The organism is Inquilinus sp., assembly GCF_039594555.1.
Taxonomy (GTDB): domain Bacteria; phylum Pseudomonadota; class Alphaproteobacteria; order DSM-16000; family Inquilinaceae; genus Inquilinus.
On sequence record NZ_JBCNNF010000005.1, the window covers coordinates 1 to 45284 of the forward strand.

The 45284-nt window shown below is 67.4% G+C and carries 35 protein-coding genes and 2 pseudogenes; 9 read left to right on the forward strand and 28 right to left on the reverse strand.

Going from position 1 to position 45284, the window contains the following annotated elements; all coding sequences use genetic code 11:
* The 6 genes from ABDW35_RS01060 to ABDW35_RS01085 form a co-directional block, all read right to left on the reverse strand.
* Nucleotides 1-165, reverse strand: a 165-nt coding sequence (locus tag ABDW35_RS01060) for an NIPSNAP family protein (protein ID WP_343712021.1), incomplete at its 3' end; no start/stop codon positions are given.
* A complete protein-coding gene (locus ABDW35_RS01065; RefSeq protein WP_343711987.1) occupies nucleotides 162-956 on the reverse strand; it encodes an alpha/beta hydrolase in 795 nt (264 codons plus the stop codon). The genes ABDW35_RS01065 and ABDW35_RS01060, both read right to left, overlap by 4 nt.
* Before the next feature lie 3 nt (nucleotides 957-959).
* Nucleotides 960-2042 carry an LLM class flavin-dependent oxidoreductase gene (locus ABDW35_RS01070; protein WP_343711988.1) on the reverse strand — a complete coding sequence of 361 codons (1083 nt, stop codon included), beginning with the start codon at nucleotides 2040-2042 and terminating at the stop codon, nucleotides 960-962.
* Between the two features lie 35 nt (nucleotides 2043-2077).
* Nucleotides 2078-3589 carry an aldehyde dehydrogenase gene (locus ABDW35_RS01075; protein WP_343711989.1) on the reverse strand — a complete coding sequence of 504 codons (1512 nt, stop codon included), beginning with the start codon at nucleotides 3587-3589 and terminating at the stop codon, nucleotides 2078-2080.
* A gap of 15 nt (nucleotides 3590-3604) precedes the next feature.
* On the reverse strand, nucleotides 3605-4582 hold the full coding sequence (locus ABDW35_RS01080; protein ID WP_343711990.1) for a flavin reductase: 978 nt from the start codon (nucleotides 4580-4582) through the stop codon (nucleotides 3605-3607).
* 117 nt (nucleotides 4583-4699) lie between these two features.
* The gene (locus ABDW35_RS01085) at nucleotides 4700-6514 is read right to left on the reverse strand and encodes a helix-turn-helix domain-containing protein (protein ID WP_343711991.1); all 1815 of its coding nucleotides are present in this window, start codon (nucleotides 6512-6514) and stop codon (nucleotides 4700-4702) included.
* A gap of 165 nt (nucleotides 6515-6679) precedes the next feature.
* On the opposite strand from ABDW35_RS01085, the gene ABDW35_RS01090 reads away from it, so the two are divergent.
* A complete protein-coding gene (locus tag ABDW35_RS01090) occupies nucleotides 6680-7258 on the forward strand; it encodes an amino acid synthesis family protein (RefSeq protein ID WP_343711992.1) in 579 nt (192 codons plus the stop codon).
* A gap of 490 nt (nucleotides 7259-7748) precedes the next feature.
* On the opposite strand, the gene ABDW35_RS01095 is transcribed toward ABDW35_RS01090, so the two are convergent.
* The 5 genes from ABDW35_RS01095 to ABDW35_RS01115 form a co-directional block, all read right to left on the reverse strand.
* Complete coding sequence (locus ABDW35_RS01095; protein WP_343711993.1) at nucleotides 7749-8552, reverse strand: Crp/Fnr family transcriptional regulator; 804 nt, start codon at nucleotides 8550-8552, stop codon at nucleotides 7749-7751.
* A 241-nt stretch (nucleotides 8553-8793) separates the two neighbouring features.
* Nucleotides 8794-9513, reverse strand: a complete 720-nt coding sequence (locus tag ABDW35_RS01100; protein WP_343711994.1) for a helix-turn-helix transcriptional regulator — start codon at nucleotides 9511-9513, stop codon at nucleotides 8794-8796.
* Between the two features lie 37 nt (nucleotides 9514-9550).
* Nucleotides 9551-9847: a helix-turn-helix transcriptional regulator gene (locus ABDW35_RS01105; protein ID WP_343711995.1), complete on the reverse strand. Its 297-nt coding sequence runs from the start codon at nucleotides 9845-9847 to the stop codon at nucleotides 9551-9553.
* A 1629-nt stretch (nucleotides 9848-11476) separates the two neighbouring features.
* Nucleotides 11477-12148, reverse strand: coding sequence for an ion channel (locus ABDW35_RS01110; protein ID WP_343711996.1), 672 nt, complete (start codon nucleotides 12146-12148; stop codon nucleotides 11477-11479).
* A 126-nt stretch (nucleotides 12149-12274) separates the two neighbouring features.
* Nucleotides 12275-18298, reverse strand: a complete 6024-nt coding sequence (locus tag ABDW35_RS01115; protein ID WP_343711997.1) for a hypothetical protein — start codon at nucleotides 18296-18298, stop codon at nucleotides 12275-12277.
* A gap of 1132 nt (nucleotides 18299-19430) precedes the next feature.
* On the opposite strand from ABDW35_RS01115, the gene ABDW35_RS01120 reads away from it, so the two are divergent.
* Nucleotides 19431-20327, forward strand: coding sequence for a LysR family transcriptional regulator (locus tag ABDW35_RS01120; protein WP_343711998.1), 897 nt, complete (start codon nucleotides 19431-19433; stop codon nucleotides 20325-20327).
* Between the two features lie 126 nt (nucleotides 20328-20453).
* Here the strand turns inward: ABDW35_RS01120 and ABDW35_RS01125 are convergent, their stop codons facing one another.
* From ABDW35_RS01125 to ABDW35_RS01140, 4 genes are all read right to left on the reverse strand, one after another.
* Entirely contained in the window at nucleotides 20454-20867 is a 414-nt protein-coding gene (locus ABDW35_RS01125) for a nuclear transport factor 2 family protein (RefSeq protein WP_343711999.1), read from the reverse strand.
* Nucleotides 20868-20912: 45 nt separating this feature from the next.
* A complete protein-coding gene (locus tag ABDW35_RS01130; RefSeq protein WP_343712000.1) occupies nucleotides 20913-21662 on the reverse strand; it encodes a glucose 1-dehydrogenase in 750 nt (249 codons plus the stop codon).
* Nucleotides 21663-21784: 122 nt separating this feature from the next.
* Entirely contained in the window at nucleotides 21785-22846 is a 1062-nt protein-coding gene (locus tag ABDW35_RS01135; protein WP_343712001.1) for an aldo/keto reductase, read from the reverse strand.
* Nucleotides 22847-23168: 322 nt separating this feature from the next.
* Nucleotides 23169-23597: a hypothetical protein gene (locus ABDW35_RS01140; RefSeq protein WP_343712002.1), complete on the reverse strand. Its 429-nt coding sequence runs from the start codon at nucleotides 23595-23597 to the stop codon at nucleotides 23169-23171.
* A 94-nt stretch (nucleotides 23598-23691) separates the two neighbouring features.
* On the opposite strand from ABDW35_RS01140, the gene ABDW35_RS01145 reads away from it, so the two are divergent.
* On the forward strand, nucleotides 23692-24642 hold the full coding sequence (locus ABDW35_RS01145) for a LysR family transcriptional regulator (protein WP_343712003.1): 951 nt from the start codon (nucleotides 23692-23694) through the stop codon (nucleotides 24640-24642).
* A 443-nt stretch (nucleotides 24643-25085) separates the two neighbouring features.
* Here the strand turns inward: ABDW35_RS01145 and ABDW35_RS01150 are convergent, their stop codons facing one another.
* The 6 genes from ABDW35_RS01150 to ABDW35_RS01175 form a co-directional block, all read right to left on the reverse strand.
* Nucleotides 25086-25574 (reverse strand): hypothetical protein, encoded by a 489-nt coding sequence (locus tag ABDW35_RS01150; protein ID WP_343712004.1) that lies wholly within the window; start codon nucleotides 25572-25574, stop codon nucleotides 25086-25088.
* Between the two features lie 427 nt (nucleotides 25575-26001).
* Nucleotides 26002-26700: a GNAT family N-acetyltransferase gene (locus tag ABDW35_RS01155; RefSeq protein ID WP_343712005.1), complete on the reverse strand. Its 699-nt coding sequence runs from the start codon at nucleotides 26698-26700 to the stop codon at nucleotides 26002-26004.
* A 523-nt stretch (nucleotides 26701-27223) separates the two neighbouring features.
* Nucleotides 27224-28738, reverse strand: a complete 1515-nt coding sequence (locus ABDW35_RS01160) for a GMC family oxidoreductase N-terminal domain-containing protein (protein WP_343712006.1) — start codon at nucleotides 28736-28738, stop codon at nucleotides 27224-27226.
* 45 nt (nucleotides 28739-28783) lie between these two features.
* Nucleotides 28784-29710 (reverse strand): alpha/beta hydrolase fold domain-containing protein, encoded by a 927-nt coding sequence (locus ABDW35_RS01165; protein WP_343712007.1) that lies wholly within the window; start codon nucleotides 29708-29710, stop codon nucleotides 28784-28786.
* Nucleotides 29711-29796: 86 nt separating this feature from the next.
* Nucleotides 29797-30675, reverse strand: a complete 879-nt coding sequence (locus tag ABDW35_RS01170) for a pirin-like C-terminal cupin domain-containing protein (RefSeq protein ID WP_343712008.1) — start codon at nucleotides 30673-30675, stop codon at nucleotides 29797-29799.
* Between the two features lie 108 nt (nucleotides 30676-30783).
* Nucleotides 30784-31695 (reverse strand): LysR substrate-binding domain-containing protein, encoded by a 912-nt coding sequence (locus ABDW35_RS01175; protein ID WP_343712009.1) that lies wholly within the window; start codon nucleotides 31693-31695, stop codon nucleotides 30784-30786.
* Nucleotides 31696-31870: 175 nt separating this feature from the next.
* On the opposite strand from ABDW35_RS01175, the gene ABDW35_RS01180 reads away from it, so the two are divergent.
* The 4 genes from ABDW35_RS01180 to ABDW35_RS01195 all read left to right on the forward strand — a co-directional run bounded on the left by ABDW35_RS01180 (nucleotide 31871) and on the right by ABDW35_RS01195 (nucleotide 36283).
* Nucleotides 31871-32488: an isochorismatase family protein gene (locus ABDW35_RS01180; RefSeq protein ID WP_343712010.1), complete on the forward strand. Its 618-nt coding sequence runs from the start codon at nucleotides 31871-31873 to the stop codon at nucleotides 32486-32488.
* A gap of 252 nt (nucleotides 32489-32740) precedes the next feature.
* Nucleotides 32741-34360, forward strand: a complete 1620-nt coding sequence (locus tag ABDW35_RS01185; RefSeq protein ID WP_343712011.1) for a serine hydrolase — start codon at nucleotides 32741-32743, stop codon at nucleotides 34358-34360.
* A 157-nt stretch (nucleotides 34361-34517) separates the two neighbouring features.
* A complete protein-coding gene (locus ABDW35_RS01190) occupies nucleotides 34518-35270 on the forward strand; it encodes a transcriptional initiation protein Tat (RefSeq protein ID WP_343712012.1) in 753 nt (250 codons plus the stop codon).
* Nucleotides 35271-35272: 2 nt separating this feature from the next.
* On the forward strand, nucleotides 35273-36283 hold the full coding sequence (locus ABDW35_RS01195; protein WP_343712013.1) for an AraC family transcriptional regulator: 1011 nt from the start codon (nucleotides 35273-35275) through the stop codon (nucleotides 36281-36283).
* Here the strand turns inward: ABDW35_RS01195 and ABDW35_RS01200 are convergent.
* From ABDW35_RS01200 to ABDW35_RS01210, 3 genes are read right to left on the reverse strand one after another with little or no spacing between them, the layout of a single operon-like run.
* Nucleotides 36275-36817, reverse strand: a complete 543-nt coding sequence (locus ABDW35_RS01200) for a cytochrome c (protein WP_343712014.1) — start codon at nucleotides 36815-36817, stop codon at nucleotides 36275-36277. The genes ABDW35_RS01195 and ABDW35_RS01200 overlap by 9 nt on opposite strands.
* Entirely contained in the window at nucleotides 36804-38075 is a 1272-nt protein-coding gene (soxC, locus tag ABDW35_RS01205; RefSeq protein WP_343712015.1) for a sulfite dehydrogenase, read from the reverse strand. The genes ABDW35_RS01200 and soxC overlap by 14 nt, the downstream gene beginning before the upstream one ends.
* Before the next feature lie 43 nt (nucleotides 38076-38118).
* Nucleotides 38119-38502, reverse strand: a complete 384-nt coding sequence (locus ABDW35_RS01210) for a DUF302 domain-containing protein (RefSeq protein ID WP_343712016.1) — start codon at nucleotides 38500-38502, stop codon at nucleotides 38119-38121.
* Between the two features lie 351 nt (nucleotides 38503-38853).
* Here ABDW35_RS01210 and ABDW35_RS01215 point away from each other — a divergent pair, with 351 nt between their 5' ends.
* Together ABDW35_RS01215 and ABDW35_RS01220 are read left to right on the forward strand one after the other, a co-directional pair.
* Nucleotides 38854-39825: an MBL fold metallo-hydrolase gene (locus ABDW35_RS01215; RefSeq protein ID WP_343712017.1), complete on the forward strand. Its 972-nt coding sequence runs from the start codon at nucleotides 38854-38856 to the stop codon at nucleotides 39823-39825.
* Between the two features lie 188 nt (nucleotides 39826-40013).
* Nucleotides 40014-40184, forward strand: a pseudogene (locus ABDW35_RS01220) (integrase); the annotation flags it as partial.
* Between the two features lie 378 nt (nucleotides 40185-40562).
* Here the strand turns inward: ABDW35_RS01220 and ABDW35_RS01225 are convergent.
* From ABDW35_RS01225 to ABDW35_RS01240, 4 genes and pseudogenes are all read right to left on the reverse strand, one after another.
* On the reverse strand, nucleotides 40563-42323 hold the full coding sequence (locus ABDW35_RS01225) for an MOSC and FAD-binding oxidoreductase domain-containing protein (RefSeq protein WP_343712018.1): 1761 nt from the start codon (nucleotides 42321-42323) through the stop codon (nucleotides 40563-40565).
* A gap of 53 nt (nucleotides 42324-42376) precedes the next feature.
* Nucleotides 42377-43258, reverse strand: coding sequence for an aldo/keto reductase (locus tag ABDW35_RS01230; RefSeq protein ID WP_343712019.1), 882 nt, complete (start codon nucleotides 43256-43258; stop codon nucleotides 42377-42379).
* A gap of 245 nt (nucleotides 43259-43503) precedes the next feature.
* On the reverse strand, nucleotides 43504-44997 hold the full coding sequence (locus tag ABDW35_RS01235) for an MFS transporter (RefSeq protein ID WP_343712020.1): 1494 nt from the start codon (nucleotides 44995-44997) through the stop codon (nucleotides 43504-43506).
* Nucleotides 44994-45284: pseudogene (locus ABDW35_RS01240) on the reverse strand (HlyD family secretion protein); the annotation flags it as partial. The pseudogene ABDW35_RS01240 and the gene ABDW35_RS01235, both read right to left, overlap by 4 nt.

The following is a 45284-nucleotide window of genomic DNA, read 5'->3' on the forward strand; positions in this document are numbered from 1 at the left end:
CCACATGTGGACGACATGGTTCAGCGGCCCGATCTCGGTGTGGAAATAGCCGATCAGGTGGCCGAGGATCGGCCGCTGGATCGCCAGCCCCTCCTCCCGCACCAGCTGCAGGTAGCGCTGCATCTGCCCGGGCTTGATGCGGTAGATCCGCTCCTCGACGATCATGCCGCCGCTCCCGTCTTCGCGTCGCCGGACAACAGGAAATCGCGCATCAGCCCGGCGACGAGGTCCGGCGCCTCGACCAGGATCGAATGGCGCAGGCCGGGCAGGATCTCCAGCCGCGACCCGGCGATGCGCTCGTGCATGAAGCGGGCCATGCGCGGGTTCGAGCCCTGGTCGTCCGCCCCGGTCGCGACCAGCGTCGGGTGGCGGATGAGATGGAGCTGGTCGCCCAGGTCGGTCTCGGCCAGCACCCGGTAGGCGGCGGCGTAGCAGCCCGGATCGTTGGCGGCGTTGCGCTCACGCAGCCGCTGGATCAGCTCCGGATTGGCCGCCTGGAACGCCTCGGTCAGCCAGCGCCCGACCGAGGCGTCGTAATGCGACCCGGCCTCGCCGGCCTGCAGCGCCGACAGCCGGTCGCGCACCCGCCCCTGCTCCTCCTCCGTCCGCCCGGCGACGGTGCTGAGCAGCACCAACCGCCGCACCCGCTCCGGATGCGCCATCGCCGTGCGTTGGGCGATCAGCCCGCCCAGCGAGAAGCCGGCCAGGTTGAAGCGGCCGAAGCCCTCGCGGTCGGCGAGGTGCAGCAGGTCGCCAACGAAATCGTCGATCTCATAGCGCCCCCGCACCCGCTCCGATCGGCCGTGGCCGCGCAGGTCGAAGCGCAGGATGCGGAAATCCGGCGCCAGGGCGGCCGTGACGCCGTCCCAGGCCTCAAGATATGAGCCGACGCCATGGACCAGAACCAGCGGCCGGGTCCCGGCACCGTCGATCCGATAGTTTAGAACGACCGGCATGGCCTAGACCGCCACCTTGAGCTTGGAGGTCTCTGCCGCGCCGGCGCGTCCGGCGAAGACCGGCATGACCTCGCGGATGAACAGCGACAGGGTCTGCTTCTGCAGCTCGAAGGGCAGGTTGAAGGACAAGCCCAGGCAGTACTGGTCCACCCCCGCCGCCTCGTAGACCATCAGCTTCTCGATCACCTCGTCCGGCGTGCCGAACATCAGGTTGTCGCGAATGCTCTTCGGATCGTAGCTGGAGCGGTTGGCCACCACCTCGTACGGCACCGCCTCCGGGAAGCCGTTCTTCACCGTGCCGAGATTCTGGAACAGGTTCTCGAAATAGCGGCCGTAATCCGTGCTGTGGCGGACCGGCACCTCCCAGTCCTCCGACTTGGCATAGACGCAGGTGCGGCGCTGCATCATGAAGCGCGGCCGCGGCACCTCCGGATGGTCGGCGACGGCCTTGCAGAACTTCTCGCCCAGCACCCCGACCTCGGCCGGCGGGGCCGACAGCGGGGTCGAGAGGATGCTGGCGCCGATGCCCACGGCCCAGTCGAAGGTGCCGGGGTCGCGCGCCGCGACCCAGATCGGCGGATGGCCCTTCTGCAGCGGCTTCGGCACCGCGGTCGCCAGCGGAAAGCGCCAGTACTTGCCCTCATGGGCGTAGTCGCCGGCCCACAGTGCCTTCACCGCCGGCACGATCTCCTTCAGATAGGCCACGCCCTCCTGCTGCGGCATGCCGCCGGCCATCCGGTCGAACTCGTACTGGTAGGAGCCGCGGGCGATGCCGAATTCCAGCCGCCCGCCGGTCAGCTGGTCGCACAACGCCGCCTCCCCGGCCAGGCGGATCGGGTCCCAGTAGGGGGCGACCAGCGTCGCCGTGCCCAGGCGGATCCGGTCGGTATGGTGGCCGAACCAGGTCAGGGTGTTGAACGGGTTCGGCGCGATGGTGCATTCGATGGTGTGGTGCTCGGCCGTCCAGACGGTCTCGAAGCCCCCGGCATCGGCCATCTTCACCAGCTCCAGCGCCTCGGCCAGAACGGTCTGCATGTCGCGCGACGGGCTGAAGCGCTCCAGGTTGATCGAAACGGCGAACTTCATCGGGTCGCTCTCCCCATAGAAGGTGTGGGCGCCGGTCAGCGCAGGCGGATGACGAAGGGGTCCTGGGTGGCGCCGGAATGGTCGATGACCACGTTCTTGAGGCGCGAGAACTCCCGCATCACCTCGAAGCCGCCGCGGCGGCCATAGCCGCTCTCCTTGAAGCCGCCATTCGGCGACATGTAGGCGGCGGAACGGTAGGTGTTGATCCACACCGTGCCGGCATCGACGTTGCGGGCGAAGCGCAGGGCGCGGTCGATGTCCCGGGTCCAGATGCCGGCGGCCAGGCCGTAGCGGGTGTCGTTGGCCAGCTCGATCAGCTCGTCCTCGTCCCGGAACGGCACGACGCCGACCACCGGGCCGAAGATCTCGTCGCGCATGAAGCGCATGTCGTTGCGGGCCTCGGCCAGCACCGTCGGCTCGTAGTACCAGCCGCGCCCCAGGTCGTCGCGCTGCGGCCGGCGGCCGCCGATCGCGACCCGGGCGCCGTCGGCGACGCCGGTGCCGACATAGGTCTCGACCTTGTCCAGCTGCGCCGCCAGGGCCAGCGGGCCGATCTCGGTCTCCTCCGCCTCCGGCCGGCCGAGGCGGATGCGGCGCGTGCGCTCGACCAGCGCCTCCAGGAAGCGGTCATGCAGCCCGGCCTCGACGAAGCAGCGGGAGCCGGCGATGCAGGTCTGCCCGGCCGCGGCGAAGACGCCGGCGACGACGCCGTTGACCGCCCGGTCGATATCGACGTCGGAGAACACGACATGCGGGGACTTGCCGCCCAGCTCCATCTGGCAGGGCACCAGCTGGGACGCGGCGTTGGCGGCGATGCGCTTGCCGGTGGCGGTGCTGCCGGTGAAGACGATCTTGGCCAGGCCGGGATGGCGGGTCAGCGCCTCCCCCGCCGTAGCGCCGTGGCCGGTGACCACGTTGACCACGCCGGCCGGAAACCCCGCCTCCATCACGATCTCGGCCAGCGCCAGGGTGGAGGCCGAGGTGTGCTCCGACGGCTTGATCACCACGGTGTTGCCGATGGCCAGGCACGGCGCCAGCGTGCCGGTCAGCAGCATCAGCGGCGAGTTCCAGGGCGTGATCATGCCGACCACGCCGATCGGCTCGCGCAGCGTGAGGTTCAGCATGTCGAGCTTGTTCACCGGGATGGTGTCGCCCTGCAGCTTGTCGGCCATGCCGGCAAAGTACTGGTAGGCATCCGGCATGGCGCGCAGCTGGGCCAGCATCTCGCGCAGCAGCTTGCCGTTGTCGCGCATCTCGATCCGCGCCAGATCGTCGGCGTGCTGCAGCAGCAGATCCGCCAACCGGCGCACCAGGCGGCCGCGGTCGGTCTGGGTCATGCGGCGCCAGGCGGGGTCGACGAAGGCGGCCTGGGCGGCGCACACGGCGTCGTCGACATCCTCGGCCCCGGCATCGGCGACCTCGTGCCAGGGCTCGGCCGTGGTCGGGTCATAGCTGGCGAGATAGCGGCCGGATCGCGGGGCGACGCTGCTGCCGTCGATGAACAGGCCCAGCCGCGTTCCCTCGATGCTCTGCACAGTGCGGGTCATGGTGTCGTCCGTCGTTCAGGGGGTGCCGGCGTCGGCCGGCTGCCAGGGGCGGCTGTCGCCGTCGATCATCGCGACCCGCCCGCCATCGGCGGAGTCGATGTAGATGCCGAAGCGGCTGGCGCCGCGCTCGCGCAGGTAGCGGCGCAGCATCGACCGCACCTCCCGCACCGGGATGGCGTCGAAGGGCAGGTCGTCGGCCGGGAAAAAGCGCAGGTCGGGCGGCAGCGATGCCGCCTCGCCCTCCAGACGGCCGCGATAGATGATGAAGCCGGGGTCGCCGTCGCCGACGTCGAACACCGAATAGAGGAAGGTGGCGTCGGCGCGCAGGGCCAGGGTGCCGGCCTCGTCCAGGTCGATCGCGGCGCCGGCCTGGCGGCGGCGGGCGGTGAGCAGGCCCCAGCCGTCACGCCCGTCGGCGCGCAGCAGGATGCGGCCGTCATCCTCGATCAGATAGCCGACGACCATCCGGTGCGACGGCGACCAGCCGGCCGGCAGCGGGTCCTTCACCGCGGCGTAGCGCCCCCGGCAGAAGCCGAGCGGGGCGGAGGCGCTGGTGCCGAAGGCCTGGACCCGGCCGATCAGCACCATGTGGTCGCCGGCCTCGACCCGGTCGTGCACGCTGCAGTCGAACCAGGTCATGCAGTCGGTCAGCACCGGGGCACCGGTGTGCACCGCGTCATGTGACACCGCCCGGAACTTGTCCGGCGACTTCGAGGCGAACAGCGACGATACCTCGGCCTGGGCCTCGTGGAGGAGGTTGACGGCGAAGGCGGGCGACGCGGCGAAGGCAGGATAGCTGGACGCACTCTTGCCGACGCAGACCAGCAGCAGCGGCGGGTCGAGCGACACCGAGGTGAAGGAGTTCGCGGTCATGCCGCGCGGCGCACCGGTCTCGTCCCAGGTGGTGATCACCGTCACGCCGGTGACGAAGGTGCCGAAGGCGCGGCGCAGCTCGACCGCGTCGATCGGGCTATGCTCTGGTGGTGCGGACATCCGCGAAGCCTCCTCGATTTCAGGGAAGGCTAGGCGGCCCCGCCGGGCCGATCTTCCGCCGGTCGGAAGGAGACGGAGGGGACGATGCTCCTACCCGACGGAGCAACCGCGGCCGGCTCAGTCCCCGGCGGCGCGGTCCCGCACCATGGCGTGCAGACGAATGGCGAGCTCCAGCGAGAAGCGCCGCTCCGGCGTGTCCAGCTCGATGCCGAACAGCTCCTGGATCCGCGCCAGGCGGTAGCGCAGCGTGGTCACGTGCAGCCCCATCGCATCGGCGCAGGCCTGGGTGCGGCAGCCCTGGTCGAGATAGCGCGACAGCGTCTCGACATAGGCGGTGCCGTGCTTGCGGTCGTGCCGGGCCACGGCGCCGATGGCGCCGTCGACGAAGCCCTGCACCTCCTCCGTGTCCGCCGCCGACAGCAGCACCGGGAACGGGCCGAAGTCCTGCGCCGTCAGCACGCCGCGTCGCTTGAATCGCCGCGCCAGGTCGATCATCCGCCGGCACTGGGCCCAGGCGGCCGGATGGTCGGCGAGGCCCGGGCAGAGCTTGCTGGCGACCAGGATCGGCGTGTCGTCCAGCACCAGCCGCGCCTCCTCGGCGATGCGGCGCATCAGCTTCCGCGCCGGCTCCTCGCTGTCGCCCTCGGCCGGCAGGCGGCACAGGACGAGGTCGTCGAGGGCGACGGTGACCGCGCCGGCATGCTGCTCCTGCGCGATGCGGGCGACCGACCGCAGCAGCTCGATCCCGGCGGCGACGCCGGGCCGGCGCGGCCCGGGCAACCCGATTGCCATCAGCCGGACCGGCATCGCCAGGTCGAAGCCCAGGCGCAGGGCCCGTGCCGCGACATCGGCCGGGTCACGCCAGCGCTGCTCCACGATCTCGGAGACTAGGTCGGTCAGGGTCTGCGCCTCGGCACGGAAGCGGATGAAGCCGCGCATCAGCTGGACGCTGAGGGCGAATTTGGCGCTGTCGAGCAGCAGGTGGTCGAGATCGCCGACAGTGCCCGAGCGTGGGAACACCATCAGGGCGCCGACCGCCTCGCGGTCGATCACCAGCGGCTCGATCCGCGCCGCCACCTTGAATCGGCCCGGGCCGTGCTCCAGCAACAGATCCCAGGATGCGTCGCGCGGCTGATCGACCGCTGCCCGCGCCGCCTTGACCAGCGGCCGGGCCAGCGTGGCGCGGGCGGCAGCCTGCCAGGCGGCATCGTCCAGCACCTCCGGCCGCGGCGACCGCCCGGCGACGACCAGGTTGGCGGTCAGGTCGACCACCGCGATCGGGTCGGGGAACACCCCACCGATCATCGCCGCGGCGGAGGCGACATCGCCATCGGCCAGCACCTGCTCCATCAGCGATGCGTTGACCGCCAGCACGCGCTGCAGCCGTTCGGCGGCCTCATGCTCCGTCCGCAGCCTGTGCGCCTTGTCGACGGCGATGGCACCGAGATGGACGATGGTGCCGAGGAAGGCCAGGTCCTCCTCCGTCACCGCGACCACGCTGCGCGACTGCGCGGTCAGCACCATCGGCCGGCCGGCATCGTCGCAGCAGCCCATCGGCAGCACCACCACGGTGCGGTAGCCGCGCTGATGCGCCTCCTGCCGGTATCCGGGGAACTCCTCGGAGGCGAAGGCGTCGGCGATCACCACAGGCTCGTTCCTGGTCAGCGCCACCAGGGCCGGGCTGGTGGCCAGCGCCCAGCGGTTCTCCAGCCGGTTCGGGATCAGGGTCGGGTCGTGCCGCGCCAGCACATGGGCGTAGCCGTTGCCCTGGTCGATGGCCATCACCGCGCCCATCGCCCAAGTGCCGTGGTGGCAGGCGGCGTAGACCAGGTGATGCAACATCGTGTCCAGGTCGCCACTGGAATTGATCAGGCTGGCGGCGTCCCGCAGCGCGCGCAGCAGCGAACGATGGTCCAAGGGCAGATGGCTCATAGCCGGGGTCGATATCGGATTTACGCGCGGGACCGCGTCTCACTCTACCTCCGGACCGAGGGGAATTCAGCGCCGTCTTCCTCCGAACCGGAGGAAGACGCGCGGCCCCGCCCCTTCCTACCGTCCCCGGCGCCGAAATGACCCAACCGACGCAGGGACCCCGCCATGACGCCCGAGATCCGCAAGATCGCCGCCCATACCGAGCAGACCTTCATCGAGGGCGGCAAGGCCGGGGACAGGCCCGTGACCATGGCCGTGGTCGCGGCGGTGCTGCGCAACCCCTGGGCCGGGCGCGGCTTCGTCGAGGATCTGCGGCCGGAGGTGCTGGCCCTGGCGCCGCCGCTGGCCGATGTGCTGGTTGCGCGGCTGCTGGCGCTGATCCCGGCCGACCGGATCGAGGCCTATGGCAAGGCCGCCGTCGTGGGCCTCAACGGCGAGGTCGAGCATGCCTCGGCCCTGATCCACACGTTGCGCTTCGGCAATGTGTTCCGGGACGCCGTGGGCGGCACCACCTATCTGAACTTCAGCAACATCCGCGGCCCGGCCGGGGTCACGGTGACGGTGCCGATGACCCACAAGAGCATCACCGGCGCGCGGTCGCATTTCATCACCGCCGACCTGACGGTCACCGATGCGCCCGGCGCCGACGAGGTGCTGGTGGCGATCGGCGCGGCCGATGGCGGCCGGCTGCATCCGCGCATCGCCGACCGGTTCCAGGACATGAACGAGATGGGCATAGCCTGAGACGGCATCGACAGTCTGTGCGCTTACTGACTGCTCGGCGATGACATGTTGACTCGCCGAAAACGCCAGTGTGACCCGACCAGCCCCCGAACTGCCGCGTCCTCACCTGGCACTGGACATAGCGATAGGGGTTGAACGGGTCTCCTGACGTCAATGGATCCCGATGCTGCCCCTCTTGGTCGACGGCTGAAATTGTGAAATGGACTGTTGCACAATTGCGGCGATCCCGGATCGATGCCTGTCGGTAGCTTCTGCCATGGCCCGTCTCAACAGCGCCATAAGCGGTCATTGTGTCGGCGCCTTGAGAGCGAACATCGCGTGCCCCGCAGGATGCAGCGCCTGCCGATTGACACAGAACTTGGAGTGCGCCCGAAACCGGCCATCGCAGCCGGCTCCCCGAAGCGGACATCTCCGCCACTGATCATGCTTCCTCGGAGGGTAACGGATGGAATTCGCTGCTGGCTCCTTAACAGCCAGTGCACGCTCCGCCTCACATCACCCTTGCAGTTCTGCGGGCGCCGCCTGGATGACCACTCATCGGAACCAGGGCGCTTCTCCGCGCGCAAGCGCGGCAGCCTGGTGTAAACTGACACCCTTCACGAGCGGGTCGGCATGGCGATGCGTGCAGCACCAGACCGCCGCGCTCGCGCCGCAGGATGCCCTCGGTGATCCAGCGGCTGAGTTGCACGTTGACCTTGGACCGGCTGGCGCCGACGAGCAGGCCCAGGTTGCGCTGCGACAGCGCCGGCGGCAGGGCCGGCCGGTTGCTGCCGGAGCGGCCGAGCTGCGAGCCGCTCAGATCCAGAAGCAGCCTCGCCAGCCGCGCCGGCAGGCTGAACAGCGCCACCGCCTCCAACTGCTCGCTTGTCCGCCGCAGGCGCTCTGTCAACAACTCCATCAGCTTCAGGCAGGTCTCCGGCGATTGGCGCAGCAGCCGCAGCACCTCGACCCGCTCCAATACCAGCAGTCGACATGGGCCAAGGGCGATCGCGTCGGCGCTGCGGCCGCGGCCGTCGAGCAGCGACATCTCGCCCAACAGATCCCGTTCGGACAGGATCGCCAGCAGGATCTCTCGACCCTGTGGCGATGTCAGCCGCACGGCGACGCGACCAGTGGCGACGATCATCACGCTGTCGCCCGGATCATCGCGCAGGAAGATCGTATCGCCGTCCGCATAAAATCGTTCGATCAGGCGCGAGGCCAGCGCGTCGCATAGCGCCGGCGGACACGCCGCGAACAGCGGCGTTCCGGCCAGGAGGCGCGGCTCCCGGACCAGGGCTTTCACATTGGTCATGGCTATCCTCAGCGGCCGCTCCAGGAACGGCCGTCCTTGCTGGCATCGATGATGTGGGGCACGTGACCTCGGAGCGCTGCCACGATCACGGCGAGGTCCGCCTGGATACGTCCGGCCGAGCCGGCGGATCCGACGATTGATCCCGAAGCCCCATACACCAGCCATTATCCGGGACTGGGGAGGGCTCCCTCAATACCTCACAAATAGGGTATCGCGATGGGTGGCCGGCGGACGGCGACGATCAGCTTTCGATCAATCCAAGCTGCAGGGCCGCGGCGACGGCCTCGCTGCGGCTCGACGCCTTCAGCTTGCGCCGGGCCGAGGCGAGATAGTCGTTGACCGTGTGCATCGACAGGCCGAGCCGCCGGGCGATCTGCTTGCTCGAGGCGCCACGGGCGACCCAGGCGAGACAGTCGATCTCGCGTGGCGCGACGATACCGACTGGGGCGGCCGGCGGCCTGATTGGAATGGCGGCAAGCCGGCGCCCGATGTCCAGCGCCCGGCCGAGATGCGGGCCGAGGTGACGCAGCAGGCGGATTTCCGCATCGCCCCAATCCGGCCGACGCCGCGTGCGCCATAGCGAGAGATGGGCCGCCAGCCCCTGCGAGTCGATATCGATCCAGTAGATCCCGCTATGCCGGCCCTGCGGCCGCGCATAGTCGGCGTAGAACTCCGACCGCAGGAAGCTCGTATCCGACACCACCATGCGGTCGACGAAGACCGCTCCGGCCTGCAAGCGCGGCAGTGCCGACAGGACCGGCCATGTGGTGTGGTAGTGTGCGTTGTAGAGGGGCACATAGTTCGGATCGACACGAAGACGGACCGCTTCGTCCCGGGACTGCGGCGTTCCGGTCGGATGCAGTGTGACGGCAGAATCGCTGCCCAGCAGCGTCGCCATGCCTGCGAGCAGGTCCGTCCAGCTCTCCTGGCCGAGGGCGGCGTCATAGACCTGGGCGATCAAGGCCGGGATGGCGCCTTCGCCGGGATATCGGCCCGGCTCAACCATCGATCAGCCCTGCAGACAGGGCCATGGCTACGGCCTCGCTGCGGCTCGACGCCTTCAGCTTCCGCCGGGCTGACGAGAGATAGGCATTGACCGTATGCATCGACAGGCCGAGCCGCCGGGCGATCTGCTTACTGGTGCCGCCGCGGGCCACGCCCGCCAGGCAGGCTCGCTCCTGGGGTGCCAGGACCGGCGTCAGCCCGGCCGGACATCGTCCTGTCCAGACGCCGTTGGATCTCCAGCGCCCTCGCGAGATGTCGCCCGACCGCGTCCAGTCGGCCCTATTTATCACGTGGCTAATACTTGGCTTTTTCTCATTATATATGTTTGGTACTTATTTCAGATCTTTCTTTGACAATCCATGGCACGTGATAAATTTTGGAATACGGAGGATGACCTTTATCACTTTCCAGATCTGGCTCGGCGTATTCTTATCGGCTCGACTATTGTATACAGAAATTACCGATCCTACGTCTGCTTCAGCATACTGTTTCTACTGCTTGGTGGGTTATGGACATTTGCCGTCTGGTATGCTGTTGAAAACAGTCAACAAAGCAGGAACGATCCGGAGGGTAGCAGGCGATAGCTACTCGCCATCCAATCGCAAAGTCGAGTTCCGCTTCCCGCCCTTCCCTGCCGGGGCTGCTTGGCTCGGGAGTGCCACAAGCGGCCGTGCCGGCAGCTCCCTGATTCCGGACATTTGTGAGATCGGCAGGCTCAGGCCGGTCTGGCCAGCCAGGTCCGGTGGCCTGCGCTCCGAAGCGGCGATTCGAACCCGTTCCTCGAAGCCGAGATCTCGTAAAGGCAACTGCGTCGCAAGGTTGGGTGTGCCGATCTTGTATTGACAAGACGATTTTGTCAGGGTGGTCATCAGATCGACGCTGGCGTGCGACCGTTGCACCAAGCTCCGATCGTATGAGCGATATATGCAGACTGGGTTGAAGGAGATAGTGAGATATCTATTTGCTCAATACCTCTTTGCAAAATAAGTCGAGATTTAATAAATATTCGGAGAATAATCGATGTCTATGAAATGCAATTTCACGATTTCTCTTGGATCGGGCGTTGACAACAATATCTCATTTGCCGCTCCCAAAGGGATTGATGGCGATGTTGCAGGAAACATAACTGGATCATTTCTGGACCATCCGTATTCCAACACGATTTTCGGCGGTGGAACCGTTGGGGTCCTAGCGGAGGAACCGCTGGGGGGCCTATCGGAACGGCTCAATTTTCACCAGATAGATGGGTAGCCGGCCATCCGATTCCCATTCGACTTCAAGGGATCCTCGATCTACGCGATGGCTATGGTTTTCCAACGTCGACTGATGAATATTTCTTCAAATGCAATTTGGATCCCAAGCTCATCGAGTTCAATTTTCTGGAACTTGTGGATATCGGCTCGGGACCGGTGGCAGGCCCTGAGCGCTTCTGGTTGGGATCTGACGATGAGACTTATAGGTTTTGGGCAAACCGGGCTTTGCGCGATCAGCGCATTTCTCTGGTCGGAACGGCCTCGTTTAAAACCCCTCTCGGGTTGATTGATCTGCAGGGGCGAGTAAGAGTTGCTCCAGCCAACGCGCCTACGTCCGGTTTGCAGAAATTCGTTGATGGCCGGGAATGGTGCTCAGGTGCGACCTGGGACGCGCTCGCCAACTTCCGCCTTCCGCCGGTGAGGCCGGCCATAGCTGCTGCGCCTCCGATGCCGCCAGCGCCGCCTGGCTCGGAAGCGCCATATCCGGCCATCCTGTCGACGTCCGGACACTGGACGTTATGGAACGTGACAGGGTTCCCCCGCTTCCGTACGACCTCGCGGGCTGACCAGTGCCACAACCGCCCATCAAAACAGCCCGGAAGTCGACGCGACGTCGAGGCTCTTCGCCCGTGCAGTTAGCGGTTACTGGCCTAGACCCAGCGCCTCTCAATCCGAACGCGTGGACTCCAACTCCATCGACACCAGCCGGGCCAGCAGGATCGCCGGGAACAATTGACCGCACAGCGCCTCGAGATTGGCCAGAGAGCCAGCCAGCGGGAACACCGGGGTGATGTCGCCGTAGCCGACGGAGGTCAGGGTGGTGAAGCTGAAATAGATCATCCGCGACAGGAGGCGGACATGCTCCGTCTCCAGCGGCTGGGCAAAGCTGTAGGCCCCGTCGCCGACATGCAGCACCAGGAGCGTGCCCAGCAGGGCGAAGATCAGGCCGAGATGCAGGTAAACCGCGACCGCGCCGAGGATGCAATGCAGGTTGATCCGGCTGCGGCGGAACACATGGACCAGGATGATCCAGCTCAAGAGCAACAGGAAGGCGACGAAGAGCAGAATGTGGACCGTGGTCAGCCACAGCACGCCGAGATAGAGGGCGGTCGGCTGCAGCGGGATCAGCACGATGCCCAGGCCGACCACGACTTTGGCCAGGCGGGTATGCCGCGTGATGGCGAAGATCCCGGCCAGCACGATGAAGCAGAAATTGAAGACGAAGACATGGCGCGAGGCGCTGTGGATGCCCGAGAGCGGCCCGAACACGAAGATCGCCAGAAGCTCGAAGCCGACCAGCGCGCTCAGGCTGCGGTCCCGGCGAACGCCCGGCGACATGGATGCGGAAGTCGGGGTCAGGGTTGTCATCGGAAGCAGGACGACCGCGTCGGTTGATCCTCGCCGATCGAAGCAGGCCGGATCGCGGGAGACAACCGCGATCCGGCCCTTTCGACGCGTTTCGTCTCAGAAGTGATAAGCGAAGCGCGCGCTGGCGGACTGGCTGAGGAATGAACCGCCGATATCGGCCGTGTACTCGCCCTTCAATTCGAACCCTTCGGCCCGGAACAGCTGCACCCCGACATCGATCCGGCCCAGCACGTCCGGCGAGTCGATGTGATCGCTGAAGGTGCCGTTCCCGGAGGACGCGCCGACGAAGCTCGAACGGATCGTCCGCGTGTTATCCGGCAGGTAGCTCAGGCCGAACGCGGCATAGGCCCGCAGCGTCGACTGCCCGTCCAGGTCCAGCCGGCCGCCGAGCTCCATCATCGGCGACAGGCCCACACTCGTCTTGCTGCTGCCGCGGACGTCGAGGGCGAGGAGGTCGTCCCCCTTCTCCTTGAAGCCGGGCAAGTCGGTGTAGACCACGTCGAGATCGCCATAGGGCCGGATGTACCAGTCCTGGAAGGTAAACTCGTAGGCGGCGCGCAGCCGGCCGCCGGCGAGGAAGATGCTTGGGTCGCTCTTCAGCGTCTCGCTGGCGATGCCGGGGATGTCGAGGCGCCGGTTGGCGTGGAACGAGCCCCCGGCGAAGGCAACGGACCCCGCGAACTGCCACGGCCCCGCGACCCGCTTGACCGTCACCGAGCCGTCATAGGTGTCGCCGTCGCCCGACGAGCCGCCATCGATGTTGGCCCAGCTCTGGCCGAAGCCGAAGGCGGCGCCGAGATACCAGTCGGGGGCGATCTCGTGCTGGGCGCCGATCCGGTAGGTCGTGCCCGAGACGTAGTAGCCTTGGGTGTCGCGGGTGGAGGACTGGTCGGTCCAGCGCCCGGTGACCTTGGCCCAGGCGCAGTTGTCCTCGCCCAGCAGCACGGTGTCGTCGGCGAAGACCGGGCAGCTCATTGCCGCGCCCAGGATGGTGCCGGCCGAGTTGGCCAGCGCGACGGACTGGGCATGGGTCGCCTTGCTGGACCAGGCGTCGAGCGCCGCCTTGTAGTCGCTGCGGTCGTTGATCCGCGACAGCTCGGCGAAGCGGGTGGCGAAGGCCTTGTCGCCGTTGTCCCAGGCCCGGCCGTAATAGCCGGCCAGCGAGGACTGGCTGTCGTTCAGGGACACTCCGCCGGGCTTGAAGTTCGCGCTCGGTGCGATCGAGAGGGTGTTGCCCGATTGCGCCGTGTCCCAGTGGAACAGCAGCGGATCCGCGGCATCCGCAGTGGTGACGAGATGCCCCGCGGTGATCACCGGCACCGCGCCGGGCAGCAGCGTCAGGGCCGTCGGCACGATCTTGCCGTCGAGCGTCGCCGTGCCGTCGACCTGCAGATGGCCGGCCGTCTTGTTGAGGGAGTCGACGGTCACGCCCAGCCGCCCTTCCCCGGTCTGGGTGAAATTCCCCGTCACCCGGGTGGCCCGCAGCTCGCCCGGCAGGCCGAGATTGAAGGTGCCGCTGGTGACGACATCCGCAGCCTCCATCATCGGTCCGGCATTGAAGGTGCCGTTGCCGTCGATCTGGCCGCCATTGGTCAAGATCGAGCCGGTGATGGTGCCGATGATGTTGGTGCCGTCGATGGTGCCGGAATTGTTGGCCACGGCGACCTGTCCACCGCCGGTCACCGTGATCGCCGTGCCGCTGGTCCCGTCGGCCGTCGTGATCGTGGCCCAGTCGTTCGTCACATAGGCCGTCGGACTATTCGCCGGTGTGTCGATCCACACACCCGCGCTGCCCGACCCGGAACCGCCGGACACGGTCGTGCCGAGATTGCCATAGTTGTTGATCACGACATCAGTGCGACCCGTCGAGCCGGCAGCGTTCTTCGTCCCGGCAGCGCTGCCCGTGCTCTGCGCGAAGATGCCAATACCGTTCTGACCCGTCGCGGTAACGGAAGCATTCACACTCATCGTGATCGCTCCGCCCGAGTTGCTGGTGTGGGTGGCGACCGAGCCGGCATAGATCGCATTGCCATCCTGTATGAGCCCGCCGCCGCCGCCGATCGATTGCGCGACAATGCCGATTGCGCCTGCTCCCGTGACATTGATGTTGCCGTATTCGGGAACCGTGACGGTCACATCCCCACCCGAGCCGCTGCTCGCGTGCCCGTTCCCAAAGCTGTAGGGAATGTCCGCCTGCAGCTCCGGGGTGTCTCCGGCTGCGTTGACGAGGCGGATGACGCCGCCGCCGCCGCCGATCGATTGCGCGACAATGCCGTGCGCCCCGATGCCTGCTGTGCTGATCGGGCCGCCCTGCACGGTGACGGATCCGCCATCACCGCTGCTGTTCCAGCCGCCTATGGAGAAGTCCACCGAACTCGCGGTCGGCTGGCTGGTGACGATACCGCCGCCGCCGCCGATGCTTTGCAACAGGATCCCCGATGAATTGTTGCCTGCCGTCGAAATCGTCAGGCTCGGCTGGGACGCGAAAGTCACTGCGCCGCCGATGCCGTCGCTGTCTGAGCCGCCGCCCGCTGAAAGGTTCAGCGTTCCCGACTTGTTCCATGACGTGTCAAAGGCGCTGCTGCCGGCACCCGCGATCCCACCACCGCCGCCGATCGATTGCAGAACCGCGCCGTCCGCCGCCTGACCGCTGGTGGCGATCGTGGTGGAATTGGAGTTCGTGTAGCCGACCTGTGCCGCACCGCCGGCGCCGCTGGCGCCTTTATTGCCGCTGCGGCTCTGTCCCACCGCGATCACGCCTGTCGCGCGATCGGAGCCGTCAATGCCGATGCCGCCACCGCCGCCGATGCTTTGGACCACCACCGCTGCCGCAGCGAATCCAGCAGTGCTGATGTTCGGATTGCCCTGGTCCAAATTCACAGTGGCGGTGTTGCCGTCACCGCCGGCGCCATCCTTCCCGGCGACGAGATGCGTGAGATCGATCGAGACCTGATCGGACACCCCGCTGCCGGTGGCGGCGGCAGTTCCTGCCTTGCCGCCGCCACCGCCGATCGACTGCGCGACAATGCCGTTCGCCCAATCCCCCGCTGTGCCGACCGGAGCCGACAGATCCACCGACACCGTGCCGCCGGCCGCGGCCGTCCCGCCGGTCCCGCCGATCGAGAGAGTGAAGTCCGTGCTGATCGAGGGCGGTTTGCCGTCGAAGAAATTTGCGACCTGGCTGACCAATTGCCGCGCCTTCAGATCGGGAAGGATGGGATTGTCCGCCGAGGCGTCGGCCCCGGCCGATCCGCCGAGCCCACCGCCGCCGCCGATCGACTGCGCCAGCACGCCGGTCGCATCACCGCCATAGGTGGTGATCGGAGCCTGTACGGTGACCGCCACGTCGCCGCCGGCTCCGCCACTGCCCCCGGTGGTGCCGAGGTTGACCGTCACGCTCGGTTTGATGGTCGGGGCCTTCGGGTCGCCGTCATCCGTACTGGGCGTGTAGGTCTGGGCGAGGCTGAAGGAGCCGCCCTGGGACGTGCCGCCGCCGCCGCCGACCGACTGCGCCAGCATCCCGACCGCCCCCGAACCATAGGTCGTGATGCCGTTTCCGGCGAAGAGAGCCGCCTGCACTTCGCCGCCGGCGCCTCCGGACCCGCCTGTCGACCCCAGGGTGACCTTGACCGCCCCGCTGGCCCCGGTGCCGAAGTCCTGCGTGTTGCCGGTCCCGAACCCGGCATCGCCGCCGCCGCCGCCGATCGATTGCGCCTTCAGCCCGGTGGCGAAATCGCCGTAGGTGACGATGGCGGTCGGTGCGAGGCCCTGGTCGGGGGTGAGGTCGAAACCGCCCTGGCCCTGGTTCTGGGTTGGGTCCCATGAAGCCGTGCCGCCGAGAGCGACTCCCACCGAGCCGCCCGCACCGCCGCTGCCGCCGGTGCCGCCCATCGAGACGGTGATCCCCAGGCCTTCCGAGTTTGCGTCCTTGGGGACCGACAACGCACCATATCCCAGCACCGCGGCGCTGGCGGAGGAGTCGCCGCCGGCGCCACCGCCGCCGCCGATGCTCTGGACCAGCACGGCCGTGGATCCCTGGCCGTTGGTGGTGATGGTGGCCCCGTTCGACAGCGAGAACTGCGCGTTTCCCCCGGCGCCGCCACTGCCGCCTTTGCCGCCCAGGGCGACCGAGGCGGCCACCCCGACCTGGCTGCCGGCGCCTGTCACCGGAATCGCGACCGCCACGGCCTTCGACATCGCCGACCCGCCGAGGCCACCCCCGCCGCCGATGCTCTGGACCACAACGCCGTAGCTGTCGACCGGGAGCGTGTTGCAGGGCAGCGATGAGCAGCTGCTCGGATCGTTGCTGTCGCCCGTCAGCCCTTGATCCTGGCCCGTCGCGATCGAGCCGCCCGTCATCGCGACCTCGACCGCTCCGCCGGTTCCGCCGTCGCCGCCCGTGCCCCCGACCGTCACGTCGGACGCAAAGCCAGGACTTACGGTGGCGGCGAAGGCTTGGCCGCCAGTTCCGCCGCCGCCGCCGATCGACTGCGCCACAAGGCCGGGCGACTTGGAGCCGGAAGTCTTAACCGTCGTCCCGGTCGACGTGACTTGGGTCGGCCCTCCATTACCCCCCGTGCCCGCCGTGCCGCCAATGCCGACCCCGGCGAACAGCCCCCCGGTCGCGGCATTGCCGCCGTTGCCGCCGCCGCCGCCGATCGACTGCATCACGACGGCGGCGGCGCCGTCACCCGACGTGGTGATCTGGGAACCCGGGTCGAGCGCGGCAACGACCCACCCGCCGTTGCCGCCGCCGCTGCCGGTGCCGCCGATGGTCACGAAAACGCCAGACGAGCCACCGCCATCGCCGCCGCCGCCGCCGATCGACTGGCCAAGAACACCGATGGCGGAGACGCCGCTGGTCGTAATGCTGTCGTCACTCGTGGTCCAGGGCTCGCCGTTACCCGCCGTGAAGCTCACGGTGCCGCCATCGGCCGCGAAGCCGCCGCTGCCGCCGACATTTGCGATGACGCCGCTGGCGTTGCCGCCGGCGCCGCCGCCGCCGCCGATGGACTGAAGCAGAACGCCGAATGCGTTCGGGCCGATCGTCGTGATCGTTCCGTTGTTCTCCACGCTGGCCTGGTCGGAGGTGCCGCCTGCGGCCCCGGTGCCGCCGTTGGAGTGGAAGAGACCCCAGGAGGCGCCGCCGGATCCGCCGCCCCCGGCCAGCGACTGTGCGACAATGCCATGGGCCGCTTGGCCCTGGGTGCTGATCGAGCCGTTGTTGTTCACCGTCGCAGGGCCCGCATCGCCGCCCGTGCCGCCCGTGCCGCCGCTGTCGTTGTTGCCGTATCCCCCAAGGGCGGCTGCTCCGCCAAGAGACTGCGCCAGGATGCCGACGGAACTATTCCCCGCCGTCGTGATGATCGAGCCATCGGCGACGGTGACCGTTACCGCGCCCGCGGCGCCGCCATTGCCGCCGTTCCCACCCTTGAATTTCTCCCCGTTTCCCGTGCCGCCGCTGCCGCCGCTGCCGCCCTCGGACTGGGCGACGATGCCGGGAGCGGACGTACCGCCGGTGGAGATGATGGCGGTCAGGCCGACAGAGGAGTCGCCGATATCACCGCCGACAACGACGTCACCGGCTGCTCCCCCTGCGCCTCCCGCGCCGCCGGAGCTGTCGCCACCGAGGCCGGTCTCTACATAGCCGCCGACGCCGCCCTGCCCGCCCAGGCTGACGGCATAGGCGCCGGGCGAGCTGTCACCCGCCGTCGTCGCGGTGACGGCATTCGCAGTCGCGCCGGCGAGGATGATGGCGACAGTGCCTGTGACAGCACCGCCGCCGCCGCCGACGCCGCCTGTCACGCCGCCGGCGCTGTCGCTGTTCCCTCCGCCGGTTCCTCCGCCTCCCCCTTGGCCCAGGGCCAGGAAGCCGGGCAGGTTGTTGCCGGACGGAGCCTCAGCCGCGCTCGTGGCCGAGACCGTCGGCGCGTTGATCGTCCCTCCCGGGCCGCCCGGCCCACCGAAGTCCGTCCCGCCGCCCTGTCCCGCGGTGCCGAAGACGCAGGCGTAGTAGATCCCCTGCGGGCAGCTCTGGGCCGCGGCCGTGTCCGCCGCGGCGAGCCAGGCTGTTGTGCCGAGCAGCCCGGCGATCAGGCTGGATCCGCCGAGGGTCGGCACCCCTATGCGCGAGAGGGGCCGCCCTGGTCGCGAGCCTCCTTTTGCAGCCAATCGGACGAATCGAACCGAAGTACCGGCCCCCCCGCCCCTACTTGCCATGGCCCGCATGCCGGCCGTGGCGCCAAGGTCGGACGTCAGCTTGTGACCCATCGCAGCCCCCCATTCGTTCAATCGCCGCTGGTCTGTGAGCCGCGATCAGGCCCCAAGTCGACGCGCCGATTAACCTTGTCGATGTCGAAGGCATCCTATGTCCCTAATCGGATATGTCTTAGGTCCAGATTGGGGTAATCGATGGATCCAGAATTGCTTCTGATTCGAACAAAACATGGACTCTGAACGATCGGTCTTGGACGTCGGCGCCTTAAGCTTCCCGAAGGCCGTCTCAACCGGGTTGTCCTCCAGCGAGCACAACGGCAGGAGGAGCAGGCCGGCGCCGGCGTCGTGGATCGGCTGACTCCGCCGATCTGACCAGCCGGGGGGTTGCAGCGCCGCCGGCGTTTGCTCAGGCCCATGGCGACCATGTCGCCGGGCGGCAGTTTTGACGCCAGCATCTGTTCTGCATCGGCCAGGAAGGCAGCCCGTCTATCGGCCGCGTCGAGCATCATCGGCGCACCCAGCCGGTCAAACCGCAGCCCGGCCCGGCTTGAGAGCGCCAAATGCGGTCACTGACCAACCGCCCTGGTAGCGGACATCGGCCGAACTTGCGGGATCCCAGCGCCTTCGGACGATCAGACTGAAGCAGGACGCCCGAAAGCGGCCATCACGCTCGACTGCGGAGAGCGGACAAGCCGTAACCGGCCGGCGACAGCCACAGTAGGTTTGCAAGTGAGGTGCGGGATCTGGCGGCGACAGCATAGGATCTGGTTCCAGTGCCATGGCAGGAGCTTGTGCAGCCGCGCGGGCCGAGTGATCGGGCGATCAGGCTGGGGACATCGGCCAGCCCGCTTGGAATCAACGCTGCTGAGCTGGACGGCTTCATCTGGGTGAGCGGGCGGCAGCCTGGCCTCGTTCGCGCGCATCAGGCGCCGAGCTCGGCGATCAGGTCGGCTTGCTGCCGCAAAAAGGTCGTTGCAGCCATCGTGGATAATGGCGAATGACAACGAGGGATGGCCGCGCAAAGCTGGAAATGGGCATGGACTGGAACGACCTGAGGTACTTTCTCGGCGTGGCGCGGACCGGGAGTCTCACACAGACGGCGTCGGATGTCAGGGTGAGCCAGTCCACCGTCAGCCGCCGCATCGCTGAGCTTGAGGAAAGCCTAGGCATGACGCTCTTCCAGCGGCACCAGACGGGTTATTTTCTCACGGACGAGGGGCGCGAGATACTTCGACACGCCGAGCTCGTCGAAGACAGCATCATGGCGTTGGAGCGAGGTGCGGCAGGCCTCGACAGGGCGCCGGCCGGGACGGTGCGGCTCGCGACATCCGAAAATCTCGCGACGGACCTCGTCATTCCCGCGCTTCCTGCATTCCGGGAGCGCTATCCGGGCATCTGCCTTGAAATCATCACCAGCACAGTCACGGCGGAGCTTGGCCGACGCGAGGCGGACATCGCCCTTCGTGTCGTTCGACCGACGCGAGGCAATCTGAAGGTCCGGCGCGTCGGCCACATGACTTACTCGGTCTATGGCAGCAGGGACTATATCGAGCGGCACCCCCATGTCGAAGGCGAGCCCCTCGGTGGCCGGCACTTCATCGCCTGGGACGACAGCCACGCATTTATGCCGGCCGCGGTCTGGCTCGCGCGGGAACACCCCGGCTGCAAGATCGCGCTCGTCACGAGCAGCCTTCCCGCGCAGATCGCCGCCGTGCGGGCCGGCCTCGGCTTGGCCGTCATCCCTGATTTCTTGACCGTGAAGGACGACTTCATCCGCGTGGTCCCGTCCGATCAGATGTTCAGCGCTGAGCTCTGGCTGGTGACCCACGCTGACCTGGTTGCCTCAGCCCGCGTTCGAGCCGTCGCAGATTTTCTGTCGGAACACGTGATGCGGTCGAACCCCGAGCTTTCGGAGCGCTGGACGGGCGCTTGACCTACGCGGGAATCTCTGCCCCTGCCGCCACGTGCCGGGCGCCGCGACCAGAGCGCCCCCATTCCTCGCCGGACACGCCTACTCATGCCGCGACGCCCTTCCGCGGGTTGTTGAACCGACCGCCGGTCAGTCGGGCTGGAAGGCGCGCCAGAGCGCGTAGGAGTCTTCGATGAAGTTGTAGGCGCTCACCTTGCCGTCCCGGACCGAGCAGATCGCAGCGAAATCGCTGACGAAGACGTTGCCAGTGCTGAGGATGCGGTGCTTGAAATTCCCGGTGATCACGACCTGGTCGCCGCTCTCGAAGGTTCGCTCGACATGGAACTCGAGAGGTTCGAAGTTGACCGGAAAGAGCGCCATCCATGCGCGCACTTGGTCGCGGCCGCGCCGCAGGCCGATTGTCGGCACCTCAGCGGCACCCTGAACCTTCCATACGACGTCCTCGGTGAGGCATTCAAGCGTCTTTTCGACGTCCTTCTTGAAGAACGTGTCGAGATAGTGCCGGACCACTTGTCCAGGCGTCATTTCGCTGCCGGTAGTCAATTTGCATCTCCATACCGCTACAGGCGGCGTGATTGCGTTTCGGGGTCAGCGATGGCCGCCGGCGAAGATGAAGAACTCGCCGGTCGTCCAGTTCGACTCGTCCGAGGCGAGGAAGATCGCGGCGGGCGTGATGTCGTCGGCCACGCCCAGACGCTTGAGCGGCGTCTGCTCGGTGATCCTGGGACCAAAGTCGGTCTGGAGGAAGCCGCCAGCCTGGACGCCTTCGGTGTCGACCACACCCGGCTTGATCGCGTTCACACGGATCCTGCGCGGCGCCAGCTCGTTCGAAAGCGCGCGGGTCAAGCCGTCAATTGCGCCCTTGCTCGCGGTATAGACCGATGCGTTCTCCGGACCGAAGATGGTCACCGTCGAAGACATGTTCACGATGCTACCGCCCCCGGGCATGTACTTCACGGCTTCCTTCACGGCGAGCAGATAGCCGAAGACGTTGAGTTCCATGTGCCGGCGGAACAGCTCGATCGAGAGGTTCTCCAGTGGCTGGAAGTCGTAGACGCCGGCGTTGTTGACCAGGACGTCCACCCGGCCGTAGGCGCGGTTCGCCGCCGCAAAGAGCGCTTCGACCTCCGCCGGATCGCTCATGTCGGCTTTGACGGCCATCGCCTTGCCGCCGGCGCTGACAATGCCCGCCACCAAATCCTCGGCCGCACGCTCGCTCGCGGCGTAGTTCACCACGACCGATGCGCCCTCGGCGGCGAAGCCCCGCGCGACAGCGGCGCCGAGCCCCTTGGAGGCACCGGTGACGACTGCGACCTTTCCTTCCAATCGATTGCTCATGATCCTTGTCCTCCTGGCTCCGGCCGGCTCTTCGCCGCAGATCCTCCGGTTCGTGACCTCGTCGCGGGTCGGCGCGCCCGTTTCGAACGGGAGACGCCGGCAGCGGCGCCTCCCCGCTTCGATCATGACGTTCGGGTCGTCTTGCCCGCCCACAGGTCGACCGGCCCCATCCGGTCCGCCCCCTGCGTGGCGACCATCCAGCCGGGGTATTCCGGCGGCAGCTCACTGGCGGCGTCGAGCTTCGCGATCTCGTCGTCGGTCAGCAGGACGTCGACCGCGGCGATATTGTCCTCAAGCTGGCTGAGCCGCTTCGCGCCGACGATGACCGATGTCACGACCGGCTTCGACAGCAGCCACGCCAGCGCGATGCGGGCAGGGCTGCAGCCATGCGCCTCCGCGATCGGCTTCAGGACGTCGATCACGTTCCAGGCGCGCTCCTTGTCGACGATCGGGAAGTCGAAGGAGGAGCGGCGGGACCCCTCCGGCGACTGGTTCTCGCGGTCGAACTTGCCGGACAACAAGCCGCCGGCGAGCGGGCTCCAGACGAGCAGGCCCATCTTCTCGGCTTCGAGCAGCGGCTTGAGCTCACGTTCGAGGTCACGCCCGGCGATCGAATAGTAGGCCTGCAGCGTGTTGAAGCGCTCCAGGTTGAGGCGCGTCGAGATGCCCAGCGCGGTCGCAATCCGCCACGCCTGCCAGTTGGAGACACCCAGGTAACGGACCTTGCCCTGCCGGACCAGATCGTCGAGCGCGCGCAACGTCTCCTCGACCGGCGTCAGGATGTCGGTGGCGTGGATCTGGTACAGATCGATGTGATCGGTCTGCAGGCGCCTCAGGCTCGCCTCGACCGCGTCCATGATGTGGCCGCGCGACGCGCCGACATCATTCCGGCCCTGGCCCATCCGGCTGTAGACCTTCGTCGCCAGCACCACCTCGTTTCGAGGTATCCCCAGATTGTGGAACGACTGACCCAGCGTTCTCTCGCTAGCACCGGCGGAGTAGACATCCGCCGTGTCGAAGAAGTTGATGCCGGCGTCGATGCTGGCCTTGACCAGTTCATCGGCACCCGCCTGGTCGACATTGCCGATATGCTCATAGACGCCGGTGCCGTCGCTGAACGTCATGGTTCCGAGGCAGAGCTGCGAAACCAGAAGCCCGGTATTTCCTAACGCCTTATATTTCATCCTGCTCTCCTGAAGATCCGACAGCGTCGTCGGTCAATTCGGACCAAAGTTGGATCTTCCATTTATGGAAGACAATGCAAAACGATGGAAAAACGTATTCCAAATTTGGAAAACGAGGATATTACTTCGCGCAAAGCCGTCCTGCATTGACAACTGTGCCCCAGGCAAGATCCAGATCCACCGAGAGCCCTCGAATGCGCCTGCGACTCGCCTATGCCTGAAGCATTCGCCTACCGCCAGTGGCGGCAGACATCATGATGCGTAGGCCGCCATGCTCGTCCGCATCTCGGAGGTGACGCGAAGCCAGCTCTTTTCGGCGCATCTACTGGCCATCCTCTCCCCGGTTCAGCACCTGCGTCGTGGCGAGAAGGCGAAAGTCGGCCAGCGCCGCGCGTCGGTGTGGGTCCGCGTTTCGGCGATAGGCGTCGCTCTCGAAGTTCGCTCGGAATGCCGCGAAGTTCGGGTAACGTACCAAGGCTACGTCGTCCCACGCCTCGCCAGCGGGTCCCGCTAGCACGGCTTGTACCGTGCCGATCCATTGCGCGCCGATGTCTTGCCCCTGCGTCACCGCGTTGAAGGCCGGGACATAGCGATCGAAGAACGCCTCGCGCCCGGTACAATGCGGACGTTCGTCGCCGTCCCCGTACTCCGCCGTCTCACGGTAGCGCAGCAGGTTGACCACTATGATGGACTGATCGCCGAGCTTGCGCTCCAGCTCGTCAAAGATGGCAGTGTTGATCTCGGTGGCCATGGCCTGCTCCCATCAGCATGTTGTTGCCTTGATGGATCTAACCGGTAGCGCTCTCCGCTTGTAGGGGCGTGTGCGGCAGGACTAAGTTTCCACCATGTCCACACCCGCCGGTTTCCAGAGGCTCGTCAACCTCCTTCATTTCGCCCGTGTTGCCGATGCGGGATCGTTCGCGGAGGCCGCGCGTCGCGCGGGCACCACGACCTCCGCGATGTCCAAGTCGGTTTCGCGCTTCGAGCAGGCGCACGGCGTCAGGCTGCTTCATCGCACAACACACGCGATCTCATTGACTTCGGAGGGGGAACGCCTGCTGGAGGGGGCGAGGGACCTGCTGCGAGAAGTGGAGCGGCTCGAGGCGACGCTTGAGCACACCTCCGCCAGCGGCTCAGGCGGTCGGGTTCGCTTGAGCGCGCCCGCACCTCTGATCCGGGCAAGGATCGCCAGGCAGGTGCCGATGCTGCTGCGTGCTAATCCCGACATCGAGCTGGAACTAAGGATCGATGACGGCACGCTCGACTTAGCAGCGGAGGGGATCGACATCGGTATCCGCTATGGGCCGCTGACCGGGCAGCTCGGCTTGGTGGCGACGCCGCTGGGCTCCTTTCCGTGGATTTTGTGCGCGACGCGACGGTACGTGGAATTGGTCGGAGCGCCAGAGACGCCCGCGGATCTCTTTCACCACAAGCAAATCGGCCTTCGCGAGGTCAGGTCCGGCCGGCTAATGCCTTGGCAGTTCACGGATCCTGCTGACGGAACACCGGTTCGCCATCTTCCGAAACCCAGGCTGGTCGTGGAAGACCTCGGCGCGATCTGGTCCCTGATGCGGTCAGGCGTGGGACTCGCATGGCTCCCGGCATGGCTGGGGCTGAGGGACCTACGGGAAGGTCGCGTAGTCGAGCTGCTGCGTGACTGGAGGGTCGCGGAAACTGCAATTTATGGCGTTCGACTGGAACGGCGGCATACGCCGCAGCGCATACGATCGCTACTCGATGGCTTGCGGGATGCTGCGAAACAATGGTCCTACGGCGGCAACGCATCACCCCAGTGAGGCGCCATGTCTGGACGGCTCCCGACTAGCAAGGGTGATTTGGATTTCAGTGACGACTGGTCGGCGCTGCCACCTCTTCGGCCTGTTGGTGCGGCACACAAGCCACGCGCCATGATGTCCTCCACGAAGCCGGATCTCGACCATAAGCACGCGCTCTGAGGAGCATTGGTGCCAGGAGGCTCTCCCGCTTCCCGATTCGACCGGTCTCACATTACCCTTCGCACCCTTCCCAACCTGTCCAGCGCGCCGGCGCCGATCCCTACGCAGCCCTCAACACCAGCTTCCGGTATGCCTGGCCGCTGACCATGATCGCCAATCATCCGCACCTTCGGTCGGCCAGCGCCACTGCTGCGAGAGGGCCTGGGGCGACGCTAAGATGGCGCTAGCCGAGGCGACGGTTACCGATGTCCAGGTCCAGTTGGACAAGACCCGGCTGACCGCCCCTATCGGACAGCACCATCGGCATCCGCGTCGCGAGCCGGGGCGCGGTCGTCGGCCCGCGGCAGCCCCTGCTGACCACGGAGGCCGAGGGCGAGCGCTGGTTCGCCTTCACCCTGCGCGAGCACAGTTTGCCCGACATGACTCTGGGCGGCCTCGTGGCCCTGACGGCACAGGACGTCCGCCATATCGACGCCCGCGTGACCGAGCTGCGCCCGCTCGGCGAATTCACCGCCGAGAGGGCGGCTCACGCCGTCGACGACAACGACCTCAACGCCTTCCGCCTCCGGCTTGACCCAACCGGGGCGCCGACCGGCCGGAGCCCGGAATCTCGGTCCGGCTGCCCGCTGCGTCATGATATCCAATTCTTCACCCCTCGCCGCCTCGCTCTTCGGGGTGGACCCGACCCGGCCGAGGTGCGCCATTTCCGGCCATCGGCGCTGCTTCTCTAAACCGGACATCGGCCGTGCTGGCTGAAACGCGTCCACCTTCACCGGCCGAGCGCCCTAGTAGGCTCCCCAAACCACCGTCGAACTCGGCTCTCCGAAGCGGACGCGACCGCCATCGGCTCTTTGGGGACTGTCCCTCGCGATGCTTCTGAAGGCGGCGCAGTCCCGATTGCGGTCACTCCGCGGCTAGGCAGCCCACTCCGAACCGGCCATGTCACATCGGCGTAGCCGCGCTCCGAGCCGGACACCAGCGCTTAGGCCGCATCCCCCCAATCGACGTTCGGAGCTTTAAGGAAGATAGCACGCGCGACGAGCTAGAGACCGCGGGCGCAGATGATCTCGTAGCGGAACTGGCGAGCCTCCCAGCGGCTGCCCTAGCGGGAACAGTCGTCGAGGCCGATTGGTTGTAGAGCACCTGCCCTAGGCGGACGTTGTTGAGCGATGTTTTGCCGTCGCGGGAGGCTCTTCCATTCTACTCCGACATGGCCGCGTCGTCACAGGCCGCACCGTCGCAGCGTGCACCGCAGCACTGTGCCCTACACTTTGTGAGTCTTGGTCCGGCTTGGCGCGTCCATGATTTTCTCGAACCGAAACATTTCGCAGCCACTGCGCGGTTCGTCCCCACCGGCCTCATGCGGGTCCGGATGGTACTTGCCGAAAAATCCACGATCTGGAAGCCACATTTGTTGATATAGAAGTGTATATTTCGCTTTTCGAAGTGTGGCGTGTGCGTCTGCCAAACCAGTGCTTCAGGATATCGCCTCTCGATCGCGCGCCATGCCTTCAAACCTAAACCTCGGCCGTGCTTCACAGATGATATGAAGAAGAGATCGAGTGAGTTGTGGTTTGTAGCCCGGTCGATCGTCACGACTGCGCCACCGACATTCTCCCCGCCGGAAAGGACGTGCAAAACCTCCGCACCGGGGGCGGCGACCGACTGGTCGAGATGGTCATCAGACGGAATTGGGCCGTCAGGCAGGGAGCCGAATTCATCAATCACGGCCGCCGCGAAGGTTGCCTGCGATTCTCTCTTGAAAGCAGGCAGGTCGGCGGCGAGAATGGGTTCGAAGGTGATGACGTCGTCATTCATGTCGTTGTTCCAAACAATTGCACCCAGCGCGGTAGCCCTGGTGAGTTGACGCTTCAATGTGGCCGCGATCGCGTTTGGCATGGCGTGGCGTGCCCCTTAGGGCGACGTCCCGATCCCGACAGTCAATGCCCTCTGAGAATTGCCCGAACATTGCACACGATGTACTGCCAGCCTTGCCGGCATCGGCGGCTGTGAAGAATCCGCCGGGCATGGATCGTTGTGCTGGCGGCGGGTCCGATCCCCGCTTCAGTGGGCAACCGCCGGGCAGGCCTGGGTCTGGGCCGACCGCCTCTCACCCTTCCCTGCCGGCGTGACTAGGCCAGGGTGCGCCAAAAGGAGACGCGGCGTCGGCGCCGCATTACCGGACGTCGCCGGATCTAGCGGATCCCAATCATTCACACGCAGCCTGATGGCCTGAGCCGCTCTTAACCGGCTATATCGTGGCGCCTGAAAGCGGACGCGCATCAAGTCGGCCGGCTCAGCCGATGGCTAGCGCTTGATAAGGATCTCAAGCTTTCCCACAACGTCTGAGCCGTTCCAGGGCAGAGCCCGCGTAAATTGGGGAGACTCGCACCGCGAACATCGACGTTCAGCCGACCAAGCCTCAGAGCCTTCGGCTGATCGCCTCCGCGATCATGATCGTCGTCACGTTGGTGGCGACCGACGGGATGTCCGGCATGATCGACGCGTCGACGACATGCAGGCCCTCCACCCCGCGGACCTTACCGTTCGGATCGACGACCGCCGCTGGATCCCTGGCGGTCCCCATCGGGACGGTCGACGTCGGATGGGCGTAGCCGTCCACCGAGGCGATCACCGCCTTCTCCAGCGCGGCGTCGTCCCGGACATCCGGCCCCGGCGTCATCTCGAATGCGACCGTGTCGTTGAACGGCGCCGTCCGCCCGATCCGGCGCGACAGCCGAACCGCCTCCATCATCCGCCGCAGGTCGCTGGGGTCCTGGAAGAAGTTATAGCGGATCAGCGGCATGGCGCGGGGATCGCGGCTGGCCAGCCGGACCGACCCGATCGATTTCGGCAGCGTCACCGCGCAGGCCAGGACGATCGCGCCTCCGGTCGGGCTCTGCGCCGGATCGAAGATATGGGTGCCGGAGATGTGGAGGTCGAGTTCGTTGGGACCGGCCTCGCCGGATCTGGTCCAGATGATCGCCCCCGCGGCCGGGGTCATGGAATTGGCTTCCGGCCTCAGCACGTAGACATTGTAGTAGAACGGGTGCTCCTTCAGCCGTTCGCCCACCGGTGCATCCAGCAGGACCGGGATGCCGAGCTCCGCCAGATGCGGCGCCGGCCCGATGCCGGAGCGCATCAGGATGGCCGGGCTGCCGAAGGCTCCGGCCGACAGGATGACCTGGCCGGCCGCGATCGTCTCGCCGGTCACGAGCAGGACGCCGGCGGCCCGCCGCCCGTCGAAGACGACGCGGTCGACCTCGACGGCGCCCAGGATCGTCAGGTTCGGACGGCGGCGCACCTCCTCCGTCAGATAGGCGATCCCGGTGTTGATCCGCCGGCCGTCGACGACGTTCAGCGGATAGGGCGACACTCCGTTCTGCTCGGCGCCGTTAAAGTCGCTGACCCGCGACAGGCCCACCGCCTCCGCGGCCGCCACGAAGGCCCGCATCGACGGGGTGTTCTCTTCCATCGTCCGCTGCCGGATCGGGAAGGGGCCGGAGCGGCCGTGCCAAGCGTCATCGCCGGTCGGCGTGTTCTCCAGCGCCTTGTACACCGGCAGCACGTCGGCGAAGGACCAGCCCTCGATCCCGCGCGCGGTCCAGCGGGCGAAATCGGACGGCCGGGCGCGCATCGCCACCGCCGCATTCACGCCCGAGCTGCCGCCCAGCACCTTGCCGCGAATGGCCGGCACGTCGTGGCCCAGCCCGGCATGGTCCTGGGTGTGGTAGCCCCAGTCATGCGCCTTGTCGCCGCCGACGCGGTTCGCGTTCGCGATCACGTCCGGATACTCCGCCGGCGCATAGGCCGGTCCGGCCTCCAGCAACAGGACCCGCCGGGCCGGGTCCTCGCTCAGCCGGTTGGCGAGCACCGCGCCGGCGGACCCGCCGCCGACGATGACGACGTCGAAAGACGTCATCGGTTCAAAGGCCATGTCGTGTCTCCAATGTCCTGATGGAACGGCTGCGCCTGGGCGGTCTTACGCGTGGTGCTGGAATGCACCGGCAAGGAAGCGGGCGGCCCGGTCGAGCGCGGCGCGGCTGCTGTCGAGATGGGCGACGTCGAGCTGGAAGACGTGATGCATGCCCTGCCAGATCTCGAGAGTCACGGGGACGCCCGCCTGCGCCGCGCGATCGGCGTATTGCCGGGAGTCGTCGAGCAGGCGTTCGTCGGTCCCGACCTGGATGAGCAGCGGCGGCAAGCCTCGCAGGTCGCCGAACAGCGGCGAAGCGAGCGGGTCCGTGGCCTCCACGACACCGAGATAGGCGCGGGCACAGCCTTGCAGATAATCGTGGGTGATCAGCGGATCCTCCACGGCCGGATCGATCATCGACGCCCCGGTGAAGGCCAGGTCGGTCCAGGGGGAGAAGACAACTCCGGCCACCGGTGTCGCGCCTTCGGCGTGCCGGGCCAGTTCCGCCAGCGTCACCAGCGCTAGCCCGCCGCCCGCGGAGTCCCCGGCGACGGCGATCCGGCCGACCCCCTGCCCTGCCAGCCACCGCAATGCGGCCAGGGCCGCCGCCGGGGCGGCCGGCAGCGTCGCCTCCGGCGCCAGCGGATAGTCGATGACCAGTGCGGGGATGCCCGTGCGGCTCACGATCTGGCTGACGAAGCCGCGATAGGCCTCGGCGGAGCCCAGCCCATAGCCGCCGCCATGCAGGAATAGGATCGCCTGCCCCGGCTCGGCCCGCGCGGGCCGGACCCACCAGCCCCGGACACCGGCCGCGCCGGCGGGCTCGAGCGACACGCCGCCGGCAAGAGGGCTTGCGGCGATGAAGGCGTCGTAGACCTCACGCGGCGTGCCGCTCGCGGTGTTCCAGAACTGGACGAACCGGTCGCGCAGGGCGCGCTCCCGCTCGCGCTCCGCGGTCGAGATCTCCATCACGATCGTGTCGGGCTTCGGCATGGTCGGCTCCAAAGGGCAAGGCTCGGCCGTCCGCGCGGTGCATCGGCCCGCGCGCGGCGCAAGGAATGTCGATGGGGAAGGAAGGGCTAGGCCGGGATGCGGCCGAAGCTGCCTTCGGCGTAGCGGGCCAGCGTCCGCCGGACATCCGCCGCCGTGGACATCACCAGCGGTCCATGCCGGACGAAGGCCTCGCGGATCGGCTTCGCCGCGATCAGGACGAAATGGGCGGGCGCCCCGGCATCCAGGACGATGTCGATCCCGGGCCCGGCCGCGACGGTCGTCGCGCTGCCGGCCTCCAGCAGGCACGCCTCGTGCCCGCAGCGGATGGCCAGCCGGCCCGAGACGGCGTAGATCCAGGCCCGATGCCCATCCGCCAGGTCGTGGGAGAAGCGGCCGGGCCCACCCAGGACGCCGTCGAGCATCGTCGTCTCCTCCGGCGTGCCGCCGGCCCCGGCGACCCCGCCGCTGCGCCCCAGCAGGACCCGGACGCGGTGCCCCTTCCCCTCGATGACCGGCACGTCCCCCGCCCGCACGAGAAGCGAGCGCGCCGGCTCCGCCTTCAGCCGTGCCGGAAGGTTGACGAAGATCTGCAGGGCATGCGTCCGCGCCCCGGCCTCGGGCCGCTCCTCATGGGCGGCGCCGCTGGCCGCGGCCAGCCAGTACAGATCGCCTGCCTTCAACGCGATGTTATGGCCGAGCGTGTCCCGGTTCAGGAACTCGCCGATCGAGTCCTCGAACATCACTGTCACGGCGGAGATGCCGGCATGGAGGTGGGGTTCGAAGGTCGGCGCCTCCATCGTGAAGTCATCCGCCATCAGCAGCGGATCCATCTCGCCGCCGAACATCTCCTCCGAGAAGTGATGCGCGGTAAATCCCGCCCCGATGGCGTGAGGAACCCCCGCGACTATGCGCCCAAGCCTTTCGGTGAGGACCGGAATTTCGAGATCTCTGTCGATCGCCTGCATCGCCGGCTACTCCAGCACGATGGTTGTGACGGAGGCCAAACTAGGAGCCGGGCGTATCGACCGGGAAGCCGCCGAATTTGAAACGCATCGTCCGTCAGGACGAACGATCTACATCAGGACGGCCTTCGGGAACTCCGCCGCCAGATGGTCGAGAAAGGCGCGAACTGAGGGCAGCAGCCCCTGCCGGTAGGGAATCAGGGCGGTGATGGTGGAATCCCCGGCCAGCCAGTCGGGCAGCACGCGCTGCAGCGCGCCCGACCGCACCGCCGCCCGGCACACATACCCCGGCAGCGCGACCACCCCGAGGCCCTTGATCGCCGCCCGCTGCAGGCCGACCATGTCGTCGCCCAGCAGCCGAGGAGCCAGCGGCATCACGATCTCGTTCTTCGCCTGCCGCGCGTGGCGAAGCCGCCAGACCGGGGCGACCCCCGTCCGCATCATGAACAGCGAGGGATGGGCCTGCAGCTCCTGCGGCGTCCTCGGCGCGCCATGGGCGGCGAGGTAGTCCGTCCCCGCGAACAGGAACCAGGGGGCCGGGGCGAGCGTCCGCTGCACCAGGTTGGAATCCGGCAGCGGATCCGAATGCGCCCGGATGGCGATGTCGTAGTTCTCGCCGATGATATCGACCGTCCGGTCCGCCGCATGCGCGACGACATTCACCTTCGGATACTGGGCCAGGAAGTCGGCGATGATGTCCGACATCGCGAACTGCATGGTGGCGACGCCGGCGGTGCACCGCACTGTCCCGCTCGGCTCCGCCAGGCGCTGGCGGACCACCGTCTCGGCCTGCTCCGCCTCCCGCAGCATCGCCACCGCGTGGCGGTAGAAATCCTCTCCCGCATCGGTCATTCCGAAGCGCCGTGACGTGCGGTTCAGCAGCCGCACGCCGAGGCTGCCTTCGAGCTGCTGAATGCGCTGGCTGAGCGTCGATTTGGGCACCCGCAGCGTCCGTCCGGCCGCGGTGAACCCGCCCCGATCGACGATCTGCACAAAGTAGAAGAAATCGTTCAGGTCCAGCATGCCCTGCCCTATCGTTCGCCCATACGGACGCTGGGTTCCGGTTTAGCCGACTTCTGGGCCGCTGGGCCAGGGACTAGCTTCCGGTCGTCACGACGGCTGGCCCGGGCGCTTCCACCTCGAAGCGCAGAGCCCCGCCTCACCACGCCATCAGAACCGAAGCCTCGCAGAGGATGCCATGTCCGTTCGCAGCTATGAGCCGCTCACCACCGACAATGCCGCGCTGATTCTCGTCGATCACCAGATCGGCCTGATGACCGGCGTCCGTGACTATTCGACCGGCGAGCTGAAGCACAATGTCGTCGCCCTGGCCAAGGCGGCGAAGGCGCTCAGCCTTCCGATCGTCGTCACCACCACGGCGCGTGACAGCATGTGGGGACCGACCTTCCCCGAGCTCGTCGACGCCCTGCCCGGCATCGAGATCATCGACCGCTCCACCGTCAACGCCTATGACGACGCCCGCGTCGCCCAGGCGATCGAGGCTACCGGCCGCAGCAAGCTGATCTTCGCCGGCATCTCGCTGGAGGTCTGCGCCGCGTTCCCGGCGATGACCGCCGTCGCGCGGGGGCTGGACGCGTATGTGGCCGTCGACGCGTCCGGCACCTTCAGCGAGACCAAGCGGCAGGCAGGCCTGCTGCGCATGCTGCAGGCCGGGGTCGTCCTGTCCGACTACGCGACCCTGATGGTCGAGATCCTCAAGGACAACGGGCGGCCGGAGGCGGGTGCGGTCTACGGCGCGCTCGACATGCCCTGGGCCACGCTCGTGGGCCAGATCGCCGGCGCCTTCGGCAAGTAGCCCCTGGCCTGCCGACCTGGACCGGCTTCGCCGCCACAGCCGATCGCCGGTCCCGATCGAGCTCGCCGCGAAGGCGGGCACGTGGACCCGGCGCTCCTCGTGACACGATCGGTTTTGATCCGATCGGTCATTTCATTGAGCCCTGGGGGCATCCCGTCCAATCGAGGATCGAATTAAACCTTCATCGGCCGACCGCAGAGCGCCATCCGACACCCACTCGCACCAGCCCCCTGTTCCTTGGAGTACGCAAGCTTGTTCGGGAAACGTCACCTCCTGGCGGCGACTCTGCTCGCCTCCCTCTCCAGCGTACCGGTTGCGCTCGCCGCCCAGCCCGTCGCGACGGACCGCTACCCGACCACGCGCGGCAGCGCCGTGCTGCAGAGCCATGGCGAGACCATCGACAAGATGATCGCTGATTTCGTCGCCAAGAACCGCCTGCCCGGCATCACCATGGCGATCGTGCAGGCGCCGTATATTCCGCGCTCGGCCGGCTATGGTCGCATCAACCTGGACAATGACGAGCTCGCCTCCACCAGGACGATGTGGAACATCGGCCCTATCACCCAGGCATTCACCGCGGTCGCCGTGTTCCAGCTGCAGGAGCAGCACAAGCTCGACGTCCACGACCCCGTGTCGAACTACGTCGCCGACCTGCCGGCGGATTGGGGCAAGGTGACGATCCTGCAGCTGCTGCAGCATTCGTCGGGGATTCCGGATTTTCGGGACAACGGCTTCGACGTCACCAAGGCATACCAACCGGCCGATCTGCTGAACCTCGTCCGCGACAAAAAGCTGCTGTTCGAGACCGGGACGGATGCCCGGCTGAGCGCGACCAACTTCATCCTGCTGGGCCTGGTTGTCGAGAAGGCCAGCGGTATGACCTATCAAGACTATGTGACCAGGTATCAGATCGAGGCGCTGGGTCTGACCAGCACCATGTTCGCCCGCGACCTGCCGACCAGGAGCTTCCTCGATCGACCCATGCCGCAGCCCGGCGTCAACCAGCACGTCAAGTTCACGTCGCAGGTCGAGTATATCGACCCGGTCGAGCCGGCGACGGGCTACCGGGAGGCCGACGGCCGGATGACCCCGGTCGGGACCGACGCCTCCGCCGGCCTCTACGCGTTCGGCGGCATCTGGTCCTCGGCCGAGGACATCAGCAAGTGGGACATCGCCCTGGCCGGCAGCGTCCTGGTCAAGGACAAGGCCGATCGCGAGCTGATCTACAAGCCGACCACCCTGGCCAACGGCAAGGTCGTGCCGGCGATGGCGGGGTGGGAGTTCACCCACCATCCCGGCTTCATGGAGATCAAGGGCAGCTCGCCGGGCTTCAGCTCCTATCTGAGCCGGTTCACGGCTGCCGAGGAGCTGGTCTGCGTGACGCTGCTGACCAACAAGGAAGGCGTCGACATGACCGGCCTGGCCCGGGAGATCGCGGAGGCCTACAAGGCCGGCCTCGGCCCGGATGTCGACCCGCACATCGTCGTCGCCCAGGAAAGCAAGTTCGGCGCCGACGAGACAGTCGCCCGGATCAAGGCGCAGCTCGCCGCCGACAAGGTCCCGGTCTTCGCCACCTTCGATCACGGGGCCAACGCCAAGGATGCCGGGCTGGAACTGCGCCCGACCCAGGTAGTCGTGTTCGGCAATCCGAAGGTCGGCACCAAGATCATGCAGGACAACCAGGCGGCCGGAATCGACCTGCCGCTGCGCGTGCTCGTCTGGCAAGACCGGCTGAACCGCGTCTGGATCGGCTATCCCAGCTTCGACAGGCTCGCCGCGGATTACGGCCTGACGGATGAGAAGCCCCTCCAAGCCGTCGCCGGCTATGTCGAGAAGCTCGTCCGGGCATCGGCCAACGTCTACGCCTACTGACACTCTCTTTGACGCTCGGGGCGATACCGGTCACCGCCAGCCTGGCACCGGCCTCGCCGAGGATCTCACGCACGGCCCCCGCCTGCCTTCCCTCCCCAGGACAGATCTCATGGACAGCATCCTTTCGCCGACAGGCCGCCGAACCGCCCTGCGCCTCATGGGCCAGGCCACCGCCCTCGCCGCCGCGGCGGGCGCCGCCCGGCCAGTCGCGGCAGGAGCCCGGCAGCTCCCGGCTCCCACGCCGGCGACGGGCGAGCTCGGGGAGCTTGCCGTTCGGCTGACCGCGGCACCGCGCCGGCGCGGCTTCCAGACGGTGCCCTTCATGCTGACGTCGCCCGACAGCTGGGACCAGGAGGCCGCCGGCGATGTCCTCACCTACCGGTACCGGTCGCGCCAGATGTGGGAGGTGACCGAGCTGTCGACGCCATGGCTCAACCTGATGCGCGAGGCGATCAACGGCCAGGTCTTCGCCCTCGGCAATCCGGAGTTCCTGCCCGTCGCCGCGGTCCATGGCACCGCCCATCTGGCGCTGTTCGACCAGCCGACCTGGGACAGATACAAGCTGGCAGGCTTGACCGATGGCAAGCCCGCCGCGAACAGCTTCATTCTCGAAAAGCCCGGCGTCTCGCCCGCGGATGACCTGCAGGACCTCGAAGGCTTCTACGGGCCTGCCAGCAACAACATCCCCTCGCTGCAGCGTCGCGGCGCGGTGTTCATCGCGTGTCACGATTCCATTCATGCCATCGCCCGCAGGCTCCACGGCATACCGGACTTCGCGGCGACGCCCGCCGACGTCATCGCGGCCGAGCTGACCAACGGCCTCATCCCCGGCGCCATCCTGGTCCCCAGCGTGGTTGCCTTCATGGTCGAGCTGCAGCGCGCGGGCTTCACCTACGCCAAGGCCGCGTGACCATGGCGCGGCGCCAGGCCGTTCCGGGCATTTCCGCGCCGTCGGAAACGCCCGACGATCCGCTGAGCAGCCTGGCGCAGCTCCTGCAGGTCCGTCCCTTCCTCGACGAGCTCTGCGACTTCGGCGGCAACTGGGCGTCACCCCATCCGGCCGACCGTCATGGCTGGGCTTATTTCCACATGCTGACGCGCGGAGAGTGCGAGCTCGAGGTGGCCGGCCGCGCACCGCTGCGGCTGGCGGCCGGCGATGTGGTCCTGCTGCCGCATGGCGACCCGCATGTGCTGCGAGCCCTGCCGGGCGCGAGCGGCGTGCAGGCCGACACGGTCAGGACCTATCGCAACGCCATCCGACACAAGGCCAGCCTCGACACCGAGCCCGACACCCAGATCATCTGCGGCCGGCTGCAGTTCGAAGCGGCGGCGGAGAGCCTGGTGATCGCCGCCCTGCCCGAGCTGATCCTGCTGCGCGGGCCGGAATGGACCGATGCGCTGGAGTCGCGGCGCCTGCTCGAGACCATCCGCGACGAGCTGGACGCGGATCGGCCCGGGGCGGCCGCGATCACGATCAATCTGGCCAGCGCCCTGTTCGTGATGCTGCTGCGGGCGCATCTCGCGGCCAGCGGCGCATCCGGCGATCTGCCGCGCCTGCTCGGGAATCGCTGCACGGCACGCGCCGTCCTGGCGATGCTGCGCGAACCCGCTCGGCCCTGGACCCTGGCCGAGCTGGCCGCCATCGCCGCAACCTCGCGTGCGACCCTGGTCAGGGCGTTCCGTGCGGCCGTAAACTACCCGCCCCTCGCCTTCCTGACCGATCTGCGGCTCGGCCTGGCGCGGCGCCAGCTAATGCGAGGCTCCGCCCCGGCACAGGTCGCGACCGAGGTCGGATACCAGTCGGAAAGCGCGCTGAGCCGGGCGATGCACCGACGGCACGGTGTCCGCCCGGGTGAGATCCGCCGCGCCGGCGAGGCGGCCTCGGCCGGGCGGCGGATCCAGGGCGATGCGCCGCTACCTTGAGTTGGTGATCACCCGGAATTCGGGCTCCGGGATGAAGCCGTCCCGGTTGGGCATCGTGATCTTCGGCAGGCTGGATTTGTCCAGCGTGGCACCGGCAGGCACGATCCCGTTGAGGTTGAGGAGATACGCGACCACCGCGTAGGTGTCGTCATCGCTCAAGGATCCCGGGGCCGGATACGGCATCGCGCGGCGCACATAGTCGAACAGCGACGTCGCATAGGGCCAGTAGCTGCCCACGGTCTTCACCGGCTGGCTGGTCGCCAGCGTGCCCTGCCCGCCGACCAGCCGGTCCCTGTAGCCCCCCTGGCCCGCGTCGCCATGGCAGGCCGCGCAGTTCTCGTCATAGACCGCCTTGCCGCGGGTCACCGTGCCGCCGCCGTCGGGCAGTCCGGCCCCGTCCGGCCGCACGTCGATATCCCAGGCCTTGATCTCGTCCGGCGTCGCCGGGCGGCCGAACTCGTACGCATCCGCGGCCGAGCCGCCGAGCACGCAGGCCGCCAGACAGGCCAGCACCGTCTTGCTAATCGAGAACATTGCGCACCTTCCCCGCCGCATCGATGCTCCAGGTCTGCTGGGCGCTGTAGTGGAACAGGGCATTCTCGCCCATGGCCGCGATAAAGGCTTTGCGGTCGGGCTGGACGTTGCCCCTCTCGTCGGTGGAGCGGCTGACGATCTTCGTGGGCGTCCCATCCCACACCCAGTCCATGTCGAAGCGGGTCTGGGCCTTCGACAGCACCGGCCCGTTCAGGCGGGCCCGGCTCCAGGTCTTTGCGCCGTCGGTGCTGACCTCCACCCAGTCGATCTTGCCGTAGCCGCTCCAGGCCAGCCCGGTGACGCGGTTGTAGCCGGGGCTGATCTGCATCATCCCGGAGGGCGAGGTGATGACCGAGTTCACCTCCTGCCGCAGCTGGAACTGGCGCGCCTTGCCATTCGCCAGAAGCTGGGTGTAGCGGGCCGTCTCCCACCGCGTCATGAACGGCTGGTCCCCGAATTTCAGGCGGCGCAGCCATTTGATGCTGAGATTGCCCTCAAATCCTGGGATGAACAGCCGCAGCGGGAAGCCATGGGCGGGCCGCAGCGGCTCGCCGTTCTGCCCGTAGGCCAGCATCGCCTCCCCGATCACCTCGTCGGTCAGCGGGATGCTGCGGGCCACGGCCGCCCCGTCGTCACCCTCCGCCAGCATCCATTTGGATGCGCGATCGACGCCGACGAGGTCGAGCAGGAAGGACAGCGGCACGCCCGTCCATTCATGCGTGCTGACCAGGCCGTGCGTGTTCTGGACGGTGACGTCGTCCGGCGCGGTCTTCCAGTTCTCCCACCCGTTGCCGGTGCATTCGAGGAAGGCCACGCGGGAGATCGACGGCATGGCCCGGATGTCGGCCATCGTCAGCACCAGCGGCTTGGCCACCATGCCGTGCACCAGCACGCGGTGCTTGGCCGGATCGATGTTCGGCGTGCCGGCATGGCTGCGCACATAGTGCAGGTCCGACGGCGTGATCGTGCCGAGGAGCTGGTCGAGCGGCGCTTTCGAGTTGATCGCGTCGGCCGGATCGACGTTGCGGATCCCTGGGCCAGCCTCGGGAATGCGCGCGATGTGGACGTATTCCGAGCGTTCGCTGTAAGCGCCCAGCACGTCGCCCGGCTCTCGCGCCGGCACGTCCGCGATGGTGTCGGCCAAAGCTGTGTGGCCGGCGGCGACCGCGCCGGCAGCGCCCGCCGACGCCGCGAGGAAACTTCGGCGCGACACGGGATCGGGCGACGGTCCCGCTGCCGCCTTTTGATCATTTGTCATAGTGAGATCCTGTTTTCGGAAAGCCGGTGACGGTGAGAGCGGCTCAGCCGGCGGCCGGCGACGCTATGGCACCGGCGATCAGCGCTTCGGCCGGGGCCAGCCTCTCGGTCATCCCAGCGGGCAATCCATGCCGGCCTTCGAACGCGGCCGAGGGGTTGTATGTCACGAAGACCGTCCCGCCCTCCCCTTCGCGCACCAGCACCCGCAGCGGCAGCTCCAGGGCGAAATCCGGCGCGGCGAGCATGAGCGGGGTGCCGCCCTTCGGATTGCCGTAGACGAGGACGGTCGTCGCCGGCATGTCCAGCCCGACCGACAGGGCGGCGGCCCGGTGATCGACCTCCGCGAAGATACGGAATCCCCTGCCCTCCAGCGCCGCTCGCAGCCGCTGGAGGGTCTCGGGGTGGGAATAGGCGCTCTCAAGTCTCATGGTGTCCTCTGGACATGCGCGGCCCAGGCAAAGAACCGATTTTGGCCGCCAGCACCGGTGCCGGAGGCCGGTGAGATCCTGCGCTCTGACGCGCCGCGCGTTGATGACCGGAAGGCGCGTTGTCATGACCGATGGGATCAATCTTCCGCCCTCAGTGGACCACCCGGCCTTCCACTGTCATCATCGTTCCGGGCGACACTCCGCCGGGAAGGCGAATGATCCTCTTGGTCATGTTAATGCGCCGCCGGGTCATCAACGCGCACCGCCGGACGGTGCAGAGTTCGCGCTGGTCGAATCCGACCGGCCGTTCCGTCGCGGCTCGACGCCGCCCCCTCACGCAAAGGATCCCGCATGTCCATGCCGCATCACCATGTCATGTCCCGTCGCGGCTTCTGTACCTGCTGTGCCGTTGCGGCCGGGGCGGCCGCCCTGGGCGGTTGGCTCACGCCCGCCCAGGCCTTCGTCGAGGCGCGCGACATCGTGGATTTGATCCGTGACGACGCTGCCAAGCGGCGCATCACGGTCCATTCGTTGCGCCGGGGCGTCAGTATCCTCGAAGGATCGGGCGGCAACATCGCGGTTCTGACCGGCCCCGACGGCAAGGTGTTCGTCGACGCCGGCATCACGGCGTCGCGCCCGCGGATCCTGGAGGCCGCCAAAGGCCTGGGCCGGCAGCCGATCACGCATCTGATAAACACCCACTGGCACTTCGACCACACCGACGGGAACCAGTGGCTGAACCAGGACGGCGCGGCCATCATCGCGCATGAGAACACGCACAGGCACCTGCTGTCGGCCCAGCGGGTCGAGGATTGGGACTACACCTTTCCGTCGCCTCCCCTGTCAGCCGTGCCGTCGGAACTGGTGGGCGCGGAGAAGACGCTGAACCTGAACGGCGCGACGATCGCCCTCAGGCATCCGGGCCCTGCCCATACGGACGGCGACCTGACGGTGACCTTCGGCGAGGCCGATGTGCTGCATTGCGGCGACATCTACTGGAACGGCATCTATCCGTTCATCGACTACTCCACCGGCGGCAGCATCGACGGCACGATCAAGGCGGCAGAGGGCATCCTGGCCGTCGCAACCGCCAAGACGATCGTGATCCCGGGTCACGGCGACCCGGTGAGCGACCGGGCCGGGCTCGCTGCCTATCGCGACATGCTGGTCGACATCCGCGAGAACGTCGCGACGCTGAAGCGTCAGGGCCGCCCAGTGGACGACATCGTCGCCGCGAAGCCGACTGCGGCCCATGACGCGAAGTGGGGCCAGTTCCTGATTTCGCCCGACTTCTTCACACGATTGGTCTACCAGGGGGTGTGAACCGTTGTTCCAAGCGCCATAAGCGGTCGCCGCGTCCTTAGTTCGAAACCGGAAATCATGGTCCGCAGAGGCGCGCTGATGGATCCCGCCGTTGGATTTTTGCTTTTGGCTCCACAAACGGTCAGACTTTAGGCCCCTCTCAAGCGGACCCGGGATGGGTGGCAGAGGCTGGCCTCGATTGTCCATGCTATGGGACACGCTCGATGCGTCGCACCAAAGCCGCCCAGATCTAGCGCAAGACCGGCAATCTAAGGGCGGTTCAACTTCTGCTCGGCCATCGGAAGCTCGAATGCACCGTCCGCTATCTCGGCATTGAGGTTGACGATGCCCTCAGCCTCTCCGAACAACTCGATCTCTGACGGCATCGCGGACCCTGACCATCGATACATCTCGCCGGTCGGGATGGAGGTCCTCCCGCCCGGCCGGCCTGCGCCATTTCCGGCCATAGGAAACATTGTTCCGATTCCGGACATCGCTCGAACCGCGGAATTCAGCGCCTCTCGGTCAGCGTCGGACTCTGAGCGCGCCCGAATGCGGCCGTCACACCGGCTCTACGAAGCGGACATGTTCGGGCGCAGTTGCCCGCGGTCATCGCGTATGCACACTGGGACCGGACACAGCAGGACCGGCCGTGTCGCACGGTTCGCGATCGGTGCGACCTAACGACGGCCCTCGAAACCGCGCACTGATCTCCAAACGCGGCTTACCGCGGGATAGCCTGTCGATGTCCCGTCCGACTACAGTTCGATCGCGATATCCCCGGATGGGCGGCAGCAGCAGATCAGCACGTTTCCCTCCGCGGGCGGATCGAGCGGATCAGGCTCATAGCTGACAGATCCGTTCACGAGACCCGTCTCGCAGCTGTGGCAGACACCGCTCCGGCAAGCCCATCTCACCGGCACGTCGCAGGCTTCGGCGAGTTCGAGGAGGCTGTTGAATCCCGCACCCCACCGGACGGTAAGGCTGCTCCGGGCGAATGAGACGAGCGGGCCGGTACCATCGGGTCCTTCGGGCGGATGCGGCGGCTTCCGGGGCGTGGCCACCACGCCCGGCGTCATCGATGGTCCCGATCCGAAGATCTCGCTGTGGATCCGGCCTGCCGCAACGCCCCAGGCCTGCAGTCCGGTGGTGAAACCGGCGAGGAAGGTGGCCGGCCCGCACAGATAGAAGTCTGCGTCCTGCGGCACGCCCAAATCCTGGAGCAGCTGGATACCCAGCCGGCCGGGCGCGTCGAAATCGAGAGCCGGCCGGTCGCCGGGGCGCGGCGCGCTGTAGCGGATGTGGCTGCGGCCGTGAGGCAGAGCCGAAAGGAGGACTCGGACTTCACTGGCAAAGGGGTGCTCGGCCCCGTCGCGCGCGCCGTGGATCCACCACACCTCTCGCTGAGACGCGGCGGCGGCCAAGGCATGGAGCATCGCCAGAACCGGCGTGGCGCCGATCCCGGCGCTCAGCAGCACGACAGGCCCATCGCCCGCCGCCAGGGTGAAGCTTCCGCGCGGGGCGCCGGTCTCGATCAGGTCTCCGACCTGGACCACGCTGTCGATATAGGATCCGGCGGCGCCATGCGGTTCCCGCTTGATGCTCACGCGGTAGCGTGTGTCGCTCGGCTCATCCGACAAGGAGTAGCTTCGCAGGAGTGCGGGCGCATCCGGCGCCGGCTTCAGCCGGAGCACGATGAACTGCCCCGGCAGCGCCCTTGCCAGGGGATGTCCGTCAGTGGCCTCGAGCGTCAGCGACGTCACCAGGCTGCTTTCGCGGTGCTTGCGCGACACTCGCAGCGGCCGGAAGCCTGTCCAAGCCGGGGGCGGCCCCGACCGGGGGGCGAGCCCGGGATTGCCCGTCACATCGCCGCCATCCGCACGGTCGAACAGCACCTGGAACGAGCCGCGCCAGCCGGCGCTCAAGGCGGGGATGCGCAACGCGCGCTCCAGCTCGCTCCTGGGATGGCCGGGCTTGTACAGAAGCGCGTTGGTCGCGGCGACGGTCATGCCTTCGGGACCGGCCGCGACCTGCACGATCTCGTCGCCGGCACCGACCTCGCCTTCCTGGATCACACGAAAATAGAAGCCCGGCCGATCATGAGCGACGAGCAGAGCTGGCATCCGCGGCTCGTCCATGCGGATGCCGAGCCGATAACAGGTCACGCGCGGCTGCGTGACCTCCAGCACGGCGCCACCGACGCGGAAGCGGTCGCCGATGCAGACCTCGTCGTCGGGCAGGCCGTCGACGGTGAAGTTCTCGCCAAACATCCCATGACTGAAGTCGCTTCGGCCGAGCCATTGCTGCCAGTAGCGATACGAATCGAGCTGGTAGACATAGACGGCCCGATGCTCGCCGCCATGCCCCGTGAGATCACCCTGCCCGTCGCCATCGATATTCAGGCGCCGGACCATGCGCCGCCCCTGCACCGGCGTCTTCCAGACGCCGGTGTGGACCGTCTGCCCCCGCCACGGGATATCGCGCGGCAAACCCACATTGAGCGAACGCAAACGTGCCATCGCCGGTCCTCCCGATCTCCATGCTCACGAAGTGATCGGACATCCGCATCGGCTCACCTGGTCCGGGGAATGAAGCCGGGCACGCCGGTCTGCACCACGCTGTTGAACCGGACGTTCGTCGTGATGTGGTCCCGGATCTCCCTCATCGCGTCCTCGGGCAGGGCCGAGATATCGACACTCTGCCGGATCCTGTCCGGCTTGGTCGAGGTGGTCAGGAACGCCGTGCCGCGCTGCACGGCCCAGGCCAGCGCGACCTGGGCAGGCGTCTTTCCGACATGCCGGGCGATCGCCGTGATCACGGGATCGTCCAGCAGATTCGGCTCCATGCCGTGCCCCAGCGCAGCGAAGGCCAGCAGGATGATGCCGTGCTGGCGACAGAAGTCGAGCAGTTCCCATTCCGGCAGATAGGGATGGGATTCGACCTGCACCGCGGCGGGCTTGATCCGGGCCACGGCGACGATCTCTCGCAGCTTTTCCAGCGTGATGTCGGACAGACCGATCGACTTGCACCGGCCCTCATCCACCAGGCGCTCCAGCGCGTGCCACGTCTCGGCCAGCGTCACCCCGGAATCGTAGATCACCTGACCGTTCTCATCCCTCGGGTCCTGGTCGTCACCCGGCCGGAAGGCGAAGGGGGTGTGGATGATGTAGCAATCGATATCGTTGACCTGCAGCCGCCGGCGGCTGGCATCGAAGGCGGGCTTGACCCGGTCCGGCCGGTGATTGGTGTTCCACAGCTTGGTGGTGATGAAGACATCTTCGCGCCGGACCATGCCGGCCTTGAAGGCAGCCTGGAAGGCGTCACCGATCGCCTCTTCGTTGCGGTAGCGTTCCGCGCAGTCGAAATGGCGGAACCCCGCCTCCAGCGCCGTCGTGACCGCCTGCCGGGTCGCGACGGGGTCCGGGATCAACGTGCCGAACCCGACGGCGGGCATCGCCCCGGACCCATGGGCGAGAGGGATCCTCGTGTCGCGAAGCGAATCCGGGGCTGGCATGTTTGTCTTCCTGTGTCCGAGTTGACCGGGCATTCGCCGCGGCCGGGTTCGGCGTCGAGCGGGATAAGCCCGCTCGAGAATAGATGTCGCATCCCCCTTCCCCGCCCGACAGTAGACGATGGTATCGCCGCACGGGGTCAAGGTAGGCACAACTCGCGGCCGGTCGTCGGATGGGCCGCCAGGCGTTAGCCGGCCGGGCGCGGCCGGCGCAGGAACAGCGCGAGCGGGGCCACGGCCAGCATCACGATCATCATGAGCTTGAACTGGCCGATGATCCCGACAAAAGCGGCCTGACCCGTCACCAGATGGTTGAGCGCGGCGAGCCCCGGGCCGGAGACCGCATCCGCGACATGGGCCCCGGCGCGGCCGGGGACGAGGGTTTTGGCCAGCGCCAGGTGCATGGCCTGGGTGTTCTGATGGAAGAAGGTCTGCACCAGCGCGATGCCGATCGTGCTGCCGTAGAGCCGCGACAGGTTGAACAGCACGGTGCCCTCCGGCCGTAGCGCCGGATCCAGCGTGCTGAACGCCGTCCTGGTCAGCGCCGGCATCAGGATGCCGAGGCCGGCGCCCTGCAGCGCGCCGGCGACGACCACGGGGCGCCAGTCCATACCGGGCGAGTAGCCGAGCATCCGCCACGTCGCGGTGACCACCAGGGCGATGCCGCCGAGCACGAGCAGCCGGGGGTCGATCCGAGCCGGCGCGCGCAGGGTCAGGACCAGCGCCGCCACCAGGGCGACGCCACGCGGCGCCGTCATCAGGCCGGTGGTGTCGGCCGGGTAGCCCATCAGCTCGTCCAGCATCGGCGAGGTCAGGGCCATGGTCGGCAGCAGCACGAAGCCGAAACCGAAGAAGAGGATCGTCGACAACACGAAGTTGCGGTCCCGGACCAGCGCCTTGTCGAGGAAATGCGCACGGCTGGTCACGACATGAGCGAGGTAGAGGCCGAAGCCGAGCGCCGCCACGCCGGCCTCGACCCGGCTCTCGACCGAATCGAACCACTCGACCCGCTCGCCGCGGTCGAGCAGCATCTGCAGCCCGATGACGCCGAGCGAGAAGGTTGCAAGGCCGAAGAGGTCGAGGGGCGCCGGGCCCGTCCGCCGCTCCGGCGGCGACAGCGCCATCGCCAGCAGGCAGACCCCGGCCAGCAACAGGCCGAAGTGGAAGATTGCGGGCCAGCCATATTCCTCGCACAGCCAGCCGCCGAGGCTGGGGCCGCTGACGATGCCCAGCACCAGCGTCACGGTCCAGGCCAGGCTGATGCGGGGATGGCGCGGGGCCGGCACGGTGTCGAGCAGGATCGCCAGCGCCAGCGGCGCGATCGGGCCGCTGGCGCTGCCCTGCAGGATGCGGGCGGCGACGAATTGCAACGATGTGGTCGCCAGCGTGGCGAGCACCAGGCCGACGGCGAAGACGACGAGCGACAGCTGGAACACCGTCTTCCGCCCGAAGCAGCCCGCCAGCCATCGTGCCATCGGCATGGTGACCAGGCTGGCGGCGATATAAGCGGAGAAGATCCACCCGGCCTCGTCATCGGCCATCGACAGGCTGCCCTGGATGTGGAGCAGCGCGGCGTTGGGCAGCGAGATCGCGGCCGCCTGCAGATAGGTCGCCAGCAGCGCCGCCGCGATGATGGTCCGCCGGCCATCCGCCGCCGCGCGGGACAGGGTGACGGCGCTCATCGCCCTGCCTCCGCCGCAAAGGCGGTCATGAACACGTTTCGCCAGCTGCTGCGATACCCAGTGTCGACCCGCACGGTGGCGCTGATGCCGGAGAACAGCGGCCAGGCCGGGTCGGTCCCGTCCAGCTCCAGTCGCACCGGCAGGCGCTGAACCACCTTGATCCAGTTGCCGGTCGCATTCTCCGGCGGCAGCACCGAGAAATCCGACCCCGTGCCCGGGCTCATGCTGGCGACATGGGCCTTGAAGGGGTGGCCCGGATAGGCGTCGACATCGATGGTCGCCGGTTG

Coding starts and splice junctions, on each gene's coding strand:
- ABDW35_RS01065 (WP_343711987.1), bottom strand. CDS start 956: ATGCCGGTCGTTCTAAACTATCGGATCGACGGTGCCGGGACCCGGCCG.
- ABDW35_RS01070 (WP_343711988.1), bottom strand. CDS start 2,042: ATGAAGTTCGCCGTTTCGATCAACCTGGAGCGCTTCAGCCCGTCGCGC.
- ABDW35_RS01075 (WP_343711989.1), bottom strand. CDS start 3,589: ATGACCCGCACTGTGCAGAGCATCGAGGGAACGCGGCTGGGCCTGTTC.
- ABDW35_RS01080 (WP_343711990.1), bottom strand. CDS start 4,582: ATGTCCGCACCACCAGAGCATAGCCCGATCGACGCGGTCGAGCTGCGC.
- ABDW35_RS01085 (WP_343711991.1), bottom strand. CDS start 6,514: ATGAGCCATCTGCCCTTGGACCATCGTTCGCTGCTGCGCGCGCTGCGG.
- ABDW35_RS01090 (WP_343711992.1), top strand. CDS start 6,680: ATGACGCCCGAGATCCGCAAGATCGCCGCCCATACCGAGCAGACCTTC.
- ABDW35_RS01095 (WP_343711993.1), bottom strand. CDS start 8,552: ATGACCAATGTGAAAGCCCTGGTCCGGGAGCCGCGCCTCCTGGCCGGA.
- ABDW35_RS01110 (WP_343711996.1), bottom strand. CDS start 12,148: ATGTCGCCGGGCGTTCGCCGGGACCGCAGCCTGAGCGCGCTGGTCGGC.
- ABDW35_RS01120 (WP_343711998.1), top strand. CDS start 19,431: ATGGACTGGAACGACCTGAGGTACTTTCTCGGCGTGGCGCGGACCGGG.
- ABDW35_RS01130 (WP_343712000.1), bottom strand. CDS start 21,662: ATGAGCAATCGATTGGAAGGAAAGGTCGCAGTCGTCACCGGTGCCTCC.
- ABDW35_RS01135 (WP_343712001.1), bottom strand. CDS start 22,846: ATGAAATATAAGGCGTTAGGAAATACCGGGCTTCTGGTTTCGCAGCTC.
- ABDW35_RS01140 (WP_343712002.1), bottom strand. CDS start 23,597: ATGGCCACCGAGATCAACACTGCCATCTTTGACGAGCTGGAGCGCAAG.
- ABDW35_RS01145 (WP_343712003.1), top strand. CDS start 23,692: ATGTCCACACCCGCCGGTTTCCAGAGGCTCGTCAACCTCCTTCATTTC.
- ABDW35_RS01155 (WP_343712005.1), bottom strand. CDS start 26,700: ATGCCAAACGCGATCGCGGCCACATTGAAGCGTCAACTCACCAGGGCT.
- ABDW35_RS01160 (WP_343712006.1), bottom strand. CDS start 28,738: ATGGCCTTTGAACCGATGACGTCTTTCGACGTCGTCATCGTCGGCGGC.
- ABDW35_RS01165 (WP_343712007.1), bottom strand. CDS start 29,710: ATGCCGAAGCCCGACACGATCGTGATGGAGATCTCGACCGCGGAGCGC.
- ABDW35_RS01170 (WP_343712008.1), bottom strand. CDS start 30,675: ATGCAGGCGATCGACAGAGATCTCGAAATTCCGGTCCTCACCGAAAGG.
- ABDW35_RS01175 (WP_343712009.1), bottom strand. CDS start 31,695: ATGCTGGACCTGAACGATTTCTTCTACTTTGTGCAGATCGTCGATCGG.
- ABDW35_RS01180 (WP_343712010.1), top strand. CDS start 31,871: ATGTCCGTTCGCAGCTATGAGCCGCTCACCACCGACAATGCCGCGCTG.
- ABDW35_RS01190 (WP_343712012.1), top strand. CDS start 34,518: ATGGGCCAGGCCACCGCCCTCGCCGCCGCGGCGGGCGCCGCCCGGCCA.
- ABDW35_RS01195 (WP_343712013.1), top strand. CDS start 35,273: ATGGCGCGGCGCCAGGCCGTTCCGGGCATTTCCGCGCCGTCGGAAACG.
- ABDW35_RS01200 (WP_343712014.1), bottom strand. CDS start 36,817: ATGTTCTCGATTAGCAAGACGGTGCTGGCCTGTCTGGCGGCCTGCGTG.
- soxC (WP_343712015.1), bottom strand. CDS start 38,075: ATGACAAATGATCAAAAGGCGGCAGCGGGACCGTCGCCCGATCCCGTG.
- ABDW35_RS01210 (WP_343712016.1), bottom strand. CDS start 38,502: ATGAGACTTGAGAGCGCCTATTCCCACCCCGAGACCCTCCAGCGGCTG.
- ABDW35_RS01215 (WP_343712017.1), top strand. CDS start 38,854: ATGTCCATGCCGCATCACCATGTCATGTCCCGTCGCGGCTTCTGTACC.
- ABDW35_RS01225 (WP_343712018.1), bottom strand. CDS start 42,323: ATGGCACGTTTGCGTTCGCTCAATGTGGGTTTGCCGCGCGATATCCCG.
- ABDW35_RS01230 (WP_343712019.1), bottom strand. CDS start 43,258: ATGCCCGCCGTCGGGTTCGGCACGTTGATCCCGGACCCCGTCGCGACC.
- ABDW35_RS01235 (WP_343712020.1), bottom strand. CDS start 44,997: ATGAGCGCCGTCACCCTGTCCCGCGCGGCGGCGGATGGCCGGCGGACC.